The 57,671-nt window shown below is 40.7% G+C and carries 47 protein-coding genes (2 of these 47 cut by a window edge); 38 read left to right on the top strand and 9 right to left on the bottom strand.

Annotation, left to right across the window (positions count from 1 at the left end; genetic code table 11):
* Positions 1 to 787 carry the 5' portion of a SusC/RagA family TonB-linked outer membrane protein gene (locus FSB73_RS22880; RefSeq protein ID WP_158639687.1) on the bottom strand. 365 nt of this gene lie to the left of the window's left edge, so only the first 787 of its 1,152 coding nucleotides appear in the window; the start codon lies at positions 785 to 787; the stop codon falls past the left edge of the window.
* A 426-nt stretch (positions 788 to 1,213) separates the two neighbouring features.
* Complete coding sequence (locus tag FSB73_RS22875) at positions 1,214 to 2,515, bottom strand: FecR family protein (RefSeq protein ID WP_146787766.1); 1,302 nt, start codon at positions 2,513 to 2,515, stop codon at positions 1,214 to 1,216.
* A gap of 115 nt (positions 2,516 to 2,630) precedes the next feature.
* Between FSB73_RS22875 and FSB73_RS22870 the strand changes: the two genes are divergently transcribed.
* The gene (locus FSB73_RS22870) at positions 2,631 to 3,233 is read left to right on the top strand and encodes an RNA polymerase sigma factor (RefSeq protein ID WP_146787763.1); all 603 of its coding nucleotides are present in this window, start codon (positions 2,631 to 2,633) and stop codon (positions 3,231 to 3,233) included.
* A gap of 293 nt (positions 3,234 to 3,526) precedes the next feature.
* Here FSB73_RS22870 and FSB73_RS22865 read toward each other — a convergent pair whose 3' ends face one another.
* Positions 3,527 to 4,066, bottom strand: coding sequence for a Panacea domain-containing protein (locus FSB73_RS22865; RefSeq protein WP_158639686.1), 540 nt, complete (start codon positions 4,064 to 4,066; stop codon positions 3,527 to 3,529).
* A gap of 516 nt (positions 4,067 to 4,582) precedes the next feature.
* Here FSB73_RS22865 and FSB73_RS22860 point away from each other — a divergent pair.
* The 9 genes from FSB73_RS22860 to FSB73_RS22820 all read left to right on the top strand — a co-directional run bounded on the left by FSB73_RS22860 (position 4,583) and on the right by FSB73_RS22820 (position 14,769).
* Positions 4,583 to 6,610 carry a SusC/RagA family TonB-linked outer membrane protein gene (locus FSB73_RS22860; RefSeq protein ID WP_146787757.1) on the top strand — a complete coding sequence of 676 codons (2,028 nt, stop codon included), beginning with the start codon at positions 4,583 to 4,585 and terminating at the stop codon, positions 6,608 to 6,610.
* A gap of 122 nt (positions 6,611 to 6,732) precedes the next feature.
* Positions 6,733 to 7,668: a SusC/RagA family TonB-linked outer membrane protein gene (locus tag FSB73_RS22855; protein WP_394344815.1), complete on the top strand. Its 936-nt coding sequence runs from the start codon at positions 6,733 to 6,735 to the stop codon at positions 7,666 to 7,668.
* A gap of 12 nt (positions 7,669 to 7,680) precedes the next feature.
* Positions 7,681 to 8,745 (top strand): RagB/SusD family nutrient uptake outer membrane protein, encoded by a 1,065-nt coding sequence (locus FSB73_RS22850; protein WP_146787751.1) that lies wholly within the window; start codon positions 7,681 to 7,683, stop codon positions 8,743 to 8,745.
* Positions 8,742 to 9,413 (top strand): RagB/SusD family nutrient uptake outer membrane protein, encoded by a 672-nt coding sequence (locus FSB73_RS22845; RefSeq protein ID WP_262712431.1) that lies wholly within the window; start codon positions 8,742 to 8,744, stop codon positions 9,411 to 9,413. Before FSB73_RS22850 ends, FSB73_RS22845 begins: the two co-directional genes overlap by 4 nt.
* 167 nt (positions 9,414 to 9,580) lie before the next feature.
* On the top strand, positions 9,581 to 9,994 hold the full coding sequence (locus tag FSB73_RS22840; protein WP_158639685.1) for a GntR family transcriptional regulator: 414 nt from the start codon (positions 9,581 to 9,583) through the stop codon (positions 9,992 to 9,994).
* Positions 9,995 to 10,038: 44 nt separating this feature from the next.
* The gene (locus FSB73_RS22835; protein ID WP_146787740.1) at positions 10,039 to 10,614 is read left to right on the top strand and encodes a type 1 periplasmic-binding domain-containing protein; all 576 of its coding nucleotides are present in this window, start codon (positions 10,039 to 10,041) and stop codon (positions 10,612 to 10,614) included.
* Positions 10,615 to 10,841: 227 nt separating this feature from the next.
* Positions 10,842 to 12,977 carry a glucosidase family protein gene (locus FSB73_RS22830; RefSeq protein WP_146787736.1) on the top strand — a complete coding sequence of 712 codons (2,136 nt, stop codon included), beginning with the start codon at positions 10,842 to 10,844 and terminating at the stop codon, positions 12,975 to 12,977.
* A gap of 113 nt (positions 12,978 to 13,090) precedes the next feature.
* On the top strand, positions 13,091 to 13,942 hold the full coding sequence (locus FSB73_RS22825; protein ID WP_146787731.1) for a hypothetical protein: 852 nt from the start codon (positions 13,091 to 13,093) through the stop codon (positions 13,940 to 13,942).
* Between the two features lie 11 nt (positions 13,943 to 13,953).
* The gene (locus tag FSB73_RS22820) at positions 13,954 to 14,769 is read left to right on the top strand and encodes a hypothetical protein (RefSeq protein WP_146787728.1); all 816 of its coding nucleotides are present in this window, start codon (positions 13,954 to 13,956) and stop codon (positions 14,767 to 14,769) included.
* A gap of 50 nt (positions 14,770 to 14,819) precedes the next feature.
* On the opposite strand, the gene FSB73_RS22815 is transcribed toward FSB73_RS22820, so the two are convergent.
* Positions 14,820 to 15,722, bottom strand: coding sequence for an SDR family oxidoreductase (locus FSB73_RS22815; protein WP_225974307.1), 903 nt, complete (start codon positions 15,720 to 15,722; stop codon positions 14,820 to 14,822).
* Positions 15,723 to 16,114: 392 nt separating this feature from the next.
* On the opposite strand from FSB73_RS22815, the gene FSB73_RS22810 reads away from it, so the two are divergent.
* The 3 genes from FSB73_RS22810 to FSB73_RS22800 all read left to right on the top strand — a co-directional run bounded on the left by FSB73_RS22810 (position 16,115) and on the right by FSB73_RS22800 (position 18,635).
* Complete coding sequence (locus FSB73_RS22810) at positions 16,115 to 16,468, top strand: hypothetical protein (RefSeq protein ID WP_146787723.1); 354 nt, start codon at positions 16,115 to 16,117, stop codon at positions 16,466 to 16,468.
* Between the two features lie 53 nt (positions 16,469 to 16,521).
* Entirely contained in the window at positions 16,522 to 16,812 is a 291-nt protein-coding gene (locus FSB73_RS22805; protein WP_146787718.1) for a hypothetical protein, read from the top strand.
* A gap of 416 nt (positions 16,813 to 17,228) precedes the next feature.
* On the top strand, positions 17,229 to 18,635 hold the full coding sequence (locus tag FSB73_RS22800; RefSeq protein WP_146787713.1) for a hypothetical protein: 1,407 nt from the start codon (positions 17,229 to 17,231) through the stop codon (positions 18,633 to 18,635).
* Between the two features lie 264 nt (positions 18,636 to 18,899).
* Here the strand turns inward: FSB73_RS22800 and FSB73_RS22795 are convergent, their stop codons facing one another.
* From FSB73_RS22795 to FSB73_RS22785, 3 genes are read right to left on the bottom strand one after another with little or no spacing between them, the layout of a single operon-like run.
* Entirely contained in the window at positions 18,900 to 20,600 is a 1,701-nt protein-coding gene (locus FSB73_RS22795; RefSeq protein WP_146787710.1) for a DUF2326 domain-containing protein, read from the bottom strand.
* Positions 20,591 to 20,824: an ABC-three component system middle component 6 gene (locus FSB73_RS27870; protein WP_146787708.1), complete on the bottom strand. Its 234-nt coding sequence runs from the start codon at positions 20,822 to 20,824 to the stop codon at positions 20,591 to 20,593. The genes FSB73_RS22795 and FSB73_RS27870 overlap by 10 nt, the downstream gene beginning before the upstream one ends.
* Positions 20,811 to 21,650, bottom strand: a complete 840-nt coding sequence (locus FSB73_RS22785; protein WP_146787705.1) for an ABC-three component system protein — start codon at positions 21,648 to 21,650, stop codon at positions 20,811 to 20,813. The genes FSB73_RS27870 and FSB73_RS22785 overlap by 14 nt, the downstream gene beginning before the upstream one ends.
* A 525-nt stretch (positions 21,651 to 22,175) precedes the next feature.
* Between FSB73_RS22785 and FSB73_RS22780 the strand changes: the two genes are divergently transcribed.
* The 25 genes from FSB73_RS22780 to FSB73_RS22675 all read left to right on the top strand — a co-directional run bounded on the left by FSB73_RS22780 (position 22,176) and on the right by FSB73_RS22675 (position 55,942).
* Positions 22,176 to 24,332 carry a glycoside hydrolase family 31 protein gene (locus tag FSB73_RS22780; protein WP_225974306.1) on the top strand — a complete coding sequence of 719 codons (2,157 nt, stop codon included), beginning with the start codon at positions 22,176 to 22,178 and terminating at the stop codon, positions 24,330 to 24,332.
* A gap of 347 nt (positions 24,333 to 24,679) precedes the next feature.
* On the top strand, positions 24,680 to 26,512 hold the full coding sequence (locus FSB73_RS22770) for an alpha-L-fucosidase (protein WP_225974305.1): 1,833 nt from the start codon (positions 24,680 to 24,682) through the stop codon (positions 26,510 to 26,512).
* 13 nt (positions 26,513 to 26,525) lie between these two features.
* Entirely contained in the window at positions 26,526 to 26,753 is a 228-nt protein-coding gene (locus tag FSB73_RS26035; RefSeq protein WP_225974304.1) for a hypothetical protein, read from the top strand.
* A 35-nt stretch (positions 26,754 to 26,788) separates the two neighbouring features.
* Positions 26,789 to 27,748, top strand: a complete 960-nt coding sequence (locus FSB73_RS22765) for a glycoside hydrolase family 88 protein (RefSeq protein WP_225974899.1) — start codon at positions 26,789 to 26,791, stop codon at positions 27,746 to 27,748.
* Between the two features lie 186 nt (positions 27,749 to 27,934).
* Positions 27,935 to 28,810, top strand: coding sequence for a polysaccharide lyase 6 family protein (locus FSB73_RS22760; protein ID WP_158639684.1), 876 nt, complete (start codon positions 27,935 to 27,937; stop codon positions 28,808 to 28,810).
* Positions 28,758 to 29,078, top strand: coding sequence for a polysaccharide lyase domain-containing protein (locus tag FSB73_RS22755; protein ID WP_146787699.1), 321 nt, complete (start codon positions 28,758 to 28,760; stop codon positions 29,076 to 29,078). The genes FSB73_RS22760 and FSB73_RS22755 overlap by 53 nt, the downstream gene beginning before the upstream one ends.
* Entirely contained in the window at positions 29,048 to 29,461 is a 414-nt protein-coding gene (locus FSB73_RS22750; RefSeq protein ID WP_146787696.1) for a hypothetical protein, read from the top strand. Before FSB73_RS22755 ends, FSB73_RS22750 begins: the two co-directional genes overlap by 31 nt.
* Before the next feature lie 486 nt (positions 29,462 to 29,947).
* Entirely contained in the window at positions 29,948 to 31,282 is a 1,335-nt protein-coding gene (locus tag FSB73_RS22745) for an alpha-L-fucosidase (protein WP_225974303.1), read from the top strand.
* 85 nt (positions 31,283 to 31,367) lie between these two features.
* A complete protein-coding gene (locus FSB73_RS22740; RefSeq protein ID WP_225974302.1) occupies positions 31,368 to 32,939 on the top strand; it encodes a putative Ig domain-containing protein in 1,572 nt (523 codons plus the stop codon).
* A 197-nt stretch (positions 32,940 to 33,136) separates the two neighbouring features.
* Complete coding sequence (locus FSB73_RS22735) at positions 33,137 to 34,708, top strand: hypothetical protein (RefSeq protein WP_146787694.1); 1,572 nt, start codon at positions 33,137 to 33,139, stop codon at positions 34,706 to 34,708.
* A gap of 187 nt (positions 34,709 to 34,895) precedes the next feature.
* Positions 34,896 to 35,681 carry a glycoside hydrolase family 88 protein gene (locus FSB73_RS27145; protein ID WP_262712429.1) on the top strand — a complete coding sequence of 262 codons (786 nt, stop codon included), beginning with the start codon at positions 34,896 to 34,898 and terminating at the stop codon, positions 35,679 to 35,681.
* Positions 35,682 to 35,748: 67 nt separating this feature from the next.
* On the top strand, positions 35,749 to 36,093 hold the full coding sequence (locus tag FSB73_RS27140; RefSeq protein ID WP_262712428.1) for a glycoside hydrolase family 88 protein: 345 nt from the start codon (positions 35,749 to 35,751) through the stop codon (positions 36,091 to 36,093).
* 518 nt (positions 36,094 to 36,611) lie between these two features.
* On the top strand, positions 36,612 to 37,982 hold the full coding sequence (locus tag FSB73_RS22725; RefSeq protein WP_225974301.1) for a PQQ-dependent sugar dehydrogenase: 1,371 nt from the start codon (positions 36,612 to 36,614) through the stop codon (positions 37,980 to 37,982).
* Between the two features lie 22 nt (positions 37,983 to 38,004).
* On the top strand, positions 38,005 to 38,499 hold the full coding sequence (locus FSB73_RS22720) for a c-type cytochrome (RefSeq protein WP_225974300.1): 495 nt from the start codon (positions 38,005 to 38,007) through the stop codon (positions 38,497 to 38,499).
* A gap of 110 nt (positions 38,500 to 38,609) precedes the next feature.
* Positions 38,610 to 40,181 (top strand): rhamnogalacturonidase, encoded by a 1,572-nt coding sequence (locus tag FSB73_RS22715; protein WP_225974299.1) that lies wholly within the window; start codon positions 38,610 to 38,612, stop codon positions 40,179 to 40,181.
* A 134-nt stretch (positions 40,182 to 40,315) separates the two neighbouring features.
* Positions 40,316 to 41,149 (top strand): YncE family protein, encoded by an 834-nt coding sequence (locus FSB73_RS22710; RefSeq protein WP_146787691.1) that lies wholly within the window; start codon positions 40,316 to 40,318, stop codon positions 41,147 to 41,149.
* A gap of 437 nt (positions 41,150 to 41,586) precedes the next feature.
* Entirely contained in the window at positions 41,587 to 44,745 is a 3,159-nt protein-coding gene (locus FSB73_RS22705) for a SusC/RagA family TonB-linked outer membrane protein (protein ID WP_146787688.1), read from the top strand.
* An 11-nt stretch (positions 44,746 to 44,756) separates the two neighbouring features.
* Positions 44,757 to 46,181 (top strand): RagB/SusD family nutrient uptake outer membrane protein, encoded by a 1,425-nt coding sequence (locus FSB73_RS22700; protein WP_146787685.1) that lies wholly within the window; start codon positions 44,757 to 44,759, stop codon positions 46,179 to 46,181.
* A 66-nt stretch (positions 46,182 to 46,247) separates the two neighbouring features.
* Positions 46,248 to 46,934 carry a fasciclin domain-containing protein gene (locus FSB73_RS22695; RefSeq protein ID WP_146787682.1) on the top strand — a complete coding sequence of 229 codons (687 nt, stop codon included), beginning with the start codon at positions 46,248 to 46,250 and terminating at the stop codon, positions 46,932 to 46,934.
* Between the two features lie 350 nt (positions 46,935 to 47,284).
* Positions 47,285 to 49,018: a glycoside hydrolase family 95 protein gene (locus FSB73_RS26030; RefSeq protein WP_225974298.1), complete on the top strand. Its 1,734-nt coding sequence runs from the start codon at positions 47,285 to 47,287 to the stop codon at positions 49,016 to 49,018.
* Entirely contained in the window at positions 49,000 to 50,214 is a 1,215-nt protein-coding gene (locus tag FSB73_RS26025) for a glycosyl hydrolase family 95 catalytic domain-containing protein (RefSeq protein ID WP_225974297.1), read from the top strand. The genes FSB73_RS26030 and FSB73_RS26025 overlap by 19 nt, the downstream gene beginning before the upstream one ends.
* A gap of 355 nt (positions 50,215 to 50,569) precedes the next feature.
* On the top strand, positions 50,570 to 51,439 hold the full coding sequence (locus tag FSB73_RS22685; protein ID WP_146787679.1) for an AraC family transcriptional regulator: 870 nt from the start codon (positions 50,570 to 50,572) through the stop codon (positions 51,437 to 51,439).
* Positions 51,440 to 52,370: 931 nt separating this feature from the next.
* Positions 52,371 to 54,173 carry an alpha-L-fucosidase gene (locus FSB73_RS22680; protein WP_146787676.1) on the top strand — a complete coding sequence of 601 codons (1,803 nt, stop codon included), beginning with the start codon at positions 52,371 to 52,373 and terminating at the stop codon, positions 54,171 to 54,173.
* A gap of 204 nt (positions 54,174 to 54,377) precedes the next feature.
* On the top strand, positions 54,378 to 54,773 hold the full coding sequence (locus FSB73_RS26020) for a hypothetical protein (RefSeq protein WP_225974296.1): 396 nt from the start codon (positions 54,378 to 54,380) through the stop codon (positions 54,771 to 54,773).
* A 107-nt stretch (positions 54,774 to 54,880) separates the two neighbouring features.
* Positions 54,881 to 55,942, top strand: coding sequence for a hypothetical protein (locus FSB73_RS22675; RefSeq protein WP_225974295.1), 1,062 nt, complete (start codon positions 54,881 to 54,883; stop codon positions 55,940 to 55,942).
* Between the two features lie 71 nt (positions 55,943 to 56,013).
* On the opposite strand, the gene FSB73_RS22670 is transcribed toward FSB73_RS22675, so the two are convergent.
* Positions 56,014 to 57,357 carry a hypothetical protein gene (locus tag FSB73_RS22670; RefSeq protein WP_146787673.1) on the bottom strand — a complete coding sequence of 448 codons (1,344 nt, stop codon included), beginning with the start codon at positions 57,355 to 57,357 and terminating at the stop codon, positions 56,014 to 56,016.
* A gap of 12 nt (positions 57,358 to 57,369) precedes the next feature.
* A protein-coding gene (locus FSB73_RS22665) for a hypothetical protein (RefSeq protein WP_146787670.1) crosses the window boundary here: on the bottom strand, positions 57,370 to 57,671 show its 3' portion. It continues 634 nt past the right edge of the window; the window shows 302 of its 936 coding nt (coding positions 635–936); the start codon falls outside the window, past its right edge; the stop codon is at positions 57,370 to 57,372.

Raw genomic sequence — 57,671 nt, 5'->3', positions numbered from 1 at the left:
GCGCACTTGGCGATGGGTTACTTCTGATCTGGATTTTAGCATTAGCCCCGGGCTGGCCGGTGGCTTGTGTGATCTGGACGCCTGCAGCCTTACCCTGCAGTGCCTGGGCAATACTGGAACTGGTTGCTACATCCACATCCTCAGCTTTAACCGTTGCCACTGCGCCAGTTAAATCTTTTTTATTTACAGTGCCATAACCGATCACCACGATTTCTGAAAGATTATTTTCTTTTCTGATCAGTTGGATCACAAGGCTGGTTACACCTTTGAAAGTGATTGTCTTTGAAGCATAACCCAAATGTGATATGGTTAGTCTGTCGCCTTTATTTAAATTGAGTTTAAATATCCCCAGTTCACTACTAACCGTTCCTTTGCCGGTCCCTTCAATAGTAATACTAGCACCACTGATTGGTGTGCCGTTCTCATCGGTGACCTTGCCAGTAACCTCAATGGGGGCTACCTGGACCACCACAGAAGAAGTTACTGTTTTATTTTCATCCTTTCTGATGATAATCACCTTGTCCTCAATATAAAAGGAGAGCGGCTGGTTTTTTAATATCTGCCCTAATGCTGTTTTCAAGTCTACATTATTTAGGTCGACGCTAACAGGATGTGCCGCCTTCAGGTCTTCTGTTACCAGAAAATAATTAAAGCCGGTCTGGGCTTTTATTTTTTCAAGTATGTTATGTATGGAACTGTTTTTAGCCTTAATACTCACCTTTTGTCCACTGGCTGCAACAGCCAGATTGACAAAAAGCGCCAGGCAACTGATAGGGATAATACGCATAATAAGAACTTTTTTGGCCAGCAGATAAAATCTTCCGCGGCCATTTTTGTCGGGAGGCAAAAAAAGCATAATTTTAAATTGTAAGGTGAATAATCAATTTCTGTTCTGTTTTTCTAAAGTAAAATGACGAACGAGTTGAATTAGAGCGCATTACATTTTGTGAGGCGTCTGAAGTGTTCGTACCACTTCAGGCGTCTTTATTGTCTATCAAACGTAAGCGTCCATGGAATTTAAATTGCAAAATCATGAGTAAGTCAAACGCGATTCAGGCGTTTATTTTTTTTACTCCTTTTTAAGTCGGAAATAGTCTGTTTACTAGCATAATAGGACCTGTTTAGCGTTAAATAATAAAATGTTTAAGTTCAATAATTTATCGGGAATTAATCCTGCCATAATCTAAGAGAATTCAAGCACCTCTGTCCTGTTTTAAGGTGCGCTGACATGAATGGTATTTCCCACTGTTTTAAATTCAAATAAGCCAGTTTTTTCAATAATATTCAAGACTTTAGAGACGCGCTCAAATCTACTCATTGAACCTTCCATGCGGCTTTTAGGGATGGGTCCGTCATATACCACCTGTACCTTGTACCAGCGAGAGACCCTGCGCATAATGGCATAGATATCCTCACCTTCAAATTGGAAATAACCATTTTTCCAGGCAATTACCCCATCAGTGTCAATCCTTGTTACTTTGAGATCTCCACTTCCCATGTCTGCGTTACTTGAAGAGGCCTGCTGACCAGGTACTAAGCTTCGAGTTTTTGTTGTAATCTGACGACTTGCTGTGTTACGCACTTGAACAGCACCTTCCAGCAAGGTTGTTTTTGTAAAAGGATCATCTTTATAGGCACTTACATTAAAAGCGGTACCTATATCTTCAATAGTTTGATGAGCAGTCTGCACTGTAAAAGGTTGATTACTATTATGAACTACCTCAAAGTAAGCCTCCCCTTCTAATTTAACGGTTCTTGTTTTTAGGTGTGCAAAGCTTGCGGGAAATTCCAGGCTGGAGGCTGCATTGAGCCAAACTTTGGTGCCATCTGGCAATATCAATTTATATTGTTCTCCTGGAGCCGTTTGTAGTATGTTGTTTCCTGTTAAGGCGGCGCCGGCGTCTTTTTGATTGGTTTTATTTTGCTTTTCCTCCTTAGTTAAGGTTGCAAAATTGAGCGTACCTGCCTTATTTATTAACTGCATGCCGCCTTGTGTTGCAATTAATCCATTTTGAAGTGTATCTAGTATAATAGTCTGTCCTCCAGCTAATTTGAGGATGGCTCTGTTTTGTCCGGGCATCCCTATTTGAAAAGCTGGTTGTAAGGAGTCTGCAAGTTTTGCGGTTTGGTTCTCAAAGTCTTTATGATCAGTAAGCGTTCGGAGAGCCCACAAGCTAAGGCCTAATATGGCGATAATTGAACAAGCAATTTTGAGCTTCTTGAAAAACTGCTTATGATGACTAATGCGTTGTTGCTCGAGGTTGTCCGTTATGGAGGAAGACGTTTCAGATTCTTTTTCTTGTTGGAGTTTGTTTAAAAAATCTAAATACAGTCGTTGTTCAAAATCAGCATCAGCATGATCAAGCTGTTGCAAGAAGCGGGAGGCTTTTTGCTTGTCGAATGCGGTATTGGTATCCAGCCCGGCATACCAGGTGTCAATTTGCTGCAATTCTTCAGTATTGCAGGTGCCCTGTTGGTATTTTGTCAGAAGTGTAATAAGCGTTGACTGATCCATGGATAGAATTTAATTAATCGACTCATGATTGCCGGTATAGGTAAGGACGAGATTATTTGGAGTAACCGTTATTTAAACGGAAGAAAATTTTTATTTTTTTTCTAAGGAAAATACTATTTACTTTTGGTTAACAATAAAACAACTAACCATTCGCAAGGAAGATTACATATTATTAAATGATTTTGAATTAATTAGCCACTGGAATAGGGGGCAGGAAGCAGCGTTTGCTGTTTTTTATAAAAGGCATGTAAAAGCGCTTGTTCGAGTGGCCTTTCTCAAAACAGGTAATCCCACTGTTGCGGAAGAAATCGCCCAAGATACAATGCTATCATTTTATCAAAAGCGAGGTACGCCGTTTTTAAATCCATTGGGATATGTGAATATGATTTTAAAAAATAAGGTGATCGATTATTACCGAAAAGTTGCTACCCAGGTTTTTGTTGAAGATATTGACACCCTGCAGAATCAAATTAATGCAAGAAATCCTGAAACAGAATTAATTGCGAAAGAGCAGGATTGGTTGCTCAGTGAGGCAATTGAGCAATTGCCAAAGAAGTGTGGAGAAGTTTTTAAACTTAGACGAATAGAGGATTTATCTAACAAAGAAGTAGCGATTAAACTGGGACTCTCTGTTAATACTGTGGAACAACATATGCGTAGAGCGATACGGCTGTTATCCAGGATGGGGCTTTTGCTATTGGTCTATTGGCTTGTATAGTTTAAGAGGATGCAACAAAAGTGACTCCTTTTTGTAGAAGGGTATGCTATAAATAGCTTAGACAATATGTGGTTTTATTTTTCGCCTGAACAGGTGACAGGCTTATTCTCTTTTTATATGCTTTGGGATATTTTTATAGTAAAGATCAAACTCAAAATTGATTTTACATTCTATGATATAGTAATCGAGTAGAAGAGGATAATAGGGATGAAGTGTGCGCAGGCTTTTGTTGAACGATTGCCTTTATTAAAACTTATAAATGCCAAATACTCATTGGTAAATGGAAACGTTCATTAAAAGGATTTGCTAATCGTGGCTCGCATATTTATATAATCCAGATATGAACTATCATTACCAGCTTCTAGGAGAATATCCTTAATCTTCATAGGTCTGTCTTTTGAAGTGTTCTCCCATGCGTAATCATGTGAAATATCTCTAATTTCTTGCCAAGACAATTTACCATATATCTCGACATTTGAGGTTAAAATTTCAATATCTGTTTTAGATAATGTTTTTAAATTTGGTTCCAATATCGGATTTATAATATTCCAACTTGTAACTTCGAAAAATGTAGCAAAATTTCCCTTGTCCTTAAAATATCCATCTCCTCTGACTGATTTAAAAATATCATATAAATTGGTAGGTACCGGACCATCTTGCATAGCAATATAGGTATCCCCTGTAATTGAGCGTCCATATTTTGATAAATGCTCCCTGTCAGAAAAATAAAGTATTTTAAAGGTTTTATGAAAATCGCATGTTTTTATTTTTCCGGCAATAAATAGGACTGCATTAATCGATTTGTTTTTATTAAAATGGTTTATTGTATTCATATGGACCATCCCTTTTATTTTAGATATGAGGATGTGCTCTATTATTTCTATATCAAAGATAATAATCATTTTTGATTTAGCGGCTAAGTTTCTGTGTTCCTATTTACTTAAATTGGGGCTATTAATTTGGTTTTAGTTCTATGGGATATTCTTATCTAGCAGTGTCCAAATTTTTAAAAGGTCATAATTTCTATTTAGCTTTTTATTCCATTTTACAATTTTGGTCAGACGCTTGATTTAACCAATCTTAAAATAAAATTTACATTCCTGTTTTAGACTGAAAGCCTGGCTGCTTACCTATAACCAATGGTAAATTAATTCATCTCCAATTTTTTGTTGTTAACATAACATATTGATTTTAGGGTGCTAAATCCTCAGATTTGCCCTTTGCTCGTGATCTTCGTTAAGAAAAATTTGGCGATATGCGCAAGGGTGCTTTATATTTGTTAAAATAACAGAATAGACCAGTACAGAAATTATTCATTTTTTACCTAAAAATCATCAAAACCCAAGCGAATGAAACTTAAAAATTGTTTAGCTGTATTATGTTTTTGTTTAGCCCTAACTGTCTGTGGCTTCAGCACCGCTGAGGCGCAAACAGTCATCAAAGGCACAATCACCAGTAATACAGGCACACCACTGTCCGGTGTAAGCGTCCACCTAAATGGCAGTAATAAAGGAGTTATTGCCGATAGCACCGGGCATTACCAGATTCAGGTGGAGAAGGAAACAAAAAGCCTTGTTTTCTCTTTTGTCGGTTACCTGACAAAAGAAGTGGCCACAAATGGCCGCCAAATCATTGATGTTGTCTTAGAACCGGCCGAGGGAACAGCCCTAAATGAAGTGGTTGTTATTGGCTATGGTAAACGTCAAAAAGCCAATTTAACAGGGGCCGTCGCCACTGTTAGCGGCAAGGAACTGGAGAAATCCCCCGTCGCTAATCTCTCAAATGCCATTGCCGGGGCCGTACCAGGTATTATCGCCAATACACGCAGCGGCGAACCGGGAGCTGATGGTGCAAATATTCTGATCAGAGGAAAAGGCACACTTGGAAGTACTGCTCCATTAATCGTTATTGATGGCGTACCAGATCGGGAAGGAGGTTTTTCCAGACTCAATCCAGCAGATATTGCCTCCTTTACAGTTTTAAAAGACGCCACAGCTGCCATTTATGGAGCAAGAGCCGCGAATGGCGTCATCCTGATTACAACAAAAAGGGGCCAAGCCGGCAATTCTACATTGTCGTTCACGACCAATTGGGCTATGACACAGCCGACCAGGGTACCAAAGATGTTGAATTCCGCCCAGTACGCACAATCAGTTAATGAGTACAATGCATTATTAGGGCAACAACCAACTTACAGCCAGGAAGATATTCAAAAATACGCGGACGGTTCCGACCCTTTAGGGCATCCCAATACCAATTGGTGGAAATCCGTCATGAAAAACTGGTCTGATCAGCAAAACGAATTGATTTCACTTAGAGGCGGTTCAGACAAAATCAAATATTTTATTTCAGGACAGTACCTGAACCAAAACAGTATGTATAAAAGCGGAAAGGATTTCTATAAAAACCGCAATGTCCGGGCAAATATGGACATACAGGCCACAAAAAACTTTAAAATTGGCATTGATGTCCTGTACAGGAATGAATACAAAGAATCAGCTGGGTATGGAGGCCTGTTTTATGAATTTTGGAATGCCTATCCCTACCTGGTACCTGTTTATCCAAATGGCAAGGTCGGCGTAGGTATCGATGGAGGTCCAAATAACAGTCTAGTATATATTCTGGATAACCAGACCGGGCAGCAGACAGATAATTATGATTTTCTGCAAACAAAGACCAGCTTTAGTTGGGATCTTTCCACACTTACAAAGGGACTGCAATTAGACGGTTATTATGCCTATGATTTGTCCTATCACCAATATAAATTTTTTGACAAAACACCTCCGCCCGCTTATAGTTACAATGTCAACACCGGCAACTATGACGCTTATTCGGCTACAGGAACACCCTCACTTAACATCAACAATGATAAAACCCTGGACCGGTTATTTAACATTAAATTAGGGTGGGAGCGTCTGTTCGGAAAGCACCACCTGGAAGCCTTTGTCGCTTATGAACAGTCCCAGCGGGATTACACCTTGTTACAAGCTTCCAGAAAGGGCTTTCTAAGCAATACCATAGCCGAATTGTTTGCAGGCGGCACAGATGGCATTCTAAATAACTCCAGTACTGTACAAGCAGCCAGACAAAATTACATCAGCCGTCTTTCTTATAACTACGACAACAGATATCTAATTGACTATTCAATGCGCTATGACGGCTCCGCCAATTTTGCCCCAGGTAAAAGATTTGGCTTTTTCCCTTCCATTTCCGGGGCATGGCGCATCTCCAATGAAAAGTTTTTTCACTCAGGCTTTTTCAATGACTTAAAACTTCGCGCCTCTTGGGGTGAAACTGGTAATGACGCCGTAAGTGCCTTCCAGTATCTGCAAAATTATATTTTGGAATCAGGTCAGGATCCAAATAATAATATTTAGGGAGAGGCTATGAATACGGCAATGATGCTACTCAGGCACCTGGATTTTCACTGGGACCCACCCCCAATCTGGATATCACCTGGGAAAGAGCCAGTCAAACCAATATAGGTATCGATGCCACTATGCTAAATAATGCACTTTCAGTTAGCCTGGATATCTGGCAGGCCGCCAGAAAGGATATTCTGGGCCCACCGACTGCTGTTGTTCCTGATTATACTGGCATCACTTTGCCCGATGAGAATTATGGGAAAGTCAATAGCCATGGATTGGATTTTGATGCCCATTATAACAAAAGCGTAAACCAGGATTTCTCCTATTTTATTAGTGGGAACTTTACCTACGCTACCAATAAAATAAAATACATCGCCGAATCTGCGAATGTTCCTGATTATCAAAAAAGTACCGGTTATCCAATGGACTCCTGGTTTGTATATGAATCCGATGGATTATATCAGACACAGCAGGAAGTTGACAACTCACCTCATCCAGAGGGAAGTGGACCTGGCGATATAAAATACATTGATCAAAATGGAGACGGTGAGATCAATGATCTGGACAAAATTCGATTAACCAAGTCCAATACTCCCCAGATTTTATATGGACTTACCTTTGGCGGCAATTATAAAAACTTTGATTTTAGCGTTTTTTTCCAGGGCCAGGCAGCAGCCCAGGCCCTGCTCAGACCATCGGGTTTAAATATGGCTGAAGAGTTTTTTGTGGATAGATGGCAAAAACAAGGTGATAATAAATACCCAAGAACCTTCAATGGCCCCACCAGCAGAACCTTTGGTCCCAATACACTTCCATCGGATTTTTGGTTGAGAAATGATGGGTTCCTGCGCTTGAAAAATGTTGAAATCGGTTATAATTTTCCTAAAACGCTACTGGATAGGTTAAAATTACAAAGAGCCAGATTCTATATCAATGGTAACAACCTGCTGTCTATTGATGATTTTGGGCCTTCCTTCGATCCAGAAGCGCCCAGTGGTACCAGCACCGATGGTAGGTATTATCCACAACAACGCGTGATCAATTTTGGTTTAAACCTCACCTTTTAAAACGCTAAGTTTATGAAAACGATTATGAAAATAATTATAAATATGAAAGGAATAATAAAAAGAGTAATGACGACAAAAGTAAAAATTAAATTTAATTGTGTCGTCATTGCCAGCATGGTCTTAATAGGGGCCAGTTTAAACTCCTGTTCCAAAGTGCTAGATCTTACGCCACAGGATGCGATTTCTGAAGATGCAGTATGGACTGATCCGGCACTCACCCAGGTATTTGTAAATCAAATATATAGAGAATCTGTCTTGACTTTTAAAGACGCCGGATATAGTTGGGGTGCACAAACAGATGAACTATATAGTAATTTTAACTGGTGCAACGAAAACGAATATGTATTGGGACAGGCAACACCAGATAATCAATCCAGTTCCTTTCCGCTAAACTATAGCTCCACGATCAATTTCTGGAGTACATTATATAGTACCATCCAGAAAACCAATATCTTTTTTCAAAATATTGAAAAGGTAGACACAACAGGGGCTGCTGCTGATATCAGTAACATGAAAGGTGAAGTTCACTTTCTAAGGGCACTTTGTTATTTTGAACTGCTCAAAAGATTCGGTGGTGTGCCACTGATTACCAAAGTTTATACATCCGCAGATAAAACTTTTACGGAAGCAAGAGCCAGTTGGGATGAGACCAGGGATTATATCCTATCAGAAATTACCGCGGCAATAGCACTTTTACCTAAAGCGTACGCCAGCTCGTCAGATAACGGAAAAGCGACCATAGGCGCATGCCTGGCGCTAAAGTCCAGATTGTTATTATATGCAGCAAGTCCAGCCTATAACCCTACAAATGATAGGAGCCGTTGGCAGGCGGCTGCAGACGCTGCCAAAGCTGTCATTGATTTAGGGCAGTATGCGCTATATGGTGAGGCCAGTGACCAAAGTCTGAATAAGGTATTTTTAGATCCTTTTAATTCAGAAGTTATCTTTGCCCGTGTTTTTAGCGGCACCTCCTTTGAAGACCGCTATAACACTGTATTTAGAGACCTAAGCCAAATGGTTATAATGGCTATAGTGCCTATAATGTCCTGGAGCAAATGGTTGAAGCTTTCCAAATGAAAGACGGGACGGCTTTTAGTTGGCAAATCCCAGCTGAGGCCAAAGACCCTTATGCGAATCGTGATCCCAGATTCTATGCGGATGTACTCTATAATGGGGCTCCCTATAAAAACAGAACGGCGCAGTTTTATACCGGTGGGCTGGATTCAAAGACCAGTTCACTTTCTCCCTGGAATGCATCTAAAACAGGGTATACCATTCGCAAAATGATCGATGAAAGCTATGATTTCAATAACCAGGAATATAGCAAATGTCAATGGGTTGTATTCAGACTGGCTGAGATTTACTTAAATTATGCAGAAGCCTCAGCCGAACTAGGCAACACAGCCGACGCATTAAAATATGTAAACCTGATCCGAAAAAGAGCAGACATGCCGGATCTTACCGCCGCAAATCTGGTGGATAAGATCAGGCAGGAACGCAGAATTGAACTATGCTTTGAAGGACACCGGTATTTTGATTTGAGACGCTGGAATTTGGCTGAAACGGGTGCCGGTGACGCCCTGGGCATTCAAATTACGCCAACCTCTGCCGCCAATACATCCTTCACATACAAAACGCAAGTCATTGAGGACAGGGTCTGGAAGCCAGCTTTAACCCTGTATCCTATTCCAAGAAGCGAAATTCAGAAAAATCCAAATATCAAACAAAATCCAGGATATAAATAAAACCATTATTTTCCCCTGGCGCATTTTGAGTGTCAGGGGAAAATATAACAAGAGCCAACTAGCTCTTCCACTGAAATGGGTTATTTTTGTTTGGAGAGGCAACTGTGGAAGTAGGCAATGCCTAAAAGGACAACTCCTTTTATCGTTTAAATTTATAGAATATCAACGTGAGAAAAGAAGCACAGCAAAAAAAAGAGGCCATTTTAGATTATATAAGGCAACTGGCAGATGTACCGTCTTATTATAAGCACAATCAATTGGTGCAGGGTATTATCAATGCCATTGATGATAAAGTAATAGAAAAGGGTGAAAGGTTACCCTCCGTGAACACCATGATTGAGCAGTTGCACTTTTCCAGGGCAACTATTGTAAAGGGCATTGCTGAGCTTATCGACAGGGGCGTCATCGGCTCGCAAAAAAGATTGGGGTATTATGTATTGGGAGGCGAGGATGAAAAAATCCAAAGTATCGCGCTGGTGATGTACAACCTGGACACCTTTGAAGAACAGTTCTATCGTAATTTCAGGGCGCAGCTTTCAAAAAAATCAGGCTTGATGTCTTTTTCCATCACGGAAATATAGAAACCTTTGAAAAGATTACCGAACAGATTAAAGGAGGTTACGAAATGAATGTCATTGCCCCCATACCCCATTCAAAATCCAAGGCCTTACTAGAACAGATTCCCAGAAGTAAATTCTTAATGGTGGACAGGTATGAACAAATTGAAGGGCAGTTCAATCATATCACCCAGGAATTTAAAGATTCCACCTATAGAATCCTCTCAGAACTGGCGCCTCCGATCAAGAAATTTGAGGAGATTATCTTTTTCCATAATCCAGATTCTTTGGATCCCAAAGAAATGGTGGGCGCTTTTAAAAAGTTTCTGGTAGATTTTAAAATAAAAGGTCGGATTTTGAGTCAATACATACCTCATTCGGCAGAAAAAGGAAAAGTATATTTTACCTTGGATAACTTTTTACTTTGGGAAATCATGAAAGATGTCAAAGCAAAGAATCTCGCCTTTGGCAAAGACGTCGGCTTACTCTCCTCCAATGACGAACCCGCCAAAGAATTTATTGGCATTACGACATTTTCCACAGATTTTTCTGAAATGGGCACCCTTGCCGGCAAGGCGGCGCTTAGCCGGGAGAAAATAAGCCTAACCTTACCCATGGAACTAAAAAGGAGAATGACGCTTTAAAACGGCTGAAGATCCAAAAACAGCCCAGTACCTTATTGACGTTAGCATTTGGGGCGCCATTCAAAGTGCTACATTGCATGCGTAAGGAAGCGTTATATATAAGAAACTAAGAATTAAAATAGGGCGCTTTACGGGTCCATACCAAGTCCACAATACATAAGCGTCAGTAAGGAAACCCACGTATCAAATAAGCGTTGCATACAGAAGCTATCAATTAAATAATGACTATGAATTATACCAATAAGATGATCAAAAAAGAACCATTCAATTATAAGATAAACAAAATCGCCAGCCTCTTCATTATAACGCTGCTAACAGCAGGCATGATTAGTAGTGGTTATAGTCAGTCCGCCCGCTGGCAAATGGCCGCTAAGGTTCAGAAAACTGAAGCTTCCGGCAAAGTAGGCAGCGATACCCGAGCCATTGAATGGCTGGTTGCTGCTGGTGCTAAAACGGCGCAAACAAGACTGCAGCCACATACCGATCACCTGGAAATGAGTGGGAAATTTATTTCAGCGATCATTACCTATGGGATAGATAATAACCAACAAGTGGTTTTAAAAAGGGAACTTATTTTTCCGATGCTCAGAACCATTCCTAATTTAACAGGAGCCAGTCTAAAACAAACCTTCAATCGAGGGCTTTTGCCTGGCGCTACTGAAAATGGGCAGCCCTTAAATATATTGGCGGATAAATTTTCTTTTGATGGCGTGCTCTCCATCGAAGGACACACCAATGCAGGTTTGCAGTTGCATGTACAACTTTTGCCTTCTCCTGATAAAGCAGCTTATATAGAAGTCTATCAGTTGGCAAATCATTCAAGACAGCCCATTGCATTAAAATTAAAGGATATGGACAGTACCAGGGAGACGCCAGCGGCCAAAGGCGTATATGGTGCCTACAAAATAAGGAGCGTTTATTATTCACTAGGAGATAGTACGCAACTACTTCAACCAGGCACTTCTATTAAATTTTCAAGAGTAATCGCTGCCCGCAGGTCAGACAGAGATCCTTATCATTATGATGGCGAATTTGAACTGCAAAAAAGACAACGATTCCTCCGACAAATCAGCCAGAACCTACAGTTAGAAACGCCTAATGATACCATTAATCAAATGTTTGCCTTCGCAAAGATCCGGGCAGCAGAAAGTATTTTTGATACAAAGGGCGGTCTGATGCATGGACCTGGCGGAGGCGCTTATTATGCCGCCCTCTGGGCCAATGATGAGGCGGAATATGTAAGCCCGTTTTTTCCTTTTTTGGGCTTTGAGGAAGGAAATGCATCGGCCGTTAATTGTTATCGTCAGTTCGCCAGGTTTATGAACCCCGAAATGAAGCCCCTGCCCAGCTCAATTATCGCCGAAGGGGTGGATGTTTGGCAAGGGGCAGGAGATAGGGGCGACCAGGCCATGATTGCCTATGGTGCTTCCCGCTTTGCGCTGGCTTATGCCGATAGTGCCACAGCCAGGCGTATCTGGCCACTGATCAAATGGTGCTTTCGGTATTTAGAGGGAAAGGTGACCCAAGATGGGGTAATCGCTTCCAATTCAGATGAACTCGAAGGCCGGTTTCCTGCAGGCAAAGTCAATCTTTCCACTAATTGTCTGGCATACGGCGGTTATATAGACGCCGCCAAATTAGCTATTATACTAGGAGATCCTCGTCTTTCAAAAGACTACCTTCAGAAGGCGGCCGATTTAAAAAAGGCCATTGAGCAGTATTTTGGGCATGAAGTGGAAGGTTTTAATACCTACAGATATTTTGCAGGCAATACAAAACTGCGCTCCTGGATCTGTCTACCACTGGTAGTTGGTCTCAATGAAAGAAAAGATGCGACCATTAAAGCCTTGCTCTCACCCCTTCTTTGGAGCAAACAAGGCATACTTACCGCATCCGGCTCTACTACCTACTGGGACAGAGCCACCTTATATGCCTTTAGAGGACTTTTTGACGCCGGTGAAACGGATACTTGTTATAAGTATTTTAGTTACTATTCAACTATGCGTTTACTGGGTGAGCATGTACCTTACGCAGTGGAGGCCTGGCCGGAAGGCGACCAAAGACAGCTGTCTGCAGAGAGTGGCTTGTACTGCAGGGCGGTCACAGAAGGCTTGTTTGGCTTGCAGCCTATGAGCTTTAATACATTTACCCTGCAACCCAGATTGCCCAAAGGCTGGAATGAGATGCGGTTAAATCATGTCATGGCCTTCCGTCATGATTTTAATATACAGGTCCAAAGAATACAAAAAACGAGAAATAATGAGACAAATGCACTTAGCGTCACTGTTACCATAAAAGGTAGGACCGTATTTGAGAAAAATTGGGACGGCAAAGCACCTTTATTGGTTGCCCTCCCTAAATAATAAAGCAAGTAAATAATCATCGCCAGGCACCATAATGACAAATGATTAAAGGTGGCAGATTCCAGGCGTATAACAGCCTTGAATATTGTTCTAATTTTAAAAATAGAAAAGTAATGACCCAAATTTGTGATCAAATACATAAAGGAATTTACAGTCTTCGTAACAAATCAGGTAGCCGACAGGCGGTATCGGATAGCAGTAAAATAAAGAGAACCGCGAATGGCTTCAATTTTCCAAAGCTAACCATTGGAATTAACAGCCAGTCTACAATCAAACGTTGCTATCCAGGTTATAAATTTATTTATAAGGTAAGGTTTATAGCCGCCATTGCCTTTTTGTTCGTATTAAGTAGTTGTGCCCAGAGCTTTGGACAGCAGTCAGGTGCGGTTCGCTTTGTTTCCAGCGATACGGCGCTTACCAATAGCTTTGCCTGGGCAAAGCAAATGGCTTTGCATTACCAGGGCAAGCCCGGCGATCCGGTTGGCCCCTGGTATGAGTCGGCATTGCCGCCTAGAAATGCTTTTTGCATGCGGGACGTCTCCCATCAGAGTATTGGAGGTGCCATATTGGGAATGGACCTAGAAAATAAGAATATGATGACCTTATTTGTTTCCAATATCTCTGAGGGAAAAGACGGGTGTTCTTTTTGGGAGATGAATAAAGAAGGCAAGCCGGCACCGGAAGACTACAGAAACGACAGCGCATTCTGGTATAATCTCCCGGCTAATTTTGATGTTATGTCCGCCTGTTGGCGGCTTTACAAATGGACAGGGGACCGTTCTTATATAACAGATCACAGGTTTACTCATTTTTTTGATAAGTCTGTAACTGATTATATTGCAAAATGGGTGCTACAACCAGATAGTCTGCTAACAAGGCCAACACATCCGGGCAATCTTGACAGTTACGATGAAAACGATGCATTTAAAAGGTGCCGTGGGTTACCGTCCTATTCTGAGGGGTAAGGAACATAAAAATGGGGGCTGATCTGGTCGCAGCAATCTATAGAGGACTAATGACTTATGGCGAGTTACAGGCACATAATGACAAGCCTGCCCTAGCCAGGCGCTACTATGAAAAAGCGAAAAAATACCAGCAAGAACTTGAAAATAAATGGTGGGATAATTCGGCTGATTTGTACAATACGTATTATAGCGATCAACTGGAATTTGGGAAAACAGAAGGAGAGACTTTTCTGCTTTGGTTTGATGCACTGAGCCCTGGCACAAAAAAATCGAAAACTATTGCCCATTTACTGTCCAGGCGTTGGAATGTGGAGAATATGTCCTACCAACCGCTGATTTTATACCGAAATGGTTATCATAAGGAAGCTTATGAACAAATCCTTTATCTGACAAGTCCAAACACCAAAAGAAGGGAATACCCTGAAGTGTCATTTGGGGTAGTGGAAGCTATTGTGCAGGGGCTGATGGGCATTGAACCTGATGCGACTACCGGCGTCATTGCCACTTGTTACAATGATCCAAATATTAAAACCAGCAGAATAGAGCATCTTCCCATACTTAGAACCTCCATTGATTTGTCGCATTTCGGGGCAGACCGAAGTGAAATGACCAATAATGGTCACCGTTCCATTATATGGCGCGCTGAATTTAAAGGGGCGCTTAAATATGCAGAAATGCTGGACAGCAAGTCGAAAGAGAAATCTACCAAAAAGGCTAAAAAAGTTGCACTAAAGCAAGCTAGATTACCGGATGGCAGGGTGGTGTCCTATGTAGATGTTAGATTGGAGCCAGGAAGTAAAATTATGGTAAAGGCCAATATGAATTAGGGAGGGATAGCTGATATTCGTTTATTTGATCTGCTGTTTAATTTATTAAATTATTTAGTGGGGGAAGATTTGCCGGTACTTTTTAGTGACTTGAAATATTCCAAAAGATCGTCGCTACCATAAAAGGGAGCGACCATTTCTTTGGTGAGCATGGTGGCTACAAATTCAAATGGTCCATATGTTTTGCTGCTCGTTAATTTGCGCATTAGAAAGATCACCACTTTGCAAAGCCAGGCCGGTATATGGGTAATTTTTGCAGGTTTATTGAGAGATTGAAAGGCTAAAGTGGCTATTTCATTATGTGTGTATGCTTTGGGCCCGCCTACCTCAGGCGCTGTTTCGGGTTTTTCAATAGCTGTAAGACAAAATGCGGCTAGATCTTTTCCACTGATTGGATTAATATGGGCATTGCCTGATCCAAAAATATAAACCCGGCCTTTTTTCGCCATAATATAATAGTCATTCATGTCAGAAAAGTACCCGGTTGGTCGTATCACCCTATATGGCAAGCCAGAACTTTGGAGTTCCCTGACAAACCTTTCTTTTTCCCTGCAAATTGCCAGGTCTTGCATTGCCTGTCCATTGAAAACGGAGATATAAATAAACATACTGACGCCTGCCTTTTTAGCCTCCTCTAACAGATTCATGTTGCCTTGAAAATCAACATCATGATAAGAAAGCCCGTCTTTTTGTCTGGTGATACCTACTGACGTAAAGACAATATCTATTCCAGCACATATATCAATGAGTGTTTCAGGCTGGGTGATCTCTGCCTGGACAACCTCATTGGCATAAACAGGATATGTCTTGAGCTTTTGAGGGTTGCGCACGAGTAGTTTGGTGTAATACCCAGCATTTTTAAAGGCAATTGCTGTAAAGTGCCCTAAATACCCAGTTGCGCCTGCTATAAGTACTCGCTTCATGGTTAGTGGATTCTCAATAAAATTACGCATTGAGATTTAAAGTAAGCGTTAAAAAGCAGGTTTTTAACAAAGGTGGAAATGTGCTATTTAATTTTTATTAGTTTTAAAGGGTGGGGTAGCCTTAGCCTTTAAAACTAATAAATGGATTTTAAATAGTCAACAGACTAATCTGCAAAATGATTATATATCTATGGAGTAATTATGATCCGGTCCAAATGTGTTGGGCAAAAGTGTAATTATTTGCCGAGTCTTTATAAATAATGCTGGATATATCTGGATCTGAGCGTTACAGCTACCATTTTGATTATAAAATTCCCCTTTTTAGGGGAAGAATTTCTGTCACGGTGCGATTTAATTTTGATTTGGGCATTAAAATTAACTTTTGCTAATGCGCTGTAAGGGCCATTCATTCAAAATAAACAATGAAACTTCTAATCTTAAATATACTCTTTGTTTTGGCTGCAGCCACTCTTTTTGCCCAGAATAATTCTCCGGATATTTACCGAACTGCAACAGCGCAAGAAATTCTTTTGCATGACAAGGTATGTGAGATACTGCAGCAAGAGATTGAATCTGAAATTTGTAATGGGGGCTGGGCCGTATCAAATAAGCCCCTTTTGTTGAGGGATAATCCAAGTCAAAAGGTGGTCATCAAAAATTATTTGAAAGGAATGGATAATATACCTGTATTTATAAATGAAGATAACCGATATGAAATATCTATGAACCCCATATCCACAATATACATAAAAAATGAAGCTAAAATAAAAAGCTAACAGCGGCATATATTACAAGAACTGCTGGCCTTACTTCAGCTAGTAAAGAGCAGTTGGCTACTATTAAAGCGAAAAATGAAAGGTATTTTAAAAATATAAATAGGTTATCTAATGACAAACAATATGGAATTCTATCGCTGGAATTTAATCAAAGTCACTCCATTAGTGGTCATAACCTGGGTAAGGTGATTAAAAAGGTTACCGCTCCCGGTATTAATCAGTTGGTCTTATTTGAACAATTACCGGACGAAAACAGCGCTGACACGTTTTACAATGCTATATTATATCTGGGAGATTGGCCAAAAATGTCCGTGGGTCAAATGAATTTTTTCATTTTAAAATAATAGACAATGGCAGCGATCCAGTGATAGAAAATATGATCATAGAAATATCAACTTTTCATTATAACAAAATGATTTCAATAATTAGCCGGATTGACTGGACTAAACTAGCTAAATTTTTAAAAATTGGATCTCTTTAGCCGTGCGTATAAAATGTAAAAGCTGTAAATGGTACTGGATATAGAAGCGCCTCGTTGTTTTATGCCGATAATATTCAGATTACTTATTTTGATTCTTTGTCCTTTTTGCTAGTTGAGCAAAGGCAAGCGTACATTGATTCGTATTGCATTGTATAATAATGCTTTAAAAGTGGATAAGGTAAATAAATCTCTGAGAATGAATAGGGATAAAAATGGTAAAATGTTGAAAATTATGAGTTAAATAGTTCCTAGATGAATTTTAATGGTAAAATGGAAAAGATGAAAAGATTTTATTATATGATAATGCTGTTATGCATCCAGGTATCTGCATTTGCGCAGGTTAAAAATGGCTTCATATTATATCCAAAAGGGGCGCAGACACTTGAGCCAGAGCAGGAAATGACCATTAGCCTTCACTATGCACCAATTATTGGAAAAGATCCACTAAAATCTATGTTTGGCATTGAACTTTCTCCATATGTGATCCGATGGACTGTAAATGGAAAAAATATGAACGAACTTAGCCCGGCAGATGGAAGTCTTTCTTTTGTGCATAGGTTTGATTTATCAGCGGTAAAATATAAGGCACCGGCCATTTCCCCAGCAAAAAATCCAGTAGCTATAGCTGTCGAGGTAAAAGCCAAAGACAATTCTACAATATGGCTTGTATGTAATGCGACAATTCAGCCGTCGCAATATAAAATCACTTTGGAAGCCGAGCAAACACTGCCTTTAATTGGCCAGGATATTATGCTCCATGGGCAGTGTTATGCCAACCTTAAAGCCGCTGTAGATGGTACCTATTTTCTGGAGCCATTAGATAAAACCAGAAACATGCAGATAAAGGTTGAAAAGGCCGTTTCAGTTGAAAAGGATGGTACCTCAAAAAAATTAATTTCACCAATGATTTACTCTATTCCCTTTTTGTTTACCGTGGATAAATTGGATAAGGCGCATCCTATGGGAAATGCTACGATGAACCTCTATTATACCAGCCCTCAAAAAGGACAGGTTGTTTGGAAAATACAAGGTGATGGACATACAATTGTAAGAACCGTTGATATAGATAAAGGAACCTTAACCTACAGTCCAGGAAATACTGTGCAATTAGGCGTGAGTGGTAATAGCGGTCAAAATTCTATTGCAATGGCTACCGCCACCGAGTTGGAATTGATAGCTGGTATTCGGCGGATGAATATAAGAGAAACAATAGATAATGCACATCGTAATATGAGTGGCAGCGAAGATATGAAGGATATGGCACTGCGCATGCAAGCACATGAAAAAGACCCTAACTATTTTAAGACAAAACAGGGCGAAGCAGATCTCCAAAAATTAATGGCTTTAAGGCAGAAGATTGGCGGAAATATTACTAATACTAGTACCAAGACTAAAAATATTAATGCAAAAATTAATGATCAATATGCGAATAACCCGAATTATATAAATTCCAAGGCATTCAAAGCAGATAGGGAAGAAGCGATGGATAGCAAAGGGGAAGATGCATTCAGAACGCAAGGCCAGGCAACTGTGGCCGAAGTTACTCCAGAAGGTGCATTACTTAGAATTGAAGGCAAATTCAATTCTAACAATTCCCAGGCATTTCTACAAGAAGTCAAAGGCACCTCAATAGGTGGAGGAGAGCAAACGGCAACCTTTAAAATCAAAGTGGAGAAGATAAAATAATAGATGGCTGCAGAATTGACTGTTTCTTTCATATTATTCACATTCAACTGCAGGTGGCGGAGGTGTTTATTTTGGACAAAATCAGGCTTATATATTTTTTATGTATTTATTTTGGTGGAGCGAGGCTGGCCATAAATCATAAATAAGTTTAACTGGATGCTGTTCATGGAAGGGCAGTTGCTAACAGAGGGGCATTGCAGGTGCGTATCTTTAATTTCCTGGTTCATTTATGCTATAAGTTGGTTTAAGTCTAAGTCAATAGCATTATAATTTGAATAATTTATTGTTTTGGGACAAGGATAGAATTTCAATTTGACTAATATCAATATTAGCAGGTATTTTATCCCTTAAAATGGGAACGATATACTGTCCATTGATGTTATTTGCAACGTTAACTAAAGTATTCAATTGATTATCATGCATATTCTCTAATTGGTCATGTAATATGAAGTGCAAGCATTGGATATCAAAGTCGTCAGCAAATTGAATATATGCAAAATCAAAAGCCGCTATTTGTCCTTTCTTTTTACCAGTACTTGGATTTGCTTCTATATTTATCACCATCAAATCATAACCATCTTCTTTTTTTATAGGGCTGAGAATATAATTTTCATCATAGAGAATCACAGATAATTTTGTGAAATATTTATTAAATTGAGTTACTCTTTGCTTAATCAATTCATCATTAGCGTTGATGTGTTGGTTGGTCAAATTCAGGTCATTTTCAATTCGCTTTAATTTTGCATTTGAAAAATCCCAGAGACGTTTTTGCTCCTCCAAATTTCCTTTCCGCTCAAATTGTATATTTAATTCAGTAACAATCTTTTCTAAATCTGCAATTACGTTCGATTTTCTTATTTTATCAATTAGGCTTTTCTCTTTATTGCATAATTTAACTAAATCTGATTGCAATGTTTTCAGTTTATCCTCTAAATCGGGTAGCTCCTTGGTTATATAATCTAATTTTTCTGCTATTAATTCATTATGAAATTTTAAAGTCTCTTCAAAAGTTGTTTGTATATCAGGTATTAATGCATTAGCTGAGTCATAAAGGTTTTTTATTTTTTCATTGTTAATATGTGTATATTCATGCTCTAATTGAACTTTACTTTCATGTATTAAATCTTTCCTTACCTCTAGCTGACTGATTTGGGTGGATATTTTATTTAAATTATATTTTACCTGATTGAGCCTCACCAAATCTTCCTCATAATTTTCATTTAGATTAAAATTCTCTTTTTGCTTTTCAAGCGCTAATAATTTATCATTGTGGAAAGCCAATTTTTGTTCAATTAAGGAAAGTTCCCCTTCTTTTTTTAACCGAGCACGGAATTTATGCTCATTTTTCTTTTCGCCGGTAAGTCTATGTTTCTCCTGTGCATGCTCTGTCATTATGCCTAGCCAGAATAGATATAATGCTTCATAGACTTCATTGCCGACAAAAGAACCAAGCACTCGAACGATTTTATCCATTCGGTCTTTATCTAATCTTATATTTTTAGAAATTATTTGCCTGAATGTCGGTTTGGCTACCCCGGTTTTAAAAATTAATCGTTTTAATTCTAAATCGAATTTTTTATCGTCCAAGTAATCCGTATTATTAATCCTCTGTATTTTTTTATTTCTTTTTAAAAAGTTACGTTGTATTGTAATTTGATCACTATTTTTGTCAGTTATATCAGTTGTCAATTCAATGGTAATTAAAACTTCTGTTTCCAGTAAGAAGTTTTCAATATTTGTATTCGGCTGCTTTGAGAATTCGATGTCTTTATATATGTTTTCCCCTTTTGACCCTAAGCAATAATCGATTAAACGAAGAACTGTTGTTTTGCCAACATTATTACCAGTGGTTTGTTGGGGATTCCCTTCAGGCGTTTCGTCCACGATTAGGTTGATGCCTTTTTTGAAAGGAATGTCCCTAATTATGCCCGTTTTGTTTTCTATGATTAAACGCTTTAAAAACATTTTACTATCGCCCCCTTTTTGCCTTTTTTTATTACTCCTAATATAAACAACCAATCTAATACCAATGAAAATAAATTGATTGAAATATGATGTTCGTTATTTAATTGGTTATATAGATCTATATAATCAATATTTATAGGATTTGAATCTCCCAAAATTTCTATTAATTTGCCACCGAGATAATAGAGATCTCTTTCTGGATTTATATGTTTATTGATAATCATATTTCTTAGGTTCTTCTAAAATGCTACACCTCATAAATGCATCTACCAGGATTACGAATAAGCTTATTTGTATTGTTTCAATAGGTAAATGTGTATTTGCATTGCCACTGGTTTCTAACAAGTGCCATAGTTTTGCTTGGACATTTTCAATAATATTATCCGCGTTCGCTCTAATTTGGTCAATATTGTCGTATTTAACTTTCTCTATTAAATAGGTGTCCCTAATATTACGCAAAACAAATTCCTTTCTGGTAGATCCTTGCTTTTCAATTTCTTCATAAATCTTATTTAATCTGCCTTGATAAATTTTATACTCTTCAATAATAGGCTTAAACTTTTTAATATTATTGTAACGAATTTTATCTTCTGGGTTTGGAGCTTTTATTGGCTCTTGTCCATTTTGATCATTAAAAATAGAGCTCCCTAAACAGCTTATTACTATATTTAAAGCGGAGGGATTTTTGGTGATTAAATGTTGCCCAGATAATTTTCTTAAAATTGCTTCTTCATGGTTACGTTTTATATCTCTTAGAACTTCTACGGTATACCTTTCTGGATTATTTGTTTCAATGTGGTGATTTGGACAAAGTAATAAAAGGTTTTTATAATCCGACCTTTCCTTATTTGACATTTTTGGATTATACCTATCTGCCTTGTGCGTGTTTAGGTTCGCATCTTCAATATGGCATATATTTGAAAAATTAGTATCATCTTCCCAATTTAAAAACTGCACATCACAACCTGGAAAGGCACATTTGTTTCCAGAAAGTGCATATAATTTTTTTATTGTTAACTTTGAATATTGCCTCGCCTTGTTGTCTGCCATTTTATAATTCTAATTCGTTTTTTGTCATTATCAAATTTTATATCCTTACCTTTTTTACCAATTATGTGGTTTGGATGTTATTTTGTTGTTTTTTAAATAACGATCCAAATTCCAATTAATTGAAAATCAGTGGAGTTTATAGTCTTTTGTTTAACAAGTTTCAAAAGTAAAATAAAAGTTTCGAATATGCTGACTTTGCTGTAGAGATTGATAATATCGCTATATGTAGCTTTGGCAAGCCCTCGCCAAAAGGTGATGGCTTGTTGACTTAGTCTTTCGAGGTTAATTTAACTTACTAATTGGCCAATAATCCATCTTATCAAACAATAATATTCGATTAAATTTGTGAGGTCCTGATATATTGCCCTGATTTGGTGAGTTTTCAAGCTAAGTTTAGCAATGGGTCTCTATGTTGGTTATAGTAAGTCATAAATCAAAGGATATTAAAGTAAAAATTAGGTATAAAAAATGCATTTAATCGCTGAAAATAAGAGTTTACTATTTAAAATGTCAAATAATGGGCCCGTGCAATGGATTTGGCCATTTATATTCTTGCTGTTACTATTGCTCGCAGCTATTAATAATAGTGCTGCCCAGCAACTTAAATGGCAAGAAGTCGCACCAGGGATTTATAAAGCCACAGTAGGAGTGCCGGATAAGATTGACCTACGTAGCGCGGCAGGCGCTGAGGCCAATATGCATGGCTTACAAGATATTGGGGAAGAGCCGTTTCCGCTTGTCAAAATGGACATCACTGCAAAAGTGGTCGACCACCAGACATACCTACATTTTCCACTTGATAAAAAAGAACAACTTTTTGGTTTTGGTCTTAATTTCAAGACAGTCAATCAACGTGGCCGGATTATGCAGCTGCATGTGGATAATTATGCTGGTGCAGATGATGGCCATACACATGCGCCGACACCGTTTTACGTATCCTCAAACGGATATGGTGTATTTGTCAATGTCGCCAGATACATCAAGATATATGCGGGAACTGCAGTAGAAAAAGACAGTAAACATCCACCCGTGATTTATGACAGAAATCTGGACAAAAAGTGGAGCCCCCGACCCTATTCTGATGGCGTGGATATGCTGGTGCCGGCATCGGGTGGGGTGATTTATGTTATCGCCGGGCCTACGACGCTGGACGTCGTACGCCGCTTTAATCTGTTTAATGGCGGCGGGCCTATCCCGCCAAGATGGGGACTAGGTTTTACCCAGCGCGTCCAAAGATTATATAATGCAGACCAAGTGGCTAAAGAAGCAGCAGATTTTGAAAGCAAAGGCTATCCACTTGATTTTATCGGTCTGGAGCCAGGCTGGCAAAGTAAATCCTACCCCTGCACTTTGCAGTGGGACAGCACCCGCTTTGCTCATCCGGCAGCCTTTGCAGAAAGTATGCTAAAAAAGGGCGTCCGGCTTAATTTATGGACCAATCCCTATATATCTCCCGAGTCACCTATTTATAAGGCAATCAAACCTTTTACAGGTACGCACACCGTCTGGAATGGTGTGGTGCCTGATCTTACCATGAAAGCAGCCAGGGATATTTTTTTTGGTTATCTTAAGCAGCATCAGGTCGCTATTGGCGTCAGCGGATTCAAATTTGATGAAGTCGATGGCGGCGATCAGTACCTATGGCCAGATGTGGCGACTTTTCCCTCCGGCACCAGTGGCGAGCAGATGCGTCAGATCTATGGCCTATTAATCCAACGCTATAGCACAGAGATGTTTCACCAGCTGAATAGAAGAACCTATGGACTTGTACGGGCATCTAATGGCGGTGGCGTCCGATTTCCTTACGTGATATATAATGATTATTATGATCACAGGGATTTTATTACTGCATTAATTAATAGCGGATTTGCCGGCGTACTCTGGACGCCGGAAGTCAGGGCATCCAAGACGGCCGAGGAATGGCTGCGCCGTTTTCAGTCAAATATCTTCTCACCCCTGGCCATGATCAATGCCTGGTCCAGCGGCACTAAACCCTGGACATTCCCGGAAGTCGCAGATCAGATAAAGCAACTCGCAGAACTTAGAATGCGCATGATGCCTTACTGGTATGCATCCTTTGCACTATATCACTTTAAAGGAATCCCACCATTTAGGGCCATGAATCTGGAACCCGGATTCAGTTCCACACTTAAGCTAGAAAAAACAGCGCAGAACCTGGAGGAAAACCCTTATGAAGAAGCTAAAGCAAAGGAAATCAAGGATCAATATTTAGCTGGTCCAAATTTATTAGTGGCACCCATATTTACCGGGCAGACCAGCCGTAAAGTTATTTTACCCAAAGGCAATTGGTATGACTTTTATACAGGCGCTTATGTGGGCAACGGTGAGATCATTCAAGTTACGCCAGGACTTGACAAAATCCCAGTCTATGTCAGAGATGGAGGCATTATACCCATGATGCCCGCTATGTTACATGCCCCTGGGGGCGATCAGAAAGTTGATCTGGAAATTCGATATTACGGTACCAAGCCCGGCAGTTTTCAGCTTTATGATGATGACGGTCTCAGTTATGACTATGAAAAGGGCGCCTATAGCTGGAGAACGATTACGGTTGTCAAAAATGCAAAAGGGATCTTAGAAGGCAAGATTAGCGCACCCGTGTCCGGTAAGCCCAATACATTAGGTAAGATCACCTGGAAATGGATGACGGCTCAACAGTAAAGTCATGTTGATAAACCAATTTAGAATCATAAAAATTTCAGGGAACACCTATGCCACTTTATTTTCAATATATACTTATTCAATGGCCAATAAGCCATCAGTTTAAAAATAAACAAATAATATTTGCGCTAAAAGGCGGCGGACGTTGGCACGCATGGTTCATAAGGCAATTTCGCACTTTAATCATTTTGCTTGTTTTATCCATCGGGCGTAACGGTGTTTTTGCCCAAAAAACATACACGCATAAATCGCAAGCTCAAAAATCACAGGCTTTAAAATCACACCCTTTAAAATCAAACCCTTTAAACGCACATCCGGACAAGCTAAATCACGTAAAATCAGAGGCAGTGGATAGTGCAGCCGAAGGCACAATGTTAAACGAGGTTAAGGACCGTGATCAGGTGGCTATTGATAGTGCCCTTAATGGTTGGTGGACTGCTTCAATGCAAAATCATGAACAAAGAATCAGCTGGTGGCGGGAAGCTAAATTTGGCATGTTTTTGCATTGGGGCGTATATTCCGAAGCTGCTGGAGCATGGCAGGGCAAACCCGTTCCAGGTTATGCAGAGCATCTTATGCGTATAAAAAAGATTCCCCGCAGCGTATATCTAAATCTGGCCCATCATTTTAATCCCGTCCAATTCAATGCAGACACCTGGGTGAAACAAGCAAAAAAGGCAGGCATGCGTTATTTGATTATTACCGCCAAACATCATGACGGCTTTGCAATGTATGACTCAAAGGTATCAGATTATAATATCGTCAAGCAGAGCGCTTATCATAAAGACCCAATGGTTGCCTTATCGGCTGCCTGTAAAAAATACGGCCTCAAATTCGGGTTTTACTATTCCCATGCATTTGACTGGGAGCACCCAGATGCACCTGGTAACGACTGGGATTATGATAACCCGGGTGGAGACAAAAAAATTGGTGGAGAAAAATGGTATGACAATCATCCCGAATGGTTACCCAGGATTCAGCGCTATGTAAATGAAAAAGCCATACCACAAATTAAAGAACTGATCCAAAAATATCATCCGGATATTCTTTGGTTTGATACGCCGCACAAATTACCGCTTTCAGAAAATCTTCGGATACTCAAAGCTATTCGGGCCACAGATACAGCTTCTGAGATCGTCATCAATGGACGGCTGGCCCGCATTTCAGGACGTAATTTCGGCGATTATCAAAATACAGCTGACCGGCCGGCAGCGTTTTATCCGGTCCAGGGAGACTGGGAAGCCATCCCCACGACCAATGAATCCTATGGGTATTCAAAGTTTGATTTGTCGCATAAACCCGCCAGTCATTTTATCCGCCTACTGGCCAGTGCGGCTTCCAGGGGCGGTAATCTGCTCATGAATATTGGCCCCATGGGAAGTGGCGCATTTGACCCCAAGGATATAAAGATTTTAAATGGGATAGGCGCCTGGATGGCCAAAAATGATTCCAGCATATACGGAACCCAGCGTAGTCCGCTCCCCTTACAAAGCTGGGGTGTCATTACCACAAAAGCAAATAAAATCTTTTTACATGTCTTTGAGTGGCCAAAGGATGGTCATTTATATGTTGGTGGCCTGAAATCCCCTGTAAATAAAGCTTATATGCTGGCAAATCAAAGGGAAATTATATCCGTAAAACGAATAAATCCTTTGGATATTATGTTGAAACTGCCTACCAGGGCTGAAGACGATGACACTGCCAATACCGTAATTGTCCTGGAGTTAAAAGATCATGCTCCAACCATTCAGGCGGATTCATTGCGATACGTCTCCACAAATATATCCCTTAGCCGCTTACTCGCTTACGACGCTACCCAGCACGGAGGCAAGTTCGGTTTTGGTGATGGAAAAGCGAACCGTTATTACGTAAGTGGATGGAAGTCAAAAGATCAGTATGTAGAGTGGACTTTCAGGACAGATTTTCCAGCGCAATTTAATATACAAATAAAGTATGTGTCAGACGTTGCCTCGGGAGGTCGCTATATGATGTCCCTGGATGACTATCAGGTTAACCGCGTCGTCGACCACAAACCTTCCGAAAAAAATCATACAGATGATGGCGGTACAGTTGATCTTCCTGCTGGCATTCATCATCTAACAATAAAGGCAGAGGCGATTACAGGGCCAGAACTCATGAAATTATTAGAAATCCAATTACGCCCATTACAGAAGGACTAAATAAAAGCAAATTATGAAGCGAATTATAAAACACCTAATAGTAACCATTATTATCACAGCTGCTTGCTGTACAGTTGGCTTTAGCCAAAAAGTAAAATTAAATAAAGCAGGTATACAAAAAGTATTTAAGGAGATTGAATCCCAGACAAATGTGATGCTAAAAGCAGTACCTGAAGCGCAAGCAGGTCATGCCAATCTAGTCTCTCCACGCACAGAAAAGATGGCAAACTATTACTTGTAGCTTCTAAGGATTGGACCAGCGGATTTTTCCCTGGCCTGCTTTGGTACCTGTATGGATTTAATCACCAGTCTAAGTGGGCAACAGCTGCCCGTCAATATACAGCACGCATTGAAAAAGAAAAATGGAACGCTACGACCCATGACATGGGATTTAAGGTGTATTGTAGCTTTGGTAATGGATACAGACTTACAAAAGATCCGACCTACAAAGCAGTAATCATCACTGCCGCTAAGACGCTTTCCTCCCGTTTTAACCCGACCGTAGGGGCAATCAGATCCTGGGACCATAATAAACAAAAATGGGCATACCCTGTTATCATTGATAATATGCTGAACCTGGAACTGCTTTTTGAAGCCACAAAGTTAACAGGAGATACCAGTTTTTACCATATTGCTGATCAGCACGCTAAAACCACCATGAAAAACCACTTTAGAAAAGACTATAGTTCCTTTCATGTGGTGGATTATGATTCAACCACCGGCCGTGTTATCAAAAAAACGACCCATCAGGGATATAGCGATGCGTCTGCCTGGGCCCGCGGCCAGGCCTGGGGACTTTATGGATATACCATGTGTTACCGGGAAACCGGTAACAAGACCTATTTAGCTCAGGCTGAGCTTATTGCCAGGTTTATTTTAAACAATCCGCACCTGCCTAAAGATCTGATTCCCTATTGGGATTTCGATGCCCCGGGTATTCCAAATGAACCCCGCGACGTATCAGCAGCGGCCGTTATTGCAAGCGGCCTTCTGGAACTAAGCACTTATAGTAAAAAAGGGCACTATTACAGAAAAATTGCCATAAAAATTTTAACCCGACTCACCAATCATTACCGGTCGGCCGCCGGCCGGCACCATGGCTTTATCCTGCTGCATAGCACAGGGTCAAAACCAAGTCATTCGGAAGTTGATGTGCCCTTAAACTATGCCGATTATTATTATGTGGAAGCCTTGCAGCGATTAGATAACCTGTACCTACATAAATCTGTCTTGTAAGCCGACCATCATAAGATGCGTAAGACAACAGGATAAACCGCGACAATGAGCAATATAAATGACAAATAAGCGATCATGAATGTGAAATTTAAAAGAAAAGGACTGTTATCGTTATTGAACAAAAAATTTGCGGTCCTTATGTTTATTTTCCCTGGCTTAACCAAGGCAAATACTTGCGTTGACTATATGCTTTCACCGGACCTTCCCCGAGATGTGATGGCAGCAAATAATCATCTTCGGTCTATACAGGAAGATTTTGTGGAAAATACCGTTTATGGTTCTGACGCCTTCCAATATACTTTAAAAAAAATCAAACCCATTAGCTCTATTGCCGATTTAAATACTGCCCTGAAAACTGCGGGGCCAGGTGATATGCTGCTTTTAGCAGATGGTACCTATGACTTGAAAACAGATATCGAAGTTGCTGCCCGTGGCCGATCCGGCAAACCGATTATTCTGGCAGCAGCCCATAGTGGCCAGGTTATTCTTACTGGAAAGGGCGGATTGGTTCTAAAAGCACCCGCAGCCTATATTGAAATCCGGGATTTTGTCTTTAAAAATGCCAGCTCCAGTGCTATGTCCACGGCTGGCACCAGCCATTGCCGTTGGACACACAACGTTTTTGAAACCACAGGCGACGGCAACGATCTGACAATCGCCGGAGATTATCAAGAGGTGGATCATAATAGTTTTTTAAACAAAGACGCCATGGGACGCTTTCTAGCCATAAGAGGTCATGGTAGTCAGATTGCAAAGTATTTATGGATTCACCATAATTATTTTGCGCATTATAAAGATCAAGGGGGTAAAAATGGGGCAGAGGCTTTCCAGTTTGGCTTAAGTGGCTATAGTATGTCCACCAGTACAAGCCTTGTAGAGTATAATTTATTTGAAGACTGCAATGGTGAAGCTGAATTGATCTCCGTTAAGGCATCTGGGGTCACCTTGCGCTATAATACCTTCAGAGACAGTAAAGCGCAGTTTACTTTACGTCACGGTAATCACTGTAATGTCTACGGAAATTATTTTTCAATACCCCGGTATCCGGTTTTTTGGGGATGATCACCGCATCTATAGTAATTATTTTGAAAACTGTCCGCTAGCCATACAGATTGGTAATGGTGATGGAGAAGTAGCAGATGGTGCCAAGCTGACTTGTCACGACCGACCAGATCGAGTCTTTATCGGTTTTAATACATTAATCAATAACAAAACAGGCTTTTATTTCGGTCGGCGCCATAATGGTTTAGGTGCTACCGCTATTCAGATCACAGGGAACCTGATTGAAGGGGGGAAGCGGTGGCTAGGGTTCAACAAGGAGGCGGTCTAATCCTTAGACCTATCTGGACAGATAATGTTTATTACGCAGTAGGCAGTACAGGTGATTTACCGCTCGCTGACAATCCACCTTCCGCATTATATAACAGAGAAGAAAATCCAAAACTTATTAGGGACACGCCAAAGAACAAAGACCCAAAAAGAGAGAAAATAGAAAATGGGGGAGTTATGCATCTATCCAAAAATAGCCCGACGTTATATATTCAAAGCAACGTGCCGGCTTTTATTACAAAAGGTCAACTGACAGATATTGACGGCCAGCCAAGAAAAGGGAAATTAATGATCGGCGCAGATCAGTGCTCCCGTGCACGAAAAATCAATTTCCCCTTAACACGACCTTCACTCGGGCAAGTGGGTATAACGCAAAGCAGGTAAAGACCAATAAGCGACTAAATTACATATGTTGATTTTGGACGTTCGTTTGAACAGGTCATTAGGAAATTTGAGGTTTTTGAGGCTAAAATGCTATCATTTGCCTGCTTTTTGTTGGCATTTATGCCAAAATAGATGAATAGAAGGGAAAGCTGTTACAGTTATTAATGAACAATCCTATTTATTATTGCATTTAGGTTGACCACGGAATAAGTCTGAAAAAAGAGCGGATGATCCTTTTAGGTATAAGATAAGCAAGGATTATTCAATGCGCTTCTTTATCAAGAAACAAAATGAGGCCCTAAATTTAAAAAATATAATCATGAAATTTAGAAGTGTGCGGTGCGTAAAAATTATAATGAGGCTGCTTACAGCCAATGGCTTAACGGTTTGTTTAATAGCTTTACTGCTAACCGGGTCAAGTAGCGGTTTATTTGCCCAATCCTCGGTAACCACCAATAAAAATGCGCAAGATCAAAAAATGCAGTGGTGGCGCCAGGCACGTTTTGGCATGTTTATTCACTGGGCGTCTATGCACAGCTGGCTGGCGTCTATAAGGGACATAGCCAGGCCCGCGGTGGCGCAGAATGGATCATGAACCGCATGAAAATACCGGTGAAGTCCTATCAAAGTTTTGCCAAACAATTCAATCCGGTTAAATTCAATGCAGATAGCTGGGTCAGGATGGCCAAAGAAGCCGGCATGAAGTACATTATTATCACCGCTAAACATCATGATGGTTTTGCTATGTTTGGTACCCATGCCAGTCCCTGGAATATTGTAGATGCCACTCCTTATGGCAAAGATGTGCTGAAGATGCTGGCTGAGGCCTGCAAAAAATATGATATCCGGCTCGGCTTTTATTATTCCCAGGCTCAGGATTGGAACAATCCTGGGGGCAGTGCCGCCCGCAAACTCACCAGAGAAGGCTGGCCCAACCCAGACAGCGCAAAAATAGATGCTTATACGGCTGCCCATCATGGTCATTGGGATCCCTTACAGACAACCGCAAGTTTTGCAGATTATATTGACCGTGTGGCTGTACCGCAAGTTAAAGAGCTTTTAAGTAATTATGGTAAGATATCCGTTTTATGGTGGGATACCCCTACCAATATGACTAGGGAAGCCGCAGAAAAGTTGCAGGCTTTATTAAAGTTACAACCAGGGATTATTACAAATGACCGCCTGAAAAGACCTGATTTTCCAGGGGATACCAAAACGCCTGAACAGAAGATTCCAGATGCGGCCGCTTTAGATGGCAAGGACTGGGAAACCTGCATGACCATGAATGGCACCTGGGGTTATAGAGCCTCAGATCACAACTGGAAATCAGATACCACGCTTATCCATAATCTATGTGATATCGCGTCCAAAGGCGGAAATTACCTGTTAAACATTGGACCTAAACCTGATGGTACCTTCCCTGAGGCAAGTGTTGACAGACTTCGGGAAATCGGACAATGGATGAAAGTGAATTCAGAAGCGATTTATGCCACAAATGCCAGCCCATTGCCTCCTTTTGACTGGGGACGCTGTACACGAAAGGCGGAAAAAGGGAATACCATATTATATCTGAGCGTCTTTCATTGGCCGGCGGATGGCAAATTAATCGTTCCCGGTCTGAAAAATAAAGTACTTGCTGCCAGTCTTTTAGCAAGTGGCAAGGTAATTTCCACAAATAAGTCCAAACAGGGATTGGTATTAACGCTACCAGCTAAAGCACCGGACCCCATTGCAAGCGTTATTAAATTGGTCGTGCAGGGTGAGATGACAACCTATCACCCGAAAAGCAATTCAACAATATCTACAGGAGCCCTGGATTAACACTATACTTGTTTGGACTTGTTGATTAGGTAGGTCCTATTTTTAACTAGATTTCAGCAGAACTGTACATATAAACAGCAAAATAATGATTAAAAAGTTATTCAAACTGCCTGCCTTGATTTTGGTGATGGCTACTGCTTGTTGTTTTGGTTATAATCCAGCAAAGGCGCAATTGCAGGCTGTTGACACCCTTTCTAATTATATTCTGACACCTGTTCCAGGTCCTGAACCTCGGATAAATGGTGCCAGGATATTCGGTGTTCGGCCTGGTCATCCTATATTATTTCGGGTAACTGCTACCGGAACAAAACCCATGACCTTTAAAGCAAAACACTTGCCCAAAGGCGTATACCTGGATAAAAATACAGGTCAGTTGTCAGGAAAAGTAACAAAACCCGGACGCTATACAATTGAGTTTGCTGCGAATAATAGGGTGGGTAAAGATTCCCGCAGATTTACTTTAGTGGTAGGAGAAGAGATAGCCTTAACACCGCCCATGGGCTGGAACAGCTGGAATATTTATGCCAGCAAAGTAACCCAGGCACTGGTGCTGGCAAATGCAAAAGCCATGGCCAGTTCTCCATTAATAGATCATGGCTGGAGTTATATGAATATAGATGATGTCTGGCAAGGCAAACGAGGCGGTAAATTTCATGGAATACTGCCAGATTCAGCCACTTTTCCGGATATGCAAAATCTAGTCGATCAGATACATGGCCTAGGCCTTAAAATCGGCATCTATTCTTCCCCTTGGGTAGAGACTTACGGGCATCATATCGGTGGGTCCTCCAGAAATAAAGAAGGGTTATTTACACCCACCCCGGTAGACGTCAAAAGAAATCGCAAGCTTTTTCCTTATGCGATTGGTGAATATAAGTTCTGGAAAAATGATGTCCAGCAATGGGCGCTTTGGGGATTTGATTACCTGAAATATGATTGGAACCCCAATGAATTACCTGAAACGAAAGCAATGTACCATTTGCTTAGAGAAAGCGGCCGGGATATCTTACTGAGTCTTTCTAATTCTACCCCTTTTAAAACCATAGACTCCTTATCCAATTATGCAAATGCCTGGCGAACAGGCGGGGATATCCGAGATAACTGGAAAAGCCTTAAAAGTCGCCTGCTTACTCAGGATAAATGGGCCCCTTATGCCAGACCAGGTCATTGGAATGATCCCGATATGATGATTGTGGGGTATGTCGGCTGGGGCAAGAGCCCGCATCCTTCAAAGCTTACTGCAGATGAACAGTACAGCCATTTAAGCGCCTGGTGTTTACAGTCCGTGCCTTTGCTTTTGGGTTGCGATTTGACAAAACTGGATAAATTCACCCTGAGCCTTTTAACCAATGATGAAGTGCTGGCTGTGAATCAGGATCCGCTTGGCAGACAGGCAACTGTCGTAAGTCGCATTGATTCCTGTGGGGTACTTGCCAAGCCCTTATTCGATGGTAGCAAGGCCGTAGGGCTCTTCAATAGTACGGATGGTACAACCAGGGTGCTAAGTGTCACTTGGGCTGATTTAGGACTCTCAGGGAAATACATTGTTCGGGATCTGTGGCGTCAAAAGGATCTGGGCGTGTTTACGGATAAATTCTCTGCAAAAGTGCCTGCTCATGGCGTGGTGATGGTTAGTATCCGTAAGGCGCAACAATAACAATCATTATTGGATAGTCGTCTAAAAAAACTGATGCTGATTTTCTTAAGCAAAGTGATCCTCGGCTATCAAAATGATGCACAAGAATAAAAATTAGCTAATTGAAGCAAAGGGTGAACAAGTTGAGTTAATCAACATACAATGATGCACTGTTGAAAGGCAAAACGGGTTAACTTAAAACCGCAATATCATATCAAATGAAAAGCATTTTAATACAATTGATCATTTTTATGCTGTGCTGCAATTACTGCGTTGTGCATGCGCAGCAGTCAAAGGTAAAACCGCTCCAGCAGAGCAAATGGGTCTACCTGAGGATAGGACAATCCGGAAAACCCGAAGGTAAACTGCTATACAGGCACACCGCAAAAGGAGACCGGATTATGGATTTCTCAAAAGCCGGGTATAAAGGTGGCGGCGTAGCCTTGCCGCATGTTCCGGTTAAAATCACGCTAAAGCCCGTTAAAGGAGATAATGCCTTAGCTATACAGGCTGCGATCGATAAGGTGGGCAGATTACCCCTTATAAATGGATACCGCGGTACAGTATTGCTGGCACCGGGTGTGTTTGAATGTTATGGCCCCTTTAAAATAAATAATAAGGGTGTTGTGCTAAGCGGTAGTGGTAGTGAAAAGCGGGGAACGGTACTTCAACTCATGGGCGAACCGCATACTGCCATTGAAATAAGAGGACAAATTAAGGTTGAAGGACTTGGGCATGCTACTCAAATAACAGATCGCTATGTTCCGGCAGGTAGTGATTATATTGATGTGCAAAATGCCGCTGGATTAAAACCAGGGGACTGGATCCGGATCACAAAATCAGTAACACCCGCCTGGCTTCATTTTATGGGAATGGATCAACTTTCCCGAAATAATAAGCCACAGACCTGGCTTTCTGGAGAACTCTTTACAGACCGTCAGATAGCTTCCATTGATAACAAAAAACTGACACTTGAAGTGCCTTTGTCTGATAGTTATGATGGCCAGTATCTGGATCCTCCGGGCGTAAGGGTGGAGAAAATCCAGTATACGGATGTATTGTCAGATATAGGCATAACTGATCTCAGTATCTATGCGAGGCCGCAGTCTGGAACCATTAATGAGCACCATGATCAGGCGCTTTTACTATCGGGAGTGCAGGACGCCTGGGTTAAAAATGTCCGGATTTTAAATACCGTCAACAGTATTCGCATTAAAGGCAGGCGGATGACCTTTGACCACGTATTTATTGAACATGTAGTGCCCACAACGGGAGCCGCTAAACCGGCTGATCTTAGCGTGGGTGGTACGCAGTTACTTTTTAATCAGTGTTTTATTCAAGGAGATAATGTTTTCTATTTTGCGACTGGCGCACGGGTAACCGGCCCAATTGTACTGCTGAATTGTATTTTTACAGGGAAAGGCTGGATACAGCCCCACCAGCGTTGGGCGACCGGCATACTTGTAGATGGTTGCAAAGTGCCTGAGGGCGGGATTGATTTTATGAACCGCGGGGCCTACGGCTCCGGTCACGGCTGGGCCGTTGGTTGGGCCGTCGCCTGGAATTGTCAGGCGGCTAGCTATTTGAATCAGATGCCGCCAGGAAGCGCCAATTGGGTGATCGGAAGCACCGGCAAGAAAATGTATAAGCCGATGCCCTTTAATAAATCACCCAATGTTCCAGCAGGTATTTACGATGCCTATGGGACATCAGTCATACCTAAGAGTCTCTATCTGGCACAACTGCGAGACAGACTTGGTGCAGAAGCCTTAAGCAATATTGGGTATTGAAGGGGCGCCAATCTTTAATTTATTTGAAAACTGAATAAGAATAACTGGCGTCATAGAAATTAAAAAAGCGTTTAATTTTTTGTGTTCTTTCATATGGCAGTCCCGGTTTATACCGATCAACATAAGATACATTCAAGTGAGATAATTTCAATTATTAAATCACTATTCATCATTAAATAAAAGGAAAATGCAAGTTCAGCAAAATCTAAATTGCCCAGTCAGGATGAAGCCATGGCGAAATGGTTTACTTGGTAAAAGGGCCCTCATTTTGTTGGGGACCATGCTGTTTACAGGGCTAAACATTAGTCAACTATCGGCACAGAAAAGTAAAAATTACCTGAAAAATTTCCCTAAAGGAGATACTCCTAAGGAAATCGGACTACGTATAGCAAACCATTTTGTAGCAATGCCACATTCAAATTTTAACCGGACTACACCACCCAAATATATTACCTATCCGGAGAGTTGTACTTGGTTTGGAGCAGTTGAATTTGCGGCAGCCACCAAAAATAAACACTTACAGCAAGCGCTTAATAAAAGATTTGAACCTCTTTTTGGCGAAAAAGCCAGTATGATCCCTGTACCTGACCATGTTGATTATGCGGTATTCGGTATTGTCCCATTTTCCCTTTACCGACAAACTAAGGACAAAAGATACCTGAAACTGGCAACCTCCATAGCCGATCGGCAGTGGGGGGCTCCTTTTGGCAAAAGAGCCACCGCCACCTCTTACTATTATTACAATAAGGGTTTGTCCTGGGAAACGCGTATGTGGATCGATGATATGTATATGATTACAGCCCTTCAGACCCAGGCCTACCACACGACAGGTAATAAGGTGTATTTGGATCGGGCAGCAAAAGAAATGGTACATTATCTGGATTCCTTACAACAGCCCAACGGTCTTTTTTTCATGCGCCCGATGTGCCTTTCTTTTGGGGGCGTGGAGACGGTTGGATGGCAGTTGGCATGACCGAGATGCTTCGGTTTTGCCCAAAAATCATCCAGACAGGCCAAAAATCCTACAAGGGTACCTTTCCATGATGAAGGAATTGCTTAAATACCAGGCACCCAGCGGAATGTGGCGCCAATTGATTGATGATCCCCAGGCATGGGAAGAGACCTCTGCAACAGGTATGTTTACCTATGCCTTTATTACCGGTGTCAAACAAGGCTGGTTGGATAAAGATAGTTATGGTCCAGCGGCCAGGAAAGCCTGGCTTGCGCTAATTAAATTTATTGATGCCAATAACGATATTCATAATGTCTGTGAAGGCACTAATAAGAAAAATGACCGGCAATACTATTTGGATCGTAAACAAAATATTGGAGATTTACATGGGCAGGCACCTTTATTGTGGTGTGCAGTAGCATTATTGCGATAAAACAGCAGTAAATAGCAGCATTAAATAGCAGCAATAAATAACAGCGGTAAAAAAACAACAGGAAGCAGATATCGGGATGCATTTATTCATAAAGCCTGCAGGTGGAAGCCTGTGGGCTTTAATGCTTGCTTCTGGTGTGTGAAGATAAATTATTCCAAAAAATACCTCCCGGAGGCTAGGGTGATACGACCCATTAATCCCATTGGTCATTATTACTTAATGACAATGCGTCTAATAGGCAATACAGGCCTTGCACCTTTATGTTATTATTGTTGAATAATCGGTAAATTTCTTAATAGCCTGCTATTAAAAATTGACGTTAATTTGTGAGTCCTTTTTTAAAGCAGGTACCAATCGTCGCTTACAAATTGATAAAGCAAAATGGAATAAAGCAAAATTGATGGAAATATTGAGGATATTGAGTAACTTTAAAACTGGGAGGTGGTATAGAAAAGATGCAGGGCAGCCACTTCGGGCTGCTGATCGGTATTTACTATTCAAAATTTAATATCATTTACATGAAATCTTTATTTCAAGAACGTGGCTTTCAGGGTAGAAGCGCTGGACTTAGCTTAAGTGCCCTGGCGATGACGGTGGCACTGACGCTTACTTTTTCAGTAATGGCAAGTGCCGCACCATGTGGCGTTACGAGGCAAACTTCGCACCTGTCAGCTACCCATAGCACTGGCCAGTTTGGAGGGCATGCCTTAGCCGACACTACTGGTTTAAAACTTCCAGCGCATTTTTCCGCCATTGTAGTGGCGGATTTAAAAGCCAAGGCCCGGCATCTGGTAGTTACAAATAAAGGGCTTATTTATGTTAAACTAGCCAAACCAAAGGCCGGTAAAGGCATTCTTGTTTTAGCAGCGCAGCCGGACGGTTCTGCGCGGGTGGTTGGTGGTTTTGGAAATTATGGGGGAACCGGCATCTACCTGAAAAACGGTTACTTATATGCCTCCTCCAATAATGCCGTTTATCGCTACCAATTGGATGCTGCTGGTAAAGTATTGCAACCCGATCAGCCCCAGACAATTGTCACTGGTCTTGTCATGGGCAGACAGCATGAAACAAAATCAATTGTACTGGATAATGACGGCCATATTTATGTGAATATCGGTTCTCCTTTGAACTCCTGCCAAACCGAAGATAGGAAGCCAGGATCCATGGGAATTCCCGGTTGCCCTTTGTTAGACTCCGCAGGGGGTATCTGGCAATTTAAAGCGGATCAGTTAAATCAAAGTTACGGGCAGGGGGTTCGTTACGCAACTGGACTACGCAATGTTGTTGGACTGGACTGGAATCAGACGAATAATACCTTATTTGTTATGCAGCATGGTCGCGATCAGCTCCATGATCTGTTTCCCCAGTATTATGACGAAAAAACCTCTTCTCTGATTCCGGCAGAGTGTATGTATATGCTCCATAAAGGGGACAATGCAGGCTTCCCATATATTTACTATGATCAATTTAAAAAGGCGCAAATGCTAGCGCCTGAATATGGCGGTGATGGGAAAAAGGAAGTGACCGGTAAATACATTGATCCAATTGTTGCCTTTCCGGGCCATATGGCACCCAATGGATTACTTTTTTATAAAGGCACACAATTCCCTCAAAAATACAGAAACGGCGCTTTTATTGCTTTTCATGGGTCCTGGAACAGGACGCCAGAAAAGCAAGGCGGGTATTTAGTGGCCTTTGTTCCTTTTAAGAATGGCAAACCTGATGGTCCCTGGGAAGTTTTCGCAGATAATTTTGCAGGCACCGATGATATTCTTTCTCCCAGGCAGGCAAAATACCGACCATGCGGCCTGGCTGAAGGACCAGACGGCTCCTTATATGTTACCGATGACGTAAAAGGAAGGATTTATAAAATTTCTTATCATAATTAAAAGAAACCTCATTAATCGACTTATGAAAAAAATAGGGAAGATCGTAACGCCGGTTATACTGTTGGCATTTGTGTTAACTACAGCGGTCGGATCAAACCGCAAAGCTGACAAGGGTAAAATGCCCCTTAAAGTGCCCGGTAATTGGGTAAATGAAGTTTGGATACCGAATAGTGATTCAGTCAATGCAGTACTTAGGGGAAAAGTAGTTTATAAGGCTTATTGTTTGAGTTGTCATCAATTTGACGGCGGCGGTGTAGAAAACCTGAATCCACCCTTGATAAAGACCTCCTTTGTATTAGGTGACAAGGCAAGGTTTATACAAATTATCCTGAAAGGTTTTGATAAAAGGGTAGAAATAGATGGGGAGGACTATTCCAATAACATGCCACCACTCAATTTTTTAACCGATCAGCAGATTGCTGATGTACTGACTTATGTCAGAAATGATTTTGGCAATAAAGCGACAATGGTAAAGGCAGCAGAGGTCAAGGCAGTCAGGGCAAAACTTGCCCAGTAGGATTTCTGCGTGGAGATATATTGTTTTACTTGCACATGTTTGTGAAAATAACAGCGTGCAATTGTTATGCAAAAAAAATGTAACCTGGGATTGTTGTTCAAAAATAAAAGATGATGCAAATAAAACAAAATACAATCAGGACACTCAAATCTATTGGCATAATACTATGCCTACTGCTGACCGGACTTTTTTACAGCAGCAAAGGTATTGCTCAATCTGGAAAGGCCTTTTATAATGTCCGGGACTATGGCGCTAAGGGGGATAGTGTCACCATTGACGGGCCGGCTATTAATGCGGCCATTCAGGCAGCGGCGCAAAAAGGCGGTGGAACCATATATTTTCCGCCCGGTATTTATGCAAGCTATAGTATCAGGTTACAAAGTAATATTGGGATTTATTTAGATCAGGGAGCCATATTATTAGGGGCCAAAGAAAAAAGCGGCAACGGCTATGACGCACCGGAACCCAAGACCCCTTATGACGCTTACCAGGATTTTGGCCATAATCACTGGAAAAACAGTCTGATATGGGGCATTGGGCTACATGATATATCCATTACAGGACAAGGAATGATCTGGGGAAAGGGTTTGACACGCAGTACGAATCAACCGAAAGGAGGGGGAAATAAAGCAATTGGTCTTAAATACTGTTATAACGTAACCATTAGTGATATTTCAATACTACACGGTGGCCATTTTGCCTTACTGGCTACCGGCGTGGATAATCTGACGCTTCATAACCTAAAAGTAGATACGGATAGAGACGGGTTTGATATTGATTGCTGTAAGAATGTACGGGTGAGTGACTGCACCGTAAATTCTCCTTTTGATGACGGTATCTGCCTTAAAAGTTCCTTTGCTTTAGGTTATGCCAAACCAACTGAAAATGTGACCATTACCAATTGCCAGGTCAGCGGTTATGATCTGGGAACACTGATGGATGGTACTTTTAAACGAACTTACAGCAAATATTCAGATAAAACCACCACTGGCAGAATAAAGATGGGTACAGAAAGTAATGGCGGTTTTAAAAACATAACTATTTCAAATTGTGTTTTTGATTATAGTCGTGGCCTGGCCCTGGAATCCGTGGATGGCGGACCCATTGAAGATGTGACGATTACCAATATCACCATGCGCGATATCGTCAATGCGCCGATATTTATTCGTTTAGGTGCCCGTCAGCGCGGACCTGATACCATACCCATTGGCGTTGTGAAACGTGTTATTATCAGTAATCTGGTCGCCTATAATGTAGATCCACGCCATGGAGTCATTATCAGTGGTATTGAGGGGCATCCGATTGAGGATTTGCAACTGAGTAATATCCGCTTGTATTATAAAGGTGGCGGCATCAAGGATTCCATGAGCCGCATCGTGCCAGAATACACTAAGGATTATCCAGAACCTTATCGCTGGAAAACCATGCCTGCCTATGGCTTTTTTATCCGGCATGTACGCAATCTTAAAATGCATGATATTCAGACAAGTTTTATACAGCCAGATGGACGGCCACCTTTTGTATTAGATGATGTCATCACCGCTAATTTATATGATATCCAGGCGAAAAAAGGGGAGCATACGCCCTGGGCTATACTGAAGGAGGTTGAGCATTTAAATATGTTTCATGTACAAGGTGTGGAAAATCTCGAAAATCAGAATTTTAAATCTGGCATATTGTAATCTGGATAAAGGCTACCTTTATTGTATTTCTACCGGGCATCTCAAATAATGATCGATCTTTTACTTTCTATTTTTGTTGACAAATATTGAGAAAATCAGAAAGGCATTTAAATGAAAATTAAAAACATTTTACGATGAAACAAATATTTTTATCGCTAGGCTTAGTCGTTGGTCTTTTTATGTCCTGCCAGTCGCAAAATGCACATAAGGTTACAAAGCTTTGGGAAACAGACGCTGTCATAAAAACGCCCGAATCCGTACTGCCTGATTTTGAAAATCAACAGCTATACGTTTCCTTAATTGAGGGTGGAGGCTGGGATGCGGATGGCAAGGGCGGCATTGGTATTCTTACCATGGATGGGAAAATTAAAAACCAAGATTTTGTGACAGGGCTGAATGCCCCAAAAGGATTGGGAAGACTCAATCAAAATTTGTATGCGGCGGATATGGGTGTGGTAGTTGTGATTAGTCTGACAAACGGCAAGGTGCTTAAAACAATTGCCATTCCGGGTGGCAAGAACCTAAATGATATCACAGCTGACACAAATACGAATACTATTTATGTATCCGATTCCAAGACGGGCAGGATCTGGAAAATTATCAATGATACGCCAGAACTTTATTTAGAAGGGGTAAATGGAGCCAATGGTTTGAAACAAGTTGGAAGTGAACTGTTTTTTGCAAAAGGGAAAGCCTTGTGGAAAGCTGGAGTAGATAAAAAACAAGTGAAAATAGCAAATGTTCCAAATGGAATTGATGGCATTGAACCGGTAGGTAACGGCGATTTTATCGTCACTGCCTGGGCCGGATACCTGTATTATGTTACAGCAGATGGAAAGGTAGAGACTTTACTGGATACCCATACAGAGAAAAAGAATGCTGCAGATATCGGCTATGACCAAAAAAATAAAATTATTTATATTCCCTCTTTTAATGGCAATACCGTAGCCGCCTATAAATTAGATTAATCGGGTTTAAAAAATATATTAGTCAAAGTATAAAAAGCACCTAAAAATTAGCATTCGCTTATTTCAAGGTGCTTTTTATTTTACGCGCTGGTTCTGCATGTCGGGGACTGTTTTTATAATAAAGCGAAAGATTTCAAGGACATTGCTGTGCCCAAAGATCAGCTTCTAAAATAAGCTATCTAAATCAATTGTTTGCTGCTTGAGATAAAAGCAATTGTACTAAACAGGTGTAATTATTTTCAAACAATATGGGGTTAAATAACTTCATGCGATAAATATTACCCTTTTGTTTATAGGCATGCCAATATTGCTTACAATTAAGGTAAACCCTTTAAAATACATGACTTATAATATGAATAATTTTACTGCCTAATGAGATACACTCAAAGCATACGTTTTAATATTGCTATGAAAGAAAATTTATAAACACAATTGCTATGCAAAAGATTAATTTGAAGCGACAAAACTCCTTGTGGAGTCATTTTAAGGAGAAAAAGCAGGTTCGACAACTTGTGATGATGGCATGCATGCTACTTGCAGTTACCATAAGTTATGGACAAAGTATCCAGGTGCACGGCACTGTACAAGATGAAACAGGTGTGGCGATCGCAGGCGCATCTGTTATTGTTTCCGGATCGGGTGGTAAAACCGGCACCCTAACGGATTCAACCGGTGCATTTTCCTTGCAAATACCGGAAAAAGGCGGCAGTTTGGAAGTTTCTGCGGTGGGTTATGAAAAGGTTATCATAAAGACAATGGGAACGCAGTCTTTACCCATTGTGCTGAAGGCCGCTGCTGGCAGCCTGGATGAGATTGTTGTAATTGGTTACAGCACACAGAAAAAAAGAGATGTGACAGGTGCCATTACTTCTGTAACGGCAAAACAGATAGAGGAAAGACAGGCAGTGACCCTGGAAGATGCCCTCCAGGGACAGGCCGCTGGCCTTATGGTAATTAACAATGCAGGAGAACCCGGTGAATCAGGCAGTATTCAAATTCGTGGCGGATCTACTTTTTCCAGCGCCGGTAATGCACCGTTATATGTCATTGATGGCGTCGTGGGGGCATCTGCTGATAATATAAATCCCAGTGATATCGAGTCAGTGGATGTTCTTAAAGATGCTGCTTCTGGTGCTATTTATGGTTCCAGGGCAGCCAATGGGGTTATTATCATAACTACCAAAATGGGTATGCTCAATAAGCCACAGGTGAATCTGAATTACCTACATAATTTTGGCTACCTGGCGCATAAGTTACGTCAGGCCAATGCAACCGAAGTTCGCCTTTATAGAAATGAGCAGAAATCAAATCTGAATGGAACAGCCGGCGGTAGTACCGATTCTTTGAATCCTGGCTTTAATGCGGACAATGATTATCAGGATGCACTAACCCGGCTGGCCAATAAGGATCAGTATGATATCAGTCTTAGTGGCGGGTCCAAAAATATAAAGTATTATAACAGTGTTCGTTACGTGGATGATAAAGGGCTGATTCTAAACAGTTGGGCAAAGCTATTGCAAATAAGGACCAATATTGATTTTCAGGCGTCCAAAAAAATCAAATTCAGCACCCGGTTTTCATTCGGCTACAGGGACCGAAATAATATAAATGAAGGTAATACCATTAATCAGACTTTCCAAAGACCCACGAACTTTGCGTTGTACCTTCCTGATGGAAGCCTGACAGGTTATGTGAGCGGAAGAAGAAATCCATTATCGGTGGCCTTATATGAAGTGAATCTAAATGACCGGTATTCCGCGACCCTATTCCAACAAATGGAATATAATATTGTCCGTGGCCTCAAATTTACTACAAACATTACAGCGGATTATGATGAGGGAAGAACAGTTAAATTCAGTCCAAAAATCCTTAGCTCCAACAATCCACTGAAAAATAGTGGAAGTGAGGCCTGGTCCAGAAGTATTGGCTGGCAGTATCAAGCATACCTCAATTACAACAAAACAATTGCAAAAGATCATAGTTTTACCGGTTTACTTGGTTTCAGTGCCGAAAAAACGCAAAGAAATAATTCGATTATATCAGGGACCGATTATGTAAATGAACATATTTTGACACTCAATTCTGCTGGCACTATTGTACCCGCGAAAACCAATACAGGTGCCAGCGGTAATTCCCTTGCGTCCATATTTGGTCGAATCGGCTACAGCTATTTGGGCAAATACAATTTTAATGGTACGGTTCGTAGAGATGGTTCTTCCAGATTTGGTAAACAAAATATTTGGGGAAATTTCTATTCCGGTGCGGTTGCCTGGCGTTTTACAAGCGAACACTTTATGGACTGGGCAAAAAATATCCTGACAGACGGCAAGCTGCGCTTAAGTTACGGTCAGACTGGTAATGAAAGTATAGGAAATTATGACGCCATTCAGCGTTATGGTTTCGGAAGCTATTTTTATAATGGTGTTTCCGGAATTGCTACAGGATCTTCTTTTGGCAATCCGACCTTGTCCTGGGAGAATAATACCCAAAAGAATATCGGAATTGATCTGACTTTCTTAAAAGGCAGATTGGGTATCACCAGTGATTATTATATTAAGACAACTACAGATCTGCTCTATAATCAGCCGCTACCGGTAGAAACCGGGTTTAACTCTGTTAGAGTAAATCTAGGTAGTTTTGAAACCAAAGGTTTTGAATTCTCTTTAAATGCGACACCCGTACAGACAAAGGATTTTCGTTGGGATCTGATCGCCAATCTCTCTGTTGAACGTGGACGCGTTAAGCAACTGCCCGGCGGGGCATTTATTTCGGGCAACAGTGGTAGCGGCGGTGGGGCCGGCTGGCTGATTCGTGAAGGAGGACGTTTGGGTGATTTTTATGGCTGGAAGGCACTGGGCGTATATGCTTATGATGAATCAAATGCCTATGATGATAATTGGAACCGGTTGGATCCTGTTTTTGATGGCAGCGGCGTATTCCAGGGCTATACACAAAATGGCAAACCTTATAACGGCGATGTGCATAGTCTGTACAATACAGGTGTGAAACTAAGAGGTGGGGACATTATTTTTGATAATGTGGCCAAAGATAGCGTTATTGACGATAATGACAGGCAAGTCTTAGGCAATGCACAGCCCAGCTTTTATGGAGCAATTATCAATACACTTAGCTATAAAGGCTTTTCGCTCTCCTTTACCTTTAATACGACCTGGGGCAATGATCTTTATAATAACGCAGCGCAGGCGCTCAATAACTACAGAACAACCCATATTATTCCGCAACCTTATGTTATCTACAATGCGTGGCGCCGGCCAGGTGATATTACGGATGTGCCGGAGGTCTCCAGAAAAAATACATCTGGCAATATGCGCATGAATAGCCGCTATATTGAAGACGGCTCCTTTATAAGATTAAGTTATGTGCGACTAACCTATAAGTTGCCTGCCGCCATAGCCCGGACCATCTTTACCAGGGATCTGAGTGTTTATGTATATGGCAGCAATTTGATCACCTGGACAAACTATAGTTGGTTTGATCCGGAATTTACCTCAAATGATCCATTGCAATTAGGCCAGGACAATGGCCGCTATCCACGAAGAAGGGAAGTTGGACTGGGACTAAACATTCACTTTTAATTATTTGACGTATGAAACAACTATTTTTTGCCAGTATGGCTATTTTACTGATGGGTGCGATGGGATGTAATAAATTCCTGAATGAGCAACCACAGACAGAAATTGGAGAAACAGAATTCTGGCGTTCTGAAGCTGATATACAGTCTGGTATGGCGGCCATCTATGATGGCTTCCAGGATTGCTTTGGGAATGATTATGTTCTTTGGGGCGATGCCCGCACGGATGAGGTTTGGCGCAATCAATATGGAGTAGACGATCATGTCCTCAATGCGTTAAGCGCCACCTCTTCTGGAACTAGTTGGGCGAACTTTTATGAGGTCATCAACCGGGCAAATGTCGCCATTAAAAATATCCCTTTAGTTAAGGCGAAATACGTTCCCGGGATGGATCAGGCAGTGCTTAACCATTACCTGTCCCAGGCCTATGGTGCCCGTGCCTTTGCCTATTATTGGATTGTTCGTTTATGGGGTGCTGCACCTTTATGGACAGCTCCTTACGAAAATATCAATGAAGATCCTGACCGGCCAAGGACGGAAGCTGCTGTAATACTGGACACCGTTTATGCAGACTTACAAAAAGCGGTGGCTTTATCTGACCCTAAATCCGGGAATGTTTTTGAGATTACCACAGGGGCGCTTTATGCCATGCTGATGGATGTCTCTATGTGGAAAAAGGATTATGGGTCCGCTTTGCAGTCTTTTGATAAATTAATGGCGCTAAATAAATATAGCATTGAGCCTACGGCTACCTGGAAAAATCTCTTTATTGATCCCAGGTCAACCAAAGGCGCTATTTGGAGCCTGGATTGGGACTGGACCGTTGATGGAGGCGCCAGCATATCGGCCCTTATTGGCGCCGGAGATACCAATAGCGATTTTGCAGTGGAAGACTCCGTCTGGAATTATTTTACACAGCACCCTATGGATATACGCGGTGCGCAAACCATTGATTTTGATGTGACCAATCACGATAAATTCAATAAATTTTATCCAAAATCCGTTGGAAAGCAGGTATATCCCAATCATAAAGAAGCAAATGTACTATTCCCATTATACCGACTGGCAGATCTGTTTTTACTACGCGCAGAAATTGCCAATCAACAAAATGATCCAGCGACAGCACTACAATATCTGAATATTATTCATGAACGTGCTGGCCTTACAGCCTACTTCGCAACTGACTTCCCTTCAAAAGCAACCATGGAAAATGCGATTTTGGAAGAAAGAAAACTAGAACTATATATGGAAGCGAAGCGTTGGTTTGACCTGGTCAGAACTGGAAAAGTTGTTGAAGTAATGGATCCTGTTTTAAAAGCGCGTCAGGCACTCAGAATGAGTCCTGAAATCGGATTTGGTGATAAACGGAAGATTTTGTGGCCCATCAATAGAAATGTGCTGAATGCTAATATAAAATTAGAACAGAATCCACCTTATTAAGCAAGTAGAGGATTTTATCAAACCGCAAAGGCATTTCTAAAGATTTTAAGTATAAAATTATATAACATGAAAAAGTTAACCACTTTATTTACGATACTATTATTAGCCGGTATGGTCATTTCCATGAGTTCAGGCTGTAATAAATTATTGGGTTTGGAAAAACAAAAAGATTGGCATTTTAAACCTGTCACGCTTGATCCCCACATACATATGGATGCCTGGTCCTACCTGAAATTAAGGGCGCTCGGACCAGATAAAAACGATTCTATATTAAATTTGTTTTATGAAGGGATTAAATATGCGGGCATTGACAGTGCGCTTTATAAAGCCCAGAATCATACGTATGTATTCTTGCATAATGATGCGATTCTAAGACTAAGCAGTAATAAAGTGACGGCAGATTGTTATTTTGGGATGCATCTCACTTCGGCCGGTCTGCCTGGGCAGACCTGGACAGATTATCCCAAAGACTCTGTTCGTAACTGGCTACTATATCTTATTGCAGATGGTGAGCATACCTTTGAAACATTGAAACCCAGTAATACCGAGGCGAAGACACAGTTACCAGCAAATGTGGCGACCAATAATGCAGAGGGTTTGCTTGATTTTAGAATTGACAACACCGCCAATTATAAATTAATGCTCAACGATTTTACAGGTTCGGCGCATGTGATTACAGTCAGAACGGCAGGGATCCTTGCGGATAATGGTCCTATTCATGTCGTAGACAGAGTAGTGGATTATAACCGGTAGGCATGACAGGATAATCAAATAGGTTAAATGTGGTATAGATTAAAGATGGCAAAAGTAAACAAGAGGAGATCGTATAAGGGAAGCGAGTAAATGGCGTGTTTTGTATAGTGGGGTTTATTGCATTAAGGAGGTGGGAATGCCTTTATTGTCTACCCATCATCCTTAGTGCAATTTTCTCATATAGGCTTTGTAGCATTGACTTTATAGGACATTCTTTGTAGCTTTAATGCGGATCAATGCTAAGGCGATTCGCCCGCTTTTGATCTAATGGAATTTAGGCTATTTTGATAACGGGTTAAAGTAAACAGACGCATCACGAGAAGAATTTTAATATGAAATACCAACAAGGAATGCTTAGACAGATTAAAGGTTACAGGAATTTTATTTTATTATTGATCGGAGCTGGCTCTAGGTTTAACTTTGGTTGTAACCCTGAAGAAAATTCGGGGTTACAAAAAGTCAGTTTATCCTTTTGCCAGGCGAAGGCAAATATTTTGTTGGTACTTGTCATTGCGCTGGCGCCATCCGTTATTGTTATTGCTCAACAAAATGCACATTCACAAAAAGCAGATGCAAGTCCATCAAATCCTTTACAATTATGGTATAATCGACCTGCTACCTACTGGCAAGAGGCCCTTCCACTAGGCAATGCAACAACTGGGGCGATGGTATTTGGGGGCATAGATACGGCTCGCTATCAACTCAATGATCATAATTTGTGGTCGGGTGAGCCAGTGGACGGTAATAATCCAAATGGTCCTATACTGCTTCCAAAAATAAGAAAGTTGATTTTTGAGGGACGATATGACAGTGCCGCTGCATTATATCGCAAAATGCAAGGACCTTATTCAGCGAGGTATTTACCACTAGCAGATCTATGGCTATATAGCTGTGGTCAGGAGCAATTAAATGGAGAGAATGCTACCAACTACTTTCGCGCTTTGGACTTAACGACAGCCGAGAGTCATATTCGCTATAAGTTAGGCGGGGTTAATTTTAAAAGAACCTGCTTTATAAGTTATCCGGACCAGGTTATGGTGATCCGGATAACAGCCGACAAGTCCAAATCTATTAATTTAAAAATAGGACTTTCCAGTCTTTTGCGTAATACTTTGCAGGTACATGGAGAAAACAAGCGAACTGCGACGTTATTACTTAGGGGGAAAGCGCCCTCATATGTTGCCAATCGTCCTTATGAAAAAAAACAAGTGGTTTACGACAGGCCTAAAAACGCCCCAGACCCATTTGGAGGGCGCGGCATGACTTTTTCAGTTCTTGTGGGAGTAACAACTTCCGGAGGGCAGATCAGACATTCTGACAGCACGCTGGAAGTTACGAATACAGACACCTTGACGATTTATTTAACAGAAGCAACCAGTTATAATGGTTTTGATAAGTCTCCCAGTTTAAAGGGGCTGGACGATGAAAAAATAGCGCGCACCCGGATGATGGCAGCTCAGAAAAAAGGTTATGCTACCTTAAGGGTGCGTCATTTAAGAGACTATCAAAACTTATTTTCAAGGGTGCATTTTTGGCTTGGGGACGGCTCCAGTATGAAGGAAAATCCTGGGGTAATGGGTAAAAAGGCAGGGCATGCTACAACTAAAACTAAATATAGTCGCGCTGCTTATCCAAATGGCTTGCCTACTGATCTCAGACTGAAAAATTTTGCTTCCAATCCTTCAGATCATAAGTTGCAGGTGCTTTATTATCAATACGGGAGGTATCTTTTGATTGCCAGCTCCAGGCCGGGATCATTGCCGGCAAACCTGCAAGGGATATGGAATGATATGGTACAGCCACCCTGGGGAAGTAATTATACAACCAACATTAATACAGAGATGAACTACTGGCTGGCAGAGAATACCAATCTGTCCGAGTGTGCCACGCCTTTATTTGATTTTATACATGCATTGGCTAAAAACGGTGCTAAAACGGCAAAAGTTAATTACGGTATCCATCAAGGCTGGCTGGCACACCATAATTCTGATGCCTGGGCAAAGACCTCACCTACGGGGGCTATGATAAAGATCCTAAGGGGACACCCAGATGGTCAGCCTGGGTCATGGCAGGTGCATGGTTGAGCACGCATCTTTGGGAACATTATTTATTTACCGGCGATCAGGCGTTTTTAAGACAGCAGGCTTATCCAGTCATGAGAGGTGCCGCAGCTTTTTTATTGTCCTGGCTGGTAAAGGATCCTAAGACGGGTTATCTGGTGACCAATCCGAGTACTTCGCCAGAAAATACGGTGAAGATAAAAGGCAAAGAATATGAACTGACCTTAGGCTCTACGATGGACATGTCCATCATCCGGGCCATTTTTACTGATGTGATAAAAGCCGCTGCATTGCTGGAGATGGATCAGCCATTCGCAGAGCGGCTAAAACAAGTAAGGGCAAAACTTTATCCTTTCCATATTGGCCGAAACGGGCAGTTGCAGGAATGGTATGGGGATTGGGATAATCCAAGTGATAAACACCGACATATTTCCCATCTTTTCGGTTTGTATCCCGGTGCACAGATAACGCCAAATGCAACTCCTTTACTTGCTGGAGCAGCCAGAGAAACCCTTAGAGAAAGGGGAGATGTCAGCACAGGATGGTCAATGGCCTGGAAAGTAAACTGGTGGGCTAGGTTGAAAGACGGTGAACATGCTTATAAGATTTTGCTGGATGCCTTTCGTTATATCGATCCGGCCTCCAGCAAGGCGGAAATGAGCGGCGGAGGCACTTATCCTAATTTATTTGATGCACATCCTCCTTTTCAGATTGATGGTAATTTTGGCGCAACAGCCGGGATAACAGAGATGTTATTACAGAGTCATGACGGCGTCATTTCTTTACTACCAGCATTACCAACAGAGTGGCAACAAGGTTATATAAAAGGCATCAAAGCCAGAGGTAATTTTGAACTAGATATTTATTGGGCAAATGCTACATTGTCCAGGGCTAAAATAAAATCCAATTTAGGAGGACATTGTAGGATTTGGACTTCAGTACCGGTTAAAATTGTGGATCAGCAAGGACATAATTTGTTGCCTACAAAAAATACGGATAACAAAATTCAACAACCGCTCTTTAACTGGTTTGGCAACCAGGGCAAACCTCCACTGGTTGTTTCTAAAAAACATAAGGATCCAGAAGTAATAAAGGAATTAGCTGCCATCCCTATGGAGCAGGTAAATAAAGCCTCAGATACAGCCAATCATTTAGTGAAAGGCTATTATACTGATTTTGAGACTTCCAGGGGAGGAATTTATCAGGTGGTGCCCTTATAGATTTTCTCAGCCTTGAAAATAAGTCCTAAAAGATTGATTGTTTTCTTCTCAATAACAAATGAATGTTAAATATAGTGTTATAGGTGAGTTAAATGTTTGTTTTTTGCATTTTACGCCTATTTTCTATAGAATATTGAGCAGTAAGCATATGTGCAAACATGCTTAATTTTATATTAAGAAAAATAAATTATTTATTTTACTAACAATAAATATATTTGTTTCTAAATGCGACATACAGTGCTGTGTTTTGGCTTACGGAAACGGTTGCGTAAATATTTTGCTAACAAATGGTATTTTTCATCTATTTTGTGGATGATTATATTTTTTCACATTTCTTTTCAAAATTAGAACCGATATGAGGGCACAACTGTTAAAAGTATCTAAGGGGGCAGATCTATCTTTTAGCGTACGCCGAGACCGGGTACCGTATGTGAATAATCGCTGGCATTTTCACAAAGAAGTAGAATTAATCCATTTCAGGGCTGGTGAAGGATCACAGTTTATCGGGGATAGTGTAAAAAGGTTTAAAGCAGGGGATGTTGTACTTGTGGGGTCCAATCTTCCACATTACTGGCGTTTTGATGATATTTATTTTGATGAATGTTCAGCTGCATCTGCTGATATTACTGTATCGCATTTTGATGAAAATTTCTGGGGCGAGCGATTTTTGGAATTGCCCGAAAATTCAGCTTTGAAAACATTGCTGAATAATGCCAAAAGAGGCATTGTTCTCAGAGGTGTTACCCGCCATAAAGTTGCCGGATTATTGGATAAATTAATTGGTGCCAATGGCGCCCAACGTATAGTACTATTGATAGAAGCATTATCCTTCATTGCTAGTTGCAATGATATTGAGATACTTTCTTCAATTGGGTTCAATCCCATTTCGCTTGATGTTGATTCAGAAAGAATAGAGGCCGTCTACGATTATACCCAGAAAAATTTCGATCGCAGGATAGAATTAAAAGAGATTTCAGAAATAGCGAATCTCAGCCAGAACTCCTTTTGCAGGTATTTTAAATCCAGAACTGGGAAAACCTATTCACAATATATTATTGAACTGCGTGTGGGAAGGGCATGTAAATTATTAATCGAAAATCGGCTTTGTCTAAAGCAAATATGTTACGAAAGCGGGTTTAATAATTTTACTAGCTTTCATAAATATTTTAAGATGATAACAGGGAAAAGTCCATTAAGTTATCAGCGCCAATTTACAGGGGGCTAAATTGCTTATCTGTGAAATCGTTCACAGATTGTTAAACAAGAGTCTTTTTTAGTGAGACTTTTAATAAATGGCCGTCCTGAGAAGTTTTAGATAATAAGCATGATGGCTATTAAAATTTAAGATGGTCTGTCCCCTTGTAAAAGGTTCGCAAAGGTTTGTCCAGTCCAGGGATCACATCTATCCGCTGGTATTACCATGCCCATCTGTTTTTTTGATTTCTGTAATATGGGGGAGATCCAAAAATGGGCCAAATGGCCGATTAAACTTTTGATGCGTATTTTAAAAACCGCACGCCAGTTTAGAAGAACCCCATATATTTTCTAATATTCTAGTGCTACTTGTAGGGTTAGCAATCCCTGGAAAAATGATAAGATATGGATTTGTAAAAATAGGACATTCTTTAAAAAACAAATAATGCAATCATTCATGTAGATACCCAGATAGGCGACAATCTGGTGCTGGTACCCAAAGTAATAATACTTGCAAATCTTGAATCTCAACTTTATTGAGTAGTAATAAGAAAATCGATCTTGAAAGAAGATAATAGCCTCCAAAAGTTAAAATATAGCGCTAAAAAGGGCTTTAATAAATCAAATCAAGAATAATAGATTGAGTAGTAGGGCAATCAAGGTGAATTATAACCGTCATAATAAATTTAATTTTCCTGTTGGAAATTGAAATTATAAGTGGCTAGTCACAGCTAATAATAAGGAGAGGTAGATGCTACTTTTGCATCATTAAAGGCGATCAGGATATTGGATATGATGTATAATGTGCATTAATGCAAATAATGGGAAAGCGTAGATTAACTTATGGAAGCGAAGTAGAATATTGCTCATTTTAATAAGCTTTGATTAATGTTTTTTAGCCTTGAGGTCAGTTAAGCGGGAACATCTTTCTAAGGGGCGAATTGGATATTTAATTCAAAAGGATGAAAAAATATTGTTTCTTATTAATCTTTTTATGCCTGGCCGGCTACTATGGTCAGTCACAGGATATGGCAGATATGTGGGACAGCACTACCACAAAAAATCCTAATAAGCATATTCAGTGGTTCAAGGACGCCAAATTTGGACTATTTATCCATTGGGGACTCTATTCCAAGTTAGGAGGGACCTGGAACGGCAAACATTATTATGGCAGCGGAGAATGGATTATGAATCAGGCAAAAATACCTGTGCGCAAATATGAACAAGTTGCCAAGACTTTTAACCCAACCCATTTTAACGCAGACCAGTGGGCGCGGTTAGCCAAAGAGGCCGGCGTTAAATACATGGTGATCACTGCCAAGCATCACGAAGGGTTTTCCATGTTTGATTCAAAGGTGACAGATTATGATATTGTAGATGCGACACCCTATAAAAAAGATCCCATGAAGTCGCTGGCTGCTGCTGCCAGAAAAAGAGGCATCCAGTTTGGGTTTTACTATTCGCAGTTCCAGGATTGGTATGAACCTAATGGTGGCAGAAATACCTGGGATTATACCGAGTCTAAAAAAGATTACCAACGCTATTACCGGGAAAAAGCCATTCCCCAGATAAAAGAGTTGTTAAGTAATTACGGGCCCCTGGGCATTATGTGGTTTGATACGCCGGGAGGGATGACCAAGGATCAAACCCGGGCTTTTGTCAATGGATTGCGTAAATTACAGCCACAGTGCCTGTTTAGCAGCCGGGTAGGACAGGGCATGGGAGATTATAAAGATTTTGGAGATTCTGAAGTGCCCCCCGTTCCTATGGAAGGCGCCTGGGAGTCAATATACACCCATAACGACACCTGGGGTTATATTGAGCGCGATTTTAATTTTAAATCACCCAAAGAAATTATTCAGCTGTTAGCAACTGTCGCCTCCAGAGGCGGAAACCTGATGTTAAATATCGGTCCTGATGGTGAGGGGAATATTCCTTATTATTCTGCAAAGTTTTTGAAGGAAACTGGGGACTGGCTAAGTGTCAATGGGAAGAGTATTTATGGTACTACGGCAGGTTTTATTCCCAAGCAGCCATGGGGCGTGACAACCGAAAAGCCTGGCAAACTTTATCTGCAAATATTCACTCGGCCAAATAATGACCTTCTTTTGGTCCCAGGTTGTTTGCCCCAAGTAAACAAAGTCTACGCATTGGATGGTGGGCAACCGTTGGGTTTCACGAAAAAAGGAACAGATTTACTGGTTGATTTATCAAAATTAAAAAGGACGGTTAGTGCCAGTACCGTTATTGTCGTTGAATGCAAAGGCGCATTACCCGCTTATCAAAGCCAGGCTCCTGTTACGGTTTCAGCCGCCTATGATCAAAACCTGATTGAAGCAGCTTATGCAAAGGTGTCAGCAAATGCGCAGATCAAATCACTTACTTATAGCCATTATTATGGAGACTGGAAGCATACAACCTGTGTAACCGATTTAACAGATACGACAGATCAGGCAACTTTTACAGTTCGTTTTGCAGATAAAGGCGATTATAGGCTGGTATTGGAATACAGTTGTGGCGCTCTAAGTGCAGGTCAGGAAGGGCAACTTTTAATCGGTGGCAAAACTTTTTGGTACCGAACGCTTAAAACTGGAGAATTCAATCGTAAGGCGCCACTGATGTTTATTCAACATCCCGTAGCAATATATACGGTCGACAAACCAGGTGTTTATAAAATTACGATCAAGCCAGCAACAGATGGAACCCCTTCAAAACCTTCCAAAGAACTCTTTAAATTAAAGTCAATTATAGCCGTACCGATATAAATGACTGGCAGGCAAAAGATTAAATTTATAAAATGATGAATAAGTAGAACTTGATTAAAGTCGTTGAAAGTGGGCTTCCGAGGATTGAATGATGGCAGAAGAACTGAGACGTATTGGTGAGATTATTGACGCAGTTGATATTTAAATGCAATAGTGCGCATCAAATTTATAAGCAATTATCTAATTTACTTAACAAAATCGGGTATGCATCGTAAAAATAAAAGCAAGATATTCAAGATATTTAAAATAAGTCTCTGTTTTGTCGGGCTTATCTTTTTGGCTTCCTTCATTAAAATTAAGATCGTTAAATGGGAATCCAGGTTTGTGACCCTAAGCAGTGATGGTAGTTTAGCGTATCACCCTGATTCCCTCGGCAATATATTGCCTGATTTTAGCCGGGTGGGGTACAGGGAGGGCGGCATACCGATACCCAAAATTAAAGTGGTCAAAACCATTTATCCAGCTGCATCAGGTAGTAGTCAGAAAATTATTCAGGCCGCGATCGATGAAGTATCCAGGCTAAAACCAGATAAACAAGGGTTCAGGGGGGCGATTTTACTGAAAAAGGTACATATAACGTTGAAGGAACTGTTTTTATAAAAACAGGCGGGATTGTACTGCGCGGAGATGGAGAAGGTAGCGATAAAGGCAAGGGGGGCACTCGCATAATTGCCACTGGAACCAAACAACGCAGTTTAATTGAGGTAATGGGTAGCGGAAGGATTCAGAAAATAAAAGGTACAGAGGCTACTATTAGCGACCCTTTTGTGCCATTAGGTGCAAAGTCTTTTAACCTGTCTTCTACCAAGGGTTTTAGCGTGGGGGATTCTGTTATTTTATTTAGGCCTGGAACAGTGAGGTGGATTCATGATTTGAAAATGGATCAGATTGTTGCCAGAAAGGGTACAAAGCAATGGTCGCCTGATTACTATAACCTGGAATATGAAAGAGTAATAACGGACATAAAAGGCAACCGCCTATTTTTGGATAATCCCGTAGTCATGCAAATGGAAACCAAATATGGAGGTGGGGCAATTTATGGTTATCATTTTAATGGAAGAATTAATAAGGTAGGCATAGAAAACCTTTATTTGGAATCTGCTTACACAAATGATACTGCTGAAAATCATGGTTGGGTAGCCATCCGTATGGATAAGGTGGAAAATTGTTGGGTGAATCATGTGACCTCCAGGTATTTTGGTTATTCCTGTGTTAGTTTAGGTTATGGCGCAAGAAATACAACGGTCATGAATGCAAGTTGCCTAGACGCTAAATCCATCATTACCGGAAGCAGAAGATATTCTTTTAATAATGACGGCCAGTTGAACCTTTTTATGAACTGTCATGCCACTGAAGGCAGACACGATTATGTGACGGGTGCCAAAGTATGTGGACCCAACGTCTTCTATAACTCAACAGCAGAAAGAACCCATGCAGATATAGGTCCGCACCACAGATGGGCTACGGGAACTTTGTATGATAATATTCAAACTACAGGACAGATTGATATACAGGATAGAGGCAACTGGGGAAGTGGTCATGGGTGGAGTGGTGTCAACCAGATTCTTTGGAATTGTAAGGGAGCGTCAGTTGTCGTACAGGATCCATGGGTGTCAGGTCACAATTATTGTATTGGCCTGATAGGAAATAAAGGAAAGCCGAGATTCAAGGAGCGCAATGAGGGAATTTGGGAAGGGTTAAATAGGAAGGGGCTTCAACCTACGTCGCTTTATATGGCTCAATTGAAGCAGCGTTTAAGCAATAACTGATAGGATAAATGCTTTACTCAGGTTTGGGGATACATCTCAATGTAGAATCAGGCTTTCTTCCATGCCGTTTTTTATTTTGTATTTGAAGGCAATGTTACCGTATTTGTTTTTATGGGCTGCTGTTGGTGATTAATATTCTCTACATCATTATTAGGGTTAATTTGCTGTTTGGGCAATGTTTTGTTATTCGTTGGTGTGGCGGACGATTTTTGCAACAGGAAATACGTTAAGGTGCCAATCCATAACAATAATAGTAATAAAGTCATTACCTTAAATTTGTCTATCCTGCGATGATGGTGACGTGGATAACTTTCATTAATATATGGATTTGGATTATTTTTTTGGTGAAAATCACTTTGGGGATTGACCTGCTTAAATCTTGCATTTGGGATCGGCTTTTTAAGTGTGTTAATAAATTCAGGCTTTTTAATTTGATCAATACTTTCAATGAAAATCCGTTTATTTTCATTAAATAATACCTTTATCTCTTGAATTTTTTTACCTGATTTTAGTTGATTGGTCAAGTCGCTTATGTTCACAAAATAATCACCGTAAATCTGTTTTATTTGTTCTAACTCAATTTTGGATTCTTTAATCAATCGTTCGTTTTCGAGGTGCAGCAATTCATTGCTCTTTATTTGCTCGCAAAACCTATTGACTTCAATGGTTTTATCTGCTTCTAATTGTTGTATAGTTTGCTCAAATTCAGCGATGGCAGTTGCTCTTATTTTTTTTCTTACCTCCACTAACTTTTGAATTTCTGCTTCAAAGCCAGCTAGCTCTACGAAATTAAAAATATTTTTTTGATGTACATATTGTGCAATATCCTGGCTTTTTGTAAAGTAGATTGTATCATATGAATTTAATAATTCTATTGATCTTTTTAATATATTTTGGAATTCCTTGTCATCTGTGTTGCAATAAACCACTAAAGGCTTATTTGATGATTGCAGCAGATTTATATCTTCGACCTCTTTTAAATGTTGGTTTAATTTGTCAAAGTCCTTAGGTTTGGTTATAGAAAGATGGTCGGAATGGCTGACTAAAATTACATTGTCTTTTACATTCCTGTTGTAAAGGGAGTTTTGGCACTCATTCAGGACCTTTAGTGTTAGATGTTCATCGGCAATTTGTTCCGTAAATAATATACTGGTGCCGATAAAAGTGCCACTTCTTTCTGAATTTTGTTCTTTAGCAAAAGAGTACACGCAGTAGGATATGCTATTTTCTCCAATAGTATTTTCTTTTCTGATTGCATAAATTTTGCTGTTTGGGAATAATGTAATGGCATTGGTATTTAAATCAAAGGTTTTAATAACGCTAGATAGCCGGCTGTCTCCTATAAAATAGGATTGCCTGAAGCCGTTTGGATTCCCAAACGTACCAAATGCAATTAAATTGATATTGTTACTCATTGATATTGAAAGCTAATTTCTAAAGCCAAATTTTAAACGTTCCCAAAAAGTGCCTTCATAATCCAATGAGTATCCAACAATACTTTGATATAACCATTTGGATAGTATCTCTGCTGTGGATAAATTTAATTCAGTTATTTTTTCCACCCCATTGCTGTTTTGAATATTGCCGATGGTGTAATAGGTTTTTGTTAATCCATAAGTGTCAATTCGTTGGCTGGTTCTGCTTAATCTTTCGTTTATAAAATTATTTAAATCCTCTTCATTGGTTACGATCATTTTGCCCGATTTATCCCATTTTGATATGACCAGAA

It is taken from the genome of Arachidicoccus ginsenosidivorans (genome assembly GCF_007971385.1).
Classification (GTDB): domain Bacteria; phylum Bacteroidota; class Bacteroidia; order Chitinophagales; family Chitinophagaceae; genus Arachidicoccus; species Arachidicoccus ginsenosidivorans.
The sequence above is the reverse complement of the archived record's forward strand: the minus strand, read 5'-3'. Positions and strand labels throughout refer to the sequence as shown.

Bases quoted from the DNA above. Each gene is read 5' to 3' on its own strand.
- FSB73_RS22875 (WP_146787766.1), bottom strand. From the start codon at position 2,515: ATGGATCAGTCAACGCTTATTACACTTCTGACAAAATACCAACAGGGC.
- FSB73_RS22865 (WP_158639686.1), bottom strand. From the start codon at position 4,066: ATGAATACAATAAACCATTTTAATAAAAACAAATCGATTAATGCAGTC.
- FSB73_RS22860 (WP_146787757.1), top strand. From the start codon at position 4,583: ATGAAACTTAAAAATTGTTTAGCTGTATTATGTTTTTGTTTAGCCCTA.
- FSB73_RS22855 (WP_394344815.1), top strand. From the start codon at position 6,733: ATGCTAAATAATGCACTTTCAGTTAGCCTGGATATCTGGCAGGCCGCC.
- FSB73_RS22850 (WP_146787751.1), top strand. From the start codon at position 7,681: ATGAAAACGATTATGAAAATAATTATAAATATGAAAGGAATAATAAAA.
- FSB73_RS22845 (WP_262712431.1), top strand. From the start codon at position 8,742: ATGAAAGACGGGACGGCTTTTAGTTGGCAAATCCCAGCTGAGGCCAAA.
- FSB73_RS22835 (WP_146787740.1), top strand. From the start codon at position 10,039: ATGAATGTCATTGCCCCCATACCCCATTCAAAATCCAAGGCCTTACTA.
- FSB73_RS22830 (WP_146787736.1), top strand. From the start codon at position 10,842: ATGAATTATACCAATAAGATGATCAAAAAAGAACCATTCAATTATAAG.
- FSB73_RS22825 (WP_146787731.1), top strand. From the start codon at position 13,091: ATGACCCAAATTTGTGATCAAATACATAAAGGAATTTACAGTCTTCGT.
- FSB73_RS22820 (WP_146787728.1), top strand. From the start codon at position 13,954: ATGGGGGCTGATCTGGTCGCAGCAATCTATAGAGGACTAATGACTTAT.
- FSB73_RS22815 (WP_225974307.1), bottom strand. From the start codon at position 15,722: ATGCGTAATTTTATTGAGAATCCACTAACCATGAAGCGAGTACTTATA.
- FSB73_RS22810 (WP_146787723.1), top strand. From the start codon at position 16,115: ATGAAACTTCTAATCTTAAATATACTCTTTGTTTTGGCTGCAGCCACT.
- FSB73_RS22800 (WP_146787713.1), top strand. From the start codon at position 17,229: ATGAAAAGATTTTATTATATGATAATGCTGTTATGCATCCAGGTATCT.
- FSB73_RS22795 (WP_146787710.1), bottom strand. From the start codon at position 20,600: ATGTTTTTAAAGCGTTTAATCATAGAAAACAAAACGGGCATAATTAGG.
- FSB73_RS27870 (WP_146787708.1), bottom strand. From the start codon at position 20,824: ATGATTATCAATAAACATATAAATCCAGAAAGAGATCTCTATTATCTC.
- FSB73_RS22785 (WP_146787705.1), bottom strand. From the start codon at position 21,650: ATGGCAGACAACAAGGCGAGGCAATATTCAAAGTTAACAATAAAAAAA.
- FSB73_RS26035 (WP_225974304.1), top strand. From the start codon at position 26,526: ATGAAGCGAATTATAAAACACCTAATAGTAACCATTATTATCACAGCT.
- FSB73_RS22760 (WP_158639684.1), top strand. From the start codon at position 27,935: ATGCTTTCACCGGACCTTCCCCGAGATGTGATGGCAGCAAATAATCAT.
- FSB73_RS22755 (WP_146787699.1), top strand. From the start codon at position 28,758: ATGTCTACGGAAATTATTTTTCAATACCCCGGTATCCGGTTTTTTGGG.
- FSB73_RS22740 (WP_225974302.1), top strand. From the start codon at position 31,368: ATGATTAAAAAGTTATTCAAACTGCCTGCCTTGATTTTGGTGATGGCT.
- FSB73_RS22735 (WP_146787694.1), top strand. From the start codon at position 33,137: ATGAAAAGCATTTTAATACAATTGATCATTTTTATGCTGTGCTGCAAT.
- FSB73_RS27145 (WP_262712429.1), top strand. From the start codon at position 34,896: ATGCAAGTTCAGCAAAATCTAAATTGCCCAGTCAGGATGAAGCCATGG.
- FSB73_RS27140 (WP_262712428.1), top strand. From the start codon at position 35,749: ATGATGAAGGAATTGCTTAAATACCAGGCACCCAGCGGAATGTGGCGC.
- FSB73_RS22725 (WP_225974301.1), top strand. From the start codon at position 36,612: ATGAAATCTTTATTTCAAGAACGTGGCTTTCAGGGTAGAAGCGCTGGA.
- FSB73_RS22720 (WP_225974300.1), top strand. From the start codon at position 38,005: ATGAAAAAAATAGGGAAGATCGTAACGCCGGTTATACTGTTGGCATTT.
- FSB73_RS22715 (WP_225974299.1), top strand. From the start codon at position 38,610: ATGATGCAAATAAAACAAAATACAATCAGGACACTCAAATCTATTGGC.
- FSB73_RS22710 (WP_146787691.1), top strand. From the start codon at position 40,316: ATGAAACAAATATTTTTATCGCTAGGCTTAGTCGTTGGTCTTTTTATG.
- FSB73_RS22705 (WP_146787688.1), top strand. From the start codon at position 41,587: ATGCAAAAGATTAATTTGAAGCGACAAAACTCCTTGTGGAGTCATTTT.
- FSB73_RS22700 (WP_146787685.1), top strand. From the start codon at position 44,757: ATGAAACAACTATTTTTTGCCAGTATGGCTATTTTACTGATGGGTGCG.
- FSB73_RS22695 (WP_146787682.1), top strand. From the start codon at position 46,248: ATGAAAAAGTTAACCACTTTATTTACGATACTATTATTAGCCGGTATG.
- FSB73_RS26030 (WP_225974298.1), top strand. From the start codon at position 47,285: ATGCTTAGACAGATTAAAGGTTACAGGAATTTTATTTTATTATTGATC.
- FSB73_RS26025 (WP_225974297.1), top strand. From the start codon at position 49,000: ATGGCAGGTGCATGGTTGAGCACGCATCTTTGGGAACATTATTTATTT.
- FSB73_RS22685 (WP_146787679.1), top strand. From the start codon at position 50,570: ATGAGGGCACAACTGTTAAAAGTATCTAAGGGGGCAGATCTATCTTTT.
- FSB73_RS22680 (WP_146787676.1), top strand. From the start codon at position 52,371: ATGAAAAAATATTGTTTCTTATTAATCTTTTTATGCCTGGCCGGCTAC.
- FSB73_RS26020 (WP_225974296.1), top strand. From the start codon at position 54,378: ATGCATCGTAAAAATAAAAGCAAGATATTCAAGATATTTAAAATAAGT.
- FSB73_RS22675 (WP_225974295.1), top strand. From the start codon at position 54,881: ATGGGTAGCGGAAGGATTCAGAAAATAAAAGGTACAGAGGCTACTATT.
- FSB73_RS22670 (WP_146787673.1), bottom strand. From the start codon at position 57,357: ATGAGTAACAATATCAATTTAATTGCATTTGGTACGTTTGGGAATCCA.